This window comes from Arthrobacter sp. UKPF54-2 (assembly GCF_007858535.1).
In the GTDB taxonomy this organism is placed as follows: domain Bacteria; phylum Actinomycetota; class Actinomycetes; order Actinomycetales; family Micrococcaceae; genus Arthrobacter.
Window position 1 is genome coordinate 855368 of the sequence record NZ_CP040174.1, and the last position, 54625, is coordinate 909992.

Consider the following 54625-nt stretch of genomic DNA (forward strand, 5'->3'; position numbering starts at 1 on the left):
GGTTGCCCCGGCGCGGGACATCCTGGCGGCCTGCCGCCGGTCGGCCCTCGCGGTGGCCTCCGTGGGCAAGGGCGAGACCGGGAGGGTGCGGGTGGCCTTCGCCGGGGTTTCCTCCCACGTTATGGTCGGAAAGCTCGCCAAACGGGTACGGGAAACCCACCCGGGGATCGAGTTCCAGCTGTCCAGTTCGCACTTTGCCTTGCCAGCCATGGACCGGGTCATGAGGGGCGCCATGGAAGTGGGCCTTGGCCGGTGGAACTTCATTCCGGAGGCTCTGGAGTCCCGGACTGTCGCGAATGAGCGGCTCGTGGTGGCGCTGCACGAGGGCCATCGACTGAGCCGGCGGACCTCGCTAATGATGGCCGACCTCGCCGGCGAGCCTTTTGTCACCCTCCCCGAGCATCCCGGCGCCATCCTGCACGACTATCTCCGCCGACTGTCCAACAGCGCCGGCTATGCCCCGGACATCGTGCAGGTGGCGCCGGATTCCCAGACTCTAATGGCACTGGTTGCCGCAGACATCGGGGTCGCGTTGACGGTGTCGTCGGTGCCGGAGAACTTCAGCCACGCGGGAGTTGTTTTCTTGCCGCTGGATGATCCGGCCGACGTCATCCAGCTGCGCCTGGTTTGGCGCAAGGACAACATGAGCCCTGCGCTCCGCCAGGTCTTGCAGCTCTCCGAATCCGTCCTCCCGTCGCCGGGCCCGCCAGCGGATTGATGCGCCGCGGGTATCAGCGCGGGCACCATTCGGTATTGGAACCGTCGCAATCCGGCTGGCACAGTGGTCAGTACCTGCCGGCCGCTGCCGGAATCAATGGAGATTGCCGCCACCTACTTGCCTGGAGTTAAACCCGTGACCATAGCCGAAGCCACCCGCGTGAACGATGACGTTCTCAACCTGGACAGCCTGCTGACGGCGGAGGAGCTCGAGCTGCGCGCCGGGGTCCGCGCCTTCGTGACGGAGCGCATCCGGCCCAACATCAGCGACTGGTACGAGCAAGCGCATTTCCCGCTGGAGCTGGTGGCCGAACTCGGCGAACTCGGGGTGCTCGGGATGCACCTGGAAGGCTACGGCTGCCCCGGCCGCAGCGCCGTCGAATACGGTCTTGCCGCCATGGAACTGGAAGCCGGCGACTCCGGGCTCCGGACCTTCGTCAGCGTCCAGGGATCCCTGGCCATGAGCGCCATCCACAAGTGGGGGTCCGAGGAGCAGAAGAACGAGCACCTCCCGGCCATGGCACGGGGCGAAAAGATCGGCTGCTTCGGACTGACCGAGCCCACCGCCGGCTCCGACCCGTCCAGCATGGCTACTTTCGCGGAGCCCGACGGCAACGGCGGCTGGATCATCAACGGCGCAAAGCGTTGGATCGGCCTGGCTTCCGTGGCCCACATTGCGGTTATCTGGGCCAACACCAGCGAGGGTATCCGCGGGTTCATCGTGCCGACGGAGACTCCCGGTTTCACCGCGACGCCGATTGGGTCCAAGCTGTCCATGCGGGCCTCGATCCAGTGCGACATCGCCCTTGACGATGTCCGGCTTCCCGGCACGGCATTGCTGCCCGGCGCGCAGGGTCTCCGCGGCCCGTTCTCCTGCCTCAACGAGGCCCGCTACGGGATCATTTGGGGCGCCATGGGCGCAGCCCGGGACTCCTATGAGGCCGCCCTCGCGTACTCTAAAGAGCGACTGCAGTTCGGCAAACCGCTCGCTGGCTACCAGCTCACCCAGGAGAAACTGGTCAACATGCTGCTGGAGATCCAGAAGGGCACGCTCCTGGCACTGCACACCGGACGCCTGAAAGACGCGGGGACGCTGGAGCCCGTCCAGATCTCCGTCGGCAAGCTGAACAACGTCCGCGAAGCCATTGCCATCTGCCGGGAAGCCCGCACCATCCTTGGCGGCAACGGCATCACCTTGGAATACTCGCCGCTGCGTCACGCCAACAACCTCGAATCGGTGCGGACTTATGAGGGCACAGACGAGGTCCATACCCTCATCCTGGGCCAGCGCATCACGGGCGTGTCCGCGTTCCGCTAGGAGGAACGGGCCCTACGGTGAAACACACCCGGCGGCCGGAGCACACGGAACGGCGGCCCGGTAGGATGCCGGGCATGGACGAGAAGGAAATCCTGCACCGCTACCTGCGCCTGCGCCGCGCCGACCTGCTGGCCAAGCTGGACGGGCTGGGTGAATACGACGTCCGCCGGCCGCTGACGCCCACCGGAACCAACCTGCTGGGCCTGGTCAAACACGTGGCCAGCGTCGAGATCGGCTATTTCGGCGAAGTCTTCGGCCGGCCCCACGGCAGGCCGCTGCCCTGGCTGGACGACGGCGCCGAACCGGACGCCGACCTGTGGGCGTCCCCGGACGAGACCCGGGAACAGATTGTGGAACTGCACCACGCGTCCGCCGCCCACAGCGATGCCACCATCGACGCCCTGCCCCTGGACGCCGCCGGCCAGGTTCCGTGGTGGCCGCAGGAGCGCCGGGACGTCACCCTGCAGCAGATCCTCGTCCATATGTGCGTGGAAACGGCGCAGCACCTGGGCCATGCCGACATCCTGCGCGAACTCATCGACGGGACTGCCGGGAAGGGCCCCGGAGATCCGAACCTGACGCCGCGCAGCGCCGGGGACTGGGCCGCGCACCGGGCCCGCATCGAAGCAGCGGCGCGGGCGGCGGGCCCGGTTTCCTCCCGGACGCCGGGGCCATAGATACTGGGGCAATGAATATTCACAGCGCTCTCGCCCAAGAGAACGCACAACGGCCGCCGCTGCCGGAAGTTCCGGCCCAGATGCGGGCCGTGCTCAACGGCATTCCGGCCATGGTGGCCTACTGGGACTCCGGGTTGCGCAACCGGCTGGCCAATGACGCCTACCTTGAGTGGTTCGGTGTCACCTCCGAGGAACTGCACGGGATGCACATCCGGGACCTGCTCAGCGACGCGGTGCTGGCGGCCAACCAGACCTACATCGCCAAAGTGCTCGACGGCGAGCCGCAGTTCTTCAAGCGGACGCTCACGGACACCGCCGGGGCGACGCGTTTCGCCGAGGTCTCCTACATGCCGGACCTGCGCGAGGGCGGAGTCTCCGGGTTCTTCGTGATGGTCACGGATGTCACCGAGCGAGTGCTCGCCGAACGCCGCCAGCAGCGTGACACCGAACGCTACCGGGCCCTGGCGCGCAGCGTCCCCGGGGTTTTTGTCCTGCTCTTCGATGCGGACCTGCGCTACCTGATCGCCGAGGGCCAGGAGCTGGAGTCCTTCGGCTACCGCTCCGCCGAGCTGGAAGGCAAACGCATCCACGAGGTGCTCGACGGCACCCTGGCCAACGAGCTGGAGCCCCGCTACCGCGCCGCCCTGTCCGGGCAGGAAGTCTCCTGGAGCCGGCGGATCGGGCACCGGACCTACCGGCTGAAGGCCGGGCCCGTCTACTCCGACGACGACGCAACCGCCGGCATGGTGGTGGCCGTGGATGTCACCGACCGCCTCCAGCAGGAACAGACGTGGGCCGCGCTGCACGAGATCGCCACCGCCGTCGCCCGCAACGCCGCCCCGGCGGACATTGCGGAGCGGATCGCCTTCATCCTGCGGGACCTCTTCACCGTGGATTCGGCCGCCGTCGTCCGCTTCACCGGCCCGCTGTCTGCGGAAATCGTGGCGATGGCTCCGGCGCTGCCGCCCACGCTGAGCCGCACCCATGTGTTCTCGCTGACGGACACCTCGGCCACCGTCCGCGTGGCCGCCACCGGCAAGCCCGCCCTGGTGGTCTACGGCCCCGAAGGCGGCCCGGCCGCGGACCAAATGCGGGCCGGCGGCTTCCAGTCTGCCGCGGGTGCCCCCATCCGGGTCCACGGCAGCCTGTGGGGCGTGGTGAGCCTGACGTCAAAGTCCAGCACCGGCGTCACCGAGGCGATGCTGGACCGCCTGGCCCAGTTCGCCGAACTGGTGGAAATCGCGATCGGCAACGCCGAGGCACGCACCAGCCTGGAACTGCAGGCCAGCACCGACCAGCTCAGCGGGCTGCCCAACCGGCGCGCCCTCGAGCAGCACCTCGCCCACGAGAGCGAGCTGGCGGCCACCCGCGGCACCAGCCTCAGCGCCGTCGTCCTCGACATCGACCATTTCAAGAAGGTCAATGACACCTTCGGCCACCTGATGGGCGACGAGGTGCTGGCGGACGTCGCGGCCCGGCTCCGCGGCGTCGCCCGCCAGGACGAAATCGTGGCCCGCTTCGGCGGGGAGGAATTCGTCTGGCTGCTGCCCGGCACGGACGGCTCGGAGGCGCTGCTCGCGGCGGAACGGGCCCGCGCGGCCATCGAGGCGGAGCCATTCGGCGAGGTCGGCCGGATCACGGTCTCCGCCGGGGTCTGCGAACTGCGCGACGCCGGCAGCCACAGCCTGCTCGCCTGCGCGGACCGGGCGCTGTACGCGGCCAAGCACGCCGGCCGCAACCGCAGCGAGCGCTACGGCGCAGCCGGCTGACGATTTCTAGACGAAGGCGGACTTCCCGGTCACGGCCCGGGCCACAATCAGCGAGTTGATCTCGTAACTGCCCTCGTAGGTGTAGAGGATCTCGGCGTCGCCGAAGAGCTTGCCCATCTCGAAGTCGCTGCTGATCCCGTTTCCGCCCATCAGCGAGCGCCCCATCGCAACAGAGGCGCGGGCCAGCCGGGTGGTGGTGGACTTGGCCATGGCGGCCTGCACCATCTCCAGCCTGCCCTCCTGCTGGATCCGCGCCAGCTGGGCCATCAGCGCCAGGGAGACGCTGGCATTGCCCAGGATCTCGGCCAGCTGCTGCTGGACCAGCTGGAAGCGGGCGAGTTCCTTGCCGAACTGCTTGCGTTCGAGGGCATAGGCGCGGGCGACGTCGAACGCGGCCAGCTGGATGCCGGCGCCCTGCCAGCCCACCCAGGCGCGCGAGTCGCGCAGCAGTTCGTTGGCCCGGGAGAAGTCGGTGGCGCCGGGCAGCAGGTTGGATTCCGGGATGCGGACTTCGTCGAGCACGATGTCCGCGTTCTGCATGATCCGCAGCCCGATCTTGTTCGCGATCTTGGTGGCGGTGTAGCCGGGCCGGTCCGTCTCCACGATGAAGCCCTTGATCTGTTGGTCCGCGACGTCGCGGGCCCAGACCAGGGCGAAGTCGGCGATGGTTCCGGCCCCGATCCAGCGCTTGGCCCCGTTGATGACCCATTCGCCGTTCTCCAGCCGCGCCGTGGTGGACAGGCCTCCCGCGATGTCCGAGCCGTGGTCCGGTTCGGTCAAGGCGAACGCGCCGAGCTGGGTGAAGGCGGTGAGCCCCGGGAGCCAGCGGGCCTTTTGTTCCTCCGAGCCGAGCTCGTCGATCATGCCGACGATCAGTTCGTTGTGGATCCCCACGAGGGCGGAGAGCGAGACGTCGGCGCGGGCCACCTCCACGTACATCAGGCCCTTGAACAGCTTGGAGGTGCCGTCCGTCTGCAGCCCGCCCAGGCCGTGCTTGCCCAGCTCGGAGAGCAGGCCGAACGGGAACTCCTCGCGGTTCCAGTAGTCGATCGACGCGGCCCGGATCCGGGTCTGCAGGAACTCCCGGATCTCCTGGTAGCGCTCCCGCTCGTCCGCCGGGAGCAGGTCCACGATGTACATCAGGTCCGCGTCCGGGAACGGGGGCGCGGACTGGACTGTCATTGCCTCGACGGCAGTCTGTCCGCTGGCACTTCGTTGTGTCTGCACGGGCACGTCTTCCCTTCGTAATGTGCCGCGCTGCGGCGGCAACATCGGCTCTTCCAAACCCTTGGATGTCCTAGTATATTGCACAGTGATGTGGATCACTAGGCCAGCGGCGGCCGCCACGGGACCGCTCGGCTGCGACCGGCTGCGAAAGGTGCACCCATGACCGTCACCGAGGATTTCCGCGCCGCGAGGGACCGGCTTTTGGCCCTTCGCGGGGACTACACCGCCGCGCGGCAGGAATTCGAATGGCCGCGCTTCGAGGAGTTCAACTTCGCCCTGGACTGGTTCGACCAGATCGCGGCCGATCCCGCCAAGGCGGACCGGCCGGCGCTGGTGATCGTGGAGCAGGACGGCACGGCCACGCGGCGCAGCTTCGCTGACCTGTCCCGGCGCTCCGCTCAGGTGGCCAACTGGCTCCGGGCCCAGGGTGTGCGGCGCGGGGACCGGATGATCATCATGCTCGGCAACCAGGTGGAGCTCTGGGAATTGATGCTCGCCGGCATCAAACTTGGCATCGTGATGATCCCGACCACCACCCTGATGGGACCGGCGGACCTGCAGGACCGGGTGGAACGCGGCGGGGCCGGCTGGGCCGCCGTCGGGAGCGCCAACCTCGCCAAGTTCACCGGCGTCCCGGGCGACTACCGCCTGATCGAAATCGGCGACGACGGCGACGCCGACAACGCCGGAATCAAGACAGCGGCGCTGCAGTACGCGGACGCGGCCGGCGCCCCGGACGACTTCGTCCCGGACGCGCCGACCCTGGCTGATGAGACCCTGCTGCTCTACTTCACCTCCGGCACGACGTCCAAGGCCAAGCTGGTGGAGCACACGCACACCTCCTACCCGGTGGGGCACCTGTCCACCATGTACTGGATCGGGATGGAACCGGGCGACGTGCACCTGAACGTGGCCTCCCCCGGCTGGGCCAAACACGCCTGGTCCAACGTGTTCACACCCTGGATCGCCGAGGCCTGCGTCTTCATCTACAACTACGAGCGCTTCGACGCGAAGGCCCTGATGGAGCAGATGGACCGCGAATCCGTCACCAGCTTCTGCGCCCCGCCGACGGTCTGGCGGATGCTGATCCAGGCCGACCTGACCCTGCTCAAGAACCCGCCCACCAAGGTGGTGTCCGCCGGCGAGCCGCTCAACGCCGAGGTCATCGACCAGGTCCAGCGGGCCTGGGGCCAGACCATCCGCGACGGCTTCGGCCAGACCGAGTCCACCGTGCAGATCGCCAACACCCCCGGCCAGCCGATCAAGATCGGTGCCATGGGCAAACCGCTCCCCGGCTACGATGTGGTGCTCGTGGATCCGGCCACCGGGGAGGAGTCCGACGACGGCGAGCTGTGCCTGCGCCTGGACCCGCGCCCCGTGGGGCTGATGAAGGCCTACTACGGGGACCCGGAGAAGACGGCGGAGGCGTTCCGCGGCGGGTACTACCACACCGGGGACATGGCCAGCCGGGACGAACGCGGCATCATCACGTACGTGGGCCGCGGCGACGACGTCTTCAAGTCCTCCGACTACCGGCTGTCCCCGTTCGAGCTGGAGAGTGTGCTGATCGAGCACCCGGCGGTGGCCGAAGCCGCCGTCGTCCCCTCCCCCGACCCGCTCAAGCTGTCCGTGCCCAAGGCCTTTGTGGTCCTGGCCGCCGGCCACGAGCCGGGGCCCGAACTGGCCGAGGACATCCTGCGCTACTGCCGCGAGCACCTGGCCCCGTTCAAACGCATCCGCCGGCTGGAGTTCGCCGAACTGCCCAAGACCATCTCCGGCAAGATCCGGCGGGTGGAACTGCGGCACAACGAGGAACTGCGGCACGGGTCCGGCCGGGTGCCGGAGGGACTGGGCACCGAGTACTCCGAAGCCGACTTCCCCGGGCTCAAGGGCGGGTCCTAGGCATGGGCACCCCGCTTCCTCGTGATCCGATCGCCGACGCCCAGCGGAACTGGGAGCGGCACGGCTGGGCCGACGTCGCCGCCCCGATGGCCGCCATCACCGCCATCATGCGGACCCAACAGATCCTGCTGGCCCGGATCGAAACGGCACTGAAGCCGTTCGGGCTGACGTTTGCGCGCTACGAACTGCTGGCCTTGCTCAGCTTCGCCCGCAGCGGGGCGCTGCCGATGAACAAGGCGAGCGCACTGCTGCAGGTCCACCCCACCTCGGTGACCAACGCCGTCGACCGGCTGCAGGAGGCCGGGCTGGTGCTCCGGTCCCCGCATCCCACCGATGGCCGGACCACGCTGATCGAGCTCACCTCGGAGGGGCGCACGCTCGCCAAGCGGGCGACGGCGGTGCTCAATGCGGAGGTCTTCGGCCGGTCCGGTTTCGAGGACCCGGACGTGGAGCAGCTGATCCGGATCCTGGGCAACTTCCGGCGCAATGCCGGGGACTTCAGCGGCTAGGGAATACACTTCCCTTGCGGGCCGTCGGCAGGACGGGCCGGAGCCGAGGAGAGCGCAATGATTCCGGAAATCAACATCTGGGCCGTACTGCTGGCGACACTGTCCAGCATGGTGGTCGGATCCGTCTGGTACACGCCCAAGGTGTTCGGCAACTACTGGATGCGCGTCGCCCAGGTGACCCCCAGCGGTGACGCCAAGGACGCCGTCAAGCCCATCCTCGTGACGCTGCTGGTCAGCTTCATCAGCGCCTGGGTGCTGGCCGGCTCCGCCGCCATCTCGCAGCACTTCTACGGCGGCAACTTCCTCGCCAACACGCTGGTCACCGCCCTGATCCTGTGGGCCGGCTTCACCGCGGCCCGCTTCATCACGCACGACGCCTTCGAGGGCCGCCCCGTGGGCCTGACCGTGCTGAACTGCGCGCACGAACTTGTCACCCTGATGGTGATGGCCCTGATCATCGGTCTGTTCGGGATCAGCGCCGCGTAAGACGGTCCCGGAGGAGAGCTGCATGGAATTCGATGAATCGTTCTGGGACGAGCGCTACCGCCAGCACGGCCAGCACGGCTCCGTCTGGAGCGGTGAACCCAACGCCCAGCTGGTGGCCGAGGCCGCGGACCTCACGCCCGGTTCCGCGCTCGACGTCGGGGCCGGAGAGGGCGCCGACGCCGCCTGGCTGGCCCGGCGCGGCTGGCGCGTCACCGCGGTGGACATCTCTTCCGTCGCCCTGGCCCGGGCAGCCGCCGCGGTTCAGGACGAGCCGGAGACCGCCGCCCGGATCACCTGGCAGCACCAGGACCTCACCGTGTCACCGCCCCCAGCCGGGACTTTTGACCTGGTGTCCGCGCAGTTTTTGCACCTTCCGGCGCCGCTGCGCGACGGGGTGTACGGCCGGCTGGCCGCTTCGGTGGCGCCGGGCGGGACCCTGCTGATTGTCGGCCACCATCCCTCGGATCTGGACACCAGCGTGCGCCGGCCCTCCACCCCTGGCCTGCTGTTCACCGCCGAGGAGATCGCCGCGAGCCTGGACCCCGAGGAGTGGGAGATCATGACCTGCGCCTCGCGGCCGCGGTCCGCCAGTGATTCCGACGGCGCCCCGGTCACGGTCCAGGATGCCGTGCTCCGCGCCCGCCGCAGGGCCTAACGCGGCGGCGGCCGGGCGTCAGCGCGGGGCGGGGCCCAGCCGCTCCCGCAGCCCGGCCGCGAGCCCGGCGATGGTCAACAGATCGAACAGGCCGCCGCCGGCTTCCACGAGGCGGCGGTGTTTGACACCGGCGATCCGGAGCCGCAGGTGCACCCGCGTCCCGGGCTCAGTGCCCGGCGTCGGGCGCAGCACGATCGCCCAGCTGAGGGCGAGCGCGCCGCGCTGCGAGCGGTACACCAGGGCCGCCGGCGGGTCGACGGCCACGGTCTCGAACGTGGCCCCGGGGCCGCCCCAGTCGGGGATGACGTCCCCGGCGCGGAGGCCCTGCAGGGCCGGGTCGATGTTTCGGAGGGCGCGGCGGCCGGCCGGAAGCAGGGCCTCTGCCCAGCGCGGCAGATACCAGCCGGAGCGTCCCTTGCCCAGCTGGACGAACCATGGCCAGACGGCGCCGGGCGGGGCCGGCAGGTCGAACCCCCGGTCCATCACCACGTCCGCGGCGGGGACCAGCCTGTCGCCGGGCAGCAGGGCGTGGACTTCTTCCGGGGAAGCCCCGACGCCCAGAAAGCCGGTGTTCATGGCCGTCCCTCCTGCAGACGAGCTACCGGTGGGTGAAGTCGGGCTGCCGCTTCTCGCTGAACGCGGCCATGCCCTCCTTCTGGTCCTCGGTGGCGAAGAGCGAGTGGAAGACGCGGCGTTCGAACAGCACACCCTGGGCCAGCCCGGTTTCGAAGGCGGCGTTGACTGCTTCCTTCGCCACCATGGCCACCGGCTTGGACTTGGAGGCGATCACCGCGGCGGCCTTCACGGCCTCCTCGACGACGTCGGCGGCCGGGACCACGCGGGAGACCAGGCCGGCGCGTTCGGCTTCTTGGGCGTCCATAAACCGGCCGGTGAGGATCATGTCCATCGCCTTGGCCTTGCCCACGGCGCGGGTGAGGCGCTGTGAGCCGCCCATGCCGGGGAGGACCCCCAGGTTGATCTCGGGCTGGCCGAACTTGGCGTTGTCCCCGGCGATGATGAAGTCGCACATCATCGCCAGCTCGCAGCCGCCGCCCAGGGCGAAGCCGGACACCGCGGCCACCACGGGGATGCGCAGCCGGGTGAAGTCTTCCCAGCCGCGGAACCAGTCGGCGGCGTACATCTCCATGTAGCCTTTGGACTGCATCTCCTTGATGTCCGCGCCGGCGGCGAACGCCTTGGCGGAGCCGGTCACCACCACGGCACCGACTTCCGGGTCGGTGTCCATCGCCGTCACGGCGGCGACGAGCTCGTCCATGGTCGCCTTGTTCAGGGCGTTCAGCGCCTCGGGCCGGTTGAGCGTCACGAGGCCCACGCGGCCGCGGCGCTCCACCAGAATGTTTGTGTAGTCGGTCATGCCTGTCCCCTCGGCTGCTGTTCGGACTTGTCCCGGATGTCGGTGATGATGCCGGAGAAGTCCCGGCCGGCACCGCCTTCCGCGGCAAAGGTATCGTAAATTTCGGAGGCCAGCGGTCCCAGCCGGGCGGCGACCCCGGTGCTTTGGAGCGCGTTGAGGGCCAGCTTCAGGTCCTTGGCCATCAGTGCGCCGGCGAAGCCCGGCTGGTAGTCGCGGTTGGCCGGGCTGGTCGGCACCGGGCCGGGCACGGGGCAGTTGGTGGTCAGTGCCCAGCACTGCCCGGACGCGGCCGAGGCGACGTCGAAGAGCGCCTGATGCGTGAGCCCGAGCTTCTCACCGAGCACAAAGGCCTCGCTGACGGCGATCATCGAGACGCCGAGGATCATGTTGTTGCAGATTTTCGCGGCCTGCCCGGCGCCGTGGCCGCCGCAGTGGACCACCCGCTTGCCCATCACTTCGAGCATCGGCTTGAGGGCCTCGAAGTCCTCGTCGGCCGCGCCGACCATAAACGTCAGGGTTCCGGCCTCGGCGCCGACCACGCCGCCGGAAACCGGCGCGTCCACGGCCCGGTGGCCGGCCTCGACCGCCAGGGCGGAGGCCTCGCGGGCCTCGTCCACGTTGATGGTGGAGCAGTCCAGGAACATCGTCCCGGGCGCGGCGGCGGCCAGCAGGCCCGGACCGCCATCCGTGCCGCGGTACGCGTCCAGCAGGTGTTTGCCGCTGGGCAGCATGGTGAGCACGACGGCGGCGCCGGCGACGGCCTCGGCGGCGGTGTCCGCGGTGGCGATCCCGTGGGCGCGGGCGGCGTCCAGCGCCGCCGGCACCACGTCGAAGCCGGTGACGGCGTACCCGGCCTTGACCAGGTTGACGGCCATCGGGCCGCCCATGTGGCCCAGGCCCAGGAACGCGATGGGGCCGCCCTGCGCCGCGGGCTGCGGGGCTTCAGCAGGCGATGGTTCAGTCGCGGATGCTTCAGACATTGTCGTGCTCCTTCGAAAGCTTCAGTTCGCGTTCACCCAGCGGCGCGAAGTACGCCTCGACGTCGTCGCGGCTGACCTCGGCCAGGCTGGCCGGCTGCCAGTGCGGGGTGCGGTCCTTGTCCACCACCTGGGCGCGGATGCCCTCGCGGAAATCGGGCCCGGCGAGGAACCGCAGGCCCACCCGGTACTCCTGCTCCAGGGCTTCGGCGAGACTCAGCCCGCGGACGCGGCGCAGCGAGGCCAGCGCCACTTTGACAGCGGTCGGGGACTTGGCCGCGATTGTGTCCGCAACCTCCACGGCTTCCCCGCCCACGGTGCGCAGCCGGTGCAGGATCTCCTCGGCGTCGTCGGAGGAGTAGCAGGCGTCGATCCACTCCTGCTGCGCGGCCAGGACCGACGGTGGTGCTTCCCCGGCGAACCACGGGACGGCGGCATCCACCGGCTCCGTTTCCAGCGCCTCCGCCAGCTCCCGGAGTTGCGCGGAGGGAACGAAGGTGTCCGCGAGTCCCAGGAACAGCGCGTCGGCGCCGCTCAGGTGCGCCCCGGTGAGGGCCGCGTGGGTGCCGGTTTCGCCAGGCGAACGGGAGAGCAGCAGTGTCCCGCCGACGTCGGGCACAAAACCGATGGTGGTTTCCGGCATGCCCATCCGGGTGCGTTCGGTGACGATCCGGACCGAGCCGTGCGCGGAGATGCCCACTCCCCCGCCCAGGACCAGCCCGTCCATAAAGGCCACGTAGGGCTTGGGGTACTCGGAGATCAGCAGGTTCAGCCGGTACTCGACGGCCCAGAAGTCCGCCGTGGCGTCGCCGCCGCCCAGCATGTCCCGATAGATGGCCACAATGTCGCCGCCGGCGCACAGGCCGCGTTCGCCGGCGCCGTGCACCAGGACCGCGGCGACGGCGTCGTCGTCGGCCCACGCCGTGAGCTGCTCCAGCATCGCGGCAGCCATGCCGGCGGTCAGCGCATTGACGGCCTTGGGCCGGTCCAGGGTGATGACGCCGAGCCGGCCGCGGCGCTCGAAGCGGACCTCGGCGGGCTCTCCGGCTGCCTGTTCCGCCATCAGCTGCCTTCCGGCATCACGAAGCTGGCGCCCTGGCGGATGCCGGAGGGCCAGCGGGTGGTGACCGTTTTGGTCTTGGTGTAGAACCGGAACGCGTCGGCACCGTGCTGGTTGAGGTCGCCGAACCCGGAAGCCTTCCAGCCGCCGAAGGTGTAGTAGGCGATCGGCACCGGAATCGGGACGTTGATGCCCACCATGCCCACCTGGACGCGGCTGGCGAAGTCGCGGGCGGCGTCGCCGTCGCGGGTGAAGATGGCCACGCCGTTGCCGAATTCGTGCTCGCTGCACAGGCGCAGCGCCTCGTCGTAGTCCTCGGCGCGGAGCACGCTGAGGACCGGGCCGAAAATTTCCTCCTTGTAGATCGTCATGTCCTTGGTGACGTTGTCGAAGAGGGTCGGGCCCACCCAGAAGCCTCCGTCGTAGCCCTCGACCTTGAGGCCGCGGCCGTCGTTAAGGAGGCTGGCGCCTTCCTCGACGCCGGCGGCGATGTAGCCCTCGATCCGTTCCTTGGCGGAGGCGGCCACGACCGGGCCGAAGTCCGAGTCCTTGGCCAGGCTGTGGCCCACCTTGAGGTCCGCGATCCGTTCCTGCAGCTTTGCCACGAGCGCGTCGCCGGTGGCCTTGCCCACCGGGACGGCGACGGAGATGGCCATGCAGCGTTCGCCGGCGGAGCCGAAGCCGGCGCCGATCAGGGCGTCGGCGGCCATGTCCAGGTCCGCGTCCGGCATGATCACCATGTGGTTCTTGGCGCCGCCGAAGCACTGGGCGCGCTTGCCGTGCGCGGCGGCGGTGGCGTAGATGTACTGCGCGATCGGGGTGGAGCCGACGAAGCCGATGGCCTGGACGCGGGGGTCCTCGAGCAGGGCGTCCACGGCTTCCTTGTCGCCGTTGACCACGTTGAAGACGCCGTCCGGCAGCCCGGCCTCGGTGAACAGCTCGGCCAGGCGCAGCGGCACGGAGGGGTCGCGCTCGGAGGGCTTGAGGATGAAGGAGTTCCCCGCGGCGAGGGCGGGTCCGGACTTCCAGAGCGGGATCATGGCCGGGAAGTTGAACGGGGTGATGCCGGCGACGACGCCGAGCGGCTGACGCATGGAGTGGACGTCGACGCCGGTCCCGGCGCTGTCGGAGAACTCGCCCTTGAGCAGGTGCGGGGCGCCCGCTGCAAACTCGACCACTTCAATGCCGCGCTGGATGTCGCCTTTGGCGTCCAGGAAGGTCTTGCCGTGTTCGGAGGAGAGCAGGGTGGCGAGCTCGTCCATGTTCTGGTTGACCAGGTCCACGAACTTCAGCAGGATCCGGCCGCGGCGCTGCGGGTTCATGGCGGCCCATTCCAGCTGGCCTTTCTCCGCGTTGGCGACGACGTTGCGGACTTCCTCGGCGCTGGCCAGCGGCAGGCGGGCCTGGACCTCGCCGGTGCAGGGGTCATAGACGTCACTGAAACGCCCCGAGGTGCCCTCCACGTGCTGTCCGCCGACGTAATGGGAAAGCTCACGAACCATGATGGAATGCTCCTTTGCATGTGACCTAGATCATCTCTGCTCCCGAATATACTCGGACTTCCTACTAATCTCCAGAGAAGCCGGCGCGGGCAGGCAGCTCGGGCCGGACAGCCGCGGCCGCTCCACCTCCGGCCAAGGAAAGGTAAGTTAGGAACTGTGAAAATTGCTACCTGGAATGTGAACTCGCTCCGTGCACGCGCCGACCGTGTGGAGGCCTGGCTGCAGCGCACAGACTGCGATGTCCTGGCCATCCAGGAAACCAAGTGCAAGGACGAGAACTTCCCGTGGGAGCTCTTCGAACGGATGGGCTACGAAGTCGCCCACTTCGGCCTGAGCCAGTGGAACGGGGTCGCCATCGCCTCGCGGGTGGGCCTCGACGACGTCGAACGCACCTTTATGGACCAGCCCGCCTTCGGCAAGGGCGGCAAGGACGAGGTGCAGGAGGCCCGCGCGATCGGCGCGACCTGCGGCGGGATTCGGGTCTGGAGCCTCTACGTCCCCAACGGCCGGGCGCTCGATGATGAGCACATGCCCTACAAGCTCAGCTGGCTGGACACCCTCCGCGCCCACTCCGAGGGCTGGGTCCGGGCCGACCCGGACGCCCAGATCGCGCTGATGGGCGACTGGAACATCGCCCCGCGCGACGAGGATGTCTGGGACATCGACTATTTCCGCGCCGAGGGACTGACGCATGTCAGCGAGCCGGAGCGCGCGGCTTTCCGCGCGTTCGAGGATGCCGGTTTCGCCGACGTCGTCCGGCCGCACGCGCCCGGCCCCGGGGTCTACACCTACTGGGACTACACCCAGCTGCGGTTCCCGAAAAAGGAAGGGATGCGGATCGACTTCATCCTGGCCTCCCCCGCCCTGGCGGCGCGGGTGACCGGCGCCTCGATCGACCGCGAAGAGCGCAAGGGCAAGGGCGCCTCGGACCACGCTCCGGTCATTGCGGAACTGGCCGACTGATGAACGCCCGCCGGGGAAGCGCAGGCCCGCGATGACGGGAAACCTCTACCACGGCCAGGCCGGGTTGCCGTTTTCCTCGACGCTGCGGGTCTACGAGCCCCTGGAAGCCTTCCCCGCCGAGCAGCGGGAGGCCCTGCGGGCCGCGGGCGACCGCGCGGAGTCCCGCGCCGCCGTGGAGAACGCCGAGCTGCTGGCCTCGCTGGGCCGCATCACCCGCCCCGGCGGGGACCCCTTTCCCACCGGCCACACGGACCTGGTACGCGTCCTGGCCGTCAGCGACGGCGGACACGCCGCCGGCCGCGGCACGGGTTCCCGCCCTGCCGACCCTGAAAAGGCCGACGACGGCGAGGTGCTGCCGGCCAGGCTGCTGTACTGCCCCAGCCAGCTGGTTCTCCGGGCCGGGCTGGCGGCGAAAGCCCTGATGGAGGGAATCCACGGACCGCTGGCGCAGCTGCTGATCCCCGAGGAGCAGCGCGACCGGCACCAGGAGCGCATCGACCAGGTCAAGGCGCGCGAAGGCATCGGCCGGGTCCACACCCGTGCCTCGACCTGGGGGATCCCGTTCAGCTGGTTCTGCCTGTTCCAGGAATCCGACCCCACGGAGGTGGTGGAGTCCGGCGGGCGGATCATCACCGTGCGGATCCGGGCAACGCTCGGCGCCGCGCTGGAACGGGTCCGGCACGCCGTCGCCCACCTCGCCCTCGCCGCCCCGGATCTCGACATGCTCGAGGATCTGACGCAGCTCACCGAGTGGCTGGAGCTCTTCCACCCGGATTCTGTCGTGGAGCTCGACTACGGCGCGGTGGCGGACAAGGTCTACCCGGACGAGTCCCCGATGGACGTCCGGCTGGGCATCGAGTGCCTCGCCGAGGGCGACATGACGGGCGCGGCGGCCGCCTACAGGCGGCTTGCCTCCCGCTGGATTCCGATCCGGCAGCTGGCCCGCGCTTCCTAGGGAGCCTGTGCCGCCTGAGGTGCCGGAACCAGGGGCTCCGGAAGGCGCGGGGCCGCCGTCGTGCTCCGGACAATCAGCCGGTGCGGCGCCACGGTGGAACGCACTGCCCCCGCCATGCCGTCGAGTTCGTCCAGCAGCATTTTGGTGCCGAGTTCGGCCTGCTCGTCGGGCCGCTGGCGCACGGTGGTGAGGCCCACGGCGGCGGAGAATTCGTGGTCGTCGATCCCCACCACCGAGAGGTCCTCCGGGATCCGGACGCCCTCCCGGCGGGCCTCGAAGATGACCCCCATGGCCATCTCGTCCGAGGCGCAGAAGATCGCGGTGGGCTTGGGCCCGGGCCGGTCCCACAGCCGGCGGAACGCTTCCTGGCCGCTGTGGACGGTAAAGTCCCCCCACTCGTCCCACTCCGGCCGCACATCGAGCCCCGCCTCGGCCATCACATCCTGGAACGCCTTGATCCGCACGCGGGGAACGTCGAAGTTCAGGTCTGTCTCGTCGTCGCCGTGGAGCAGGGCTATGTCCTTGTGGCCCAGGCCGATCAGGTGGCGCACCGCGGTGGAGGCCGCCTCGTAGTCGTCAATCCCGATGTACGCGCAGCCCTCGACGTGGCCGCCGACGACGACGAGCGGGATGTCGATTTTCTGCAGGTGCTCCAGCTCCTCGCGGGTCAGCGCCATGCAGAGGACCAGCAGCGCGTCGATCTGCTTGTAGACCATGGTCTTGCTGAACAGCCGCTCGCGGTGGCTGCCGTGGCCGCCGAGATTGAACAGCGAGAGGTTGTACTGGCGGCCGTGCAGTTCCCGGTCCGCCCCTTCGATGGCTTTGGAGAAGAACCAGCGGCTGACGAAGGGGGCCAGCACCCCGATGGTCCGGGTGCGTCCGGTGGCCAGGCCCGAGGCCGAGGACGAGGCCACGTAGCCGAGTGCCTGCGCGATGTCGAGGATTTTCTCCCGGGTGGCGGGCGAGACCCGGGGCAGGCCCCGGACGGCGCGGGAAACGGTGGCGGTAGAAACACCGGCTGCCGCCGCCACGTCCTCGATGCTGACGCCGGAGTGGCCTCCGCGTTGCGCCCTGTCTGTTGTCCGTGCCACCGTGTCCCCTTGTCGTCCGGCCGCAGAAGCGTGGCCGGCGCGCCGCCCCCGGCGGCGCCGTTTTATCCTAGTGTCCGACGGGACCCCGGCGCCGCATTGACGCCCGGGTTCAGCGCCGCCGGGTGGCCGTCCGCACGGGCAGCCGGCGCCGGAGCCGGATCGTCCCGTACAGGGCCAGCAGCGTGCCCAGCAGGCCGAGGGCCCAGCCGAGGGCCGGCTGGGCGGTCACCTCCATCCAGACGGTGACCGCCAGCAGCACAACGGCCCAGAAGCCCAGGAACCCGATGATGATGTCGAAGTCCTCGCCCGAGCGCACCCTGCGGTGCGTGGGGCGGACCTCGCCCTGGTTCTGTCCGGCTGTCATGACAAACCCCCGCTCACGTGGCCGTCACTTGACGGCGCCCGCCGTGAGGCCCGCCACGATCTTGCGCTGGAACACCAGCACCAGGATCACCAGCGGGATGGTCACGATGGTTCCCGCCGCCATGATCGCCGTGTAGGGGATCTGGTTGGGCTGGGCGCCGGCGAAGCTCGCGATGGCGACGGTCACCGGCTGGGTCGCGTCACTGGAGAGCTGGCTGGCGATCAGGAATTCATTCCACGAGGAGATGAACGCCAGGATCGCCGTAGTGAAGATGGCCGGGGCCGCAAGCGGCATGATCACCTTGCGGAAAGCCTGGCCCTGCGTGCAGCCGTCAACCCGGGCCGACTCCTCGAGCTCCCACGGCATTTCGCGGAAGAAAGACGTCATGGTGTAGACGGTCAGCGGCAGCACGAACGAGATGTTCGGGATGATCAGGGCCTGGTAGGTACCCATCCAGCCGATGTTGGTGAACAGCTGGAACAGCGGGGTGATGAGGGCAACGCCGGGGAACATCGAGGCGCCCAGGATGAAGCCGAGCACCAGGTATTTGAACCGGAAGTTAAGCCGGGCCAGGGCGTACGCGGCGAACACACCGATCAGCAGCGACACCACGGTCACCACGGCGCCGATGAACACACTGTTGAGCAGTGCCTGGCCGAAGTGGTTGCCGAAGGAGGTATCGAAGGCGGTGTTGAAGTTGTCCAGCGTGACGTGTGTGGGCAGGATCGAGGTGTCGTAGGTGAAGCCGACCTCGCGGAAGGCCGTCACCACCATCCAGTAGGCCGGGGCCAGACACCAGATGAGGATCACCACGGCGCTCAGGTACGTGCGGCCCTGGGCCCACTTCTCCCGATTCTGGGCGGTCTTGCGCCCACGGTCCTGCTGCGCGCGCAGCTCGGTCGCGGCGGTGGTCATTTCTTCCCCTTACTTGCACCGGTCTGCTGTTCCACCACGTTCGCGCCGAGGAAGCGCACGAAGATGAAGGCGACAAGGAAAATGATGATGAAGGTAATGGTGGATAGTGCGGCCGCCACGTTGAAGCCCTGCCTGATCTGGTTGATCACCAGGATGGAGAGCGTGGTGGTGTTGTTCGCGCCGCCGGTCAGGATGTACGGCAGGTCGAACATGCGCAAAGCATCCAGCGTGCGGAACAGAATGGCCACCATCAGCGCCGGCTTCACCAGCGGCAGGGTGATCATCCGGAACCGCTGCCAGGCCGTGGCACCGTCCACCTTGGCCGCCTCGTAGACCTCTGCGGGAATCATCTGCAGGCCGGCCAGAATCAGCAGCGCCATAAACGGCGTGGTCTTCCAGACGTCCGCGATGATGACCGCCCACTTGGCCGGCCACTCGCTGCCGGTCCAGAGGATGGAGGTGCTGAAGAGCTTGTTGGCGATGCCCTCAAAGGCGAAGATGAACAGCCACAGCTTGGCCGTGACGGCGGTGGGGATGGCCCACGGCACCAGCACCGCGGCGCGGACCAGGCTGCGGCCCTTGAAGGTGCGGGCCATGATCATGGCCATCCAGAAGCCGAGCACGGTCTCGAAGGCGACGGTCACGACCGTGAAGAAGAAGGTCGTCGCCGTCGCGGACCAGAACTGGGACCCCAGGGTTCCCGGCGGGCAGGACACGGTGCCGCCGTCGGGCGCCGCGCACTGCTGGGCGAGCCAGTTGATGTAATTTGTGAAGCCGGCCGGCCCGCCCTCGGCGAACAGGCCGGTGGCGGGATCCAGGCCGGCGTCAGCCTGGAAGGACATAACGATCGCGCTGATGATCGGGTACACGATGACGATGGACAGCGCGATGATAGTGGGGGCCAACAGCCACGACGCCCATTTGCCCTGGCTTGCGATGGCGTTGTCTTCCCCCACACCCTTGGGTCCGTGGTGGAGCTCGGTCCCGCCCGACGCCGGCTTCTTGACCGGCGTCGGGCCCAATTCGGTTGCCATTGTGGACTACTTTGACTGGGTTTCGATGGACTTCTGCATGTCGGACAGCGCTGCTTCCACGGGCTTCTCGCCCTTGATGGCCGGGTAGGCGTTGTCCTGGATGGCCTTGGTCACGGCCGGGTAGAACGGGGTCACCGGACGCGGAACGGCGTTCTCGATCGAGGTCTTCAGCACCGGCAGGTACGGCAGCTTGGCGACCAGTTCCTGGTCGTCATAGAGCGCGGCCAGGACCGGAGCGAGCGATCCCTGCGTGGCGTAGAACTTCTGCGTTTCCTCCGAGTTGATGAACTTGAGGAAGTCCAGGGCAGTCGCCTTGTTCTTGGAGTACACGCTGATGCCGGCGCTGTGGCCACCGAGGGTAGAGGCGCCGGGGCCGGACTTGCCGGGAAGCGCGACCACACCGAACTTGTCTTTCACCTGGGATGCACCTTCAGTTGCCATGAGGCCGTAGGCGTAGGGCCAGTTGCGGAGGAACAGCAGCTTGCCGCTCTGGAATGCCTGGCGGGATTCCTCTTCCTGGAAGGTGATGGCTTCCTTCGGGATCTCCCCGTTCGCGTAGGCCTTGGCCAGATTCTCCAGGCCCGCCTTTGCCTCCGGGGTGTTCAGGTTGGGCTTGCCGTCCTTGTCCAGCACCGAACCGCCGGCGGAGTTGATCGCCTCGGAAGCGTTGACGGTCAGTCCCTCGTACTTCTTAAACTGGCCGGAGTAGCAGCCCATGTTGTTGCTCTTGGCGATGGAGCACATGCCCATCATCTCGTCCCAGGTCTTGGGCGGCGTGGGGACCAGGTCCTTGCGGTAGTACAGCATTGCGCCGTCGGAATCCTTGGGAGCCGCGTACAGCGTTCCCTTGTAGGTTGCACTGTCCACCGGCGGCTTCAGCATCTTGGACGTGTCGATCGCCATCTTGTCCTTGAGCGGCTGGAGCCAGCCCTTGGCGGCGAACTCCGCGGTCCAGACCACGTCGACGCTGACCACGTCGTAGCCGGCGTCCTTGGCCTGGAAGTGCTGGACGAGGTCATCGTGCTGCTGGTCGGCGTTATCCGTCTGCTCCTTGAAGGTGACCTTCTGGTCCGGGTGTGCGGCGTTCCACTTTTCGACGACCGGGCGGACAACGTTGTTGTTGTCCTTGCCCTGGACGTAGGTGATGGGACCCCGGCCGTCCATGTTGGCCGCCGCGTCGCCCCCTCCCGAGGTGCCGCCGCCGCCTCCACCGCCTGCACAGGCCGAGAGGGAGAGGGCCAGAACACCGGCCGCGGCTACGGGAAGTAGATACTTACGGGTTTTCATACAGGTGCTCCTCGCTGAGTACCGGTTGGACCGGTGGTGCAGTTGGTGTGGTGACCATCACACTAGCGACCCCGCGGTGAGGAATGCAAGCGTTTACATTAAACCTTTACGCAATGGAAACCGCAGGCGGGGCAGGCGTCCGGCCCCTACGGCCCCGGCCCGCCGCGGCGGCGGGCCGGGTGGGGCGGGCGTTTCGGGTGGGGTAAATGTTGCTAAGAACTCACCGCCCTCGCGCGGGGCTTCCGGTCAGCGGACGCGTTCGGCGCGGCCGAACCTGGAGCGGGCGCCGGATCCGATGTGGATCAGCACGGGCGTGCGCTTGCCGACGACGGCGTCGAGCGCCTGCACCAGGGCCGAGATTTCCGCGGCCAGGATGTGCGGGGCCACGCCCTGGCGTGGCTGCACCCTGACCCGCAGTGCCGGTTCGCCCTCGAACTCGTAGGTGGCCACCGTGGCGCCGGCCAGGTCCGGCCGGTCGGCCAGGGCGGCCCTGAGGGCCTGTTCCGCCACGCCGCCGCCGATCCGCACGCTGCCCGGGACCTCGCCGGCGTCGTCCTCGGCGACGAGCAGGTTGGCGCGGCCTTTCCCCTGTTGCGCCAGCCAGGCCACCATGACCCCGATGACGGCCAGCAGCAGGACCACCATGACAATCCACAGCCAGCTCTCGGACCGGCCGGGGAACCGGGTGCGGTCGAACAGTCCGCGGACGGCGCCCCACACCCCGGCGGACCAGCCCTGCCACCAACTGCCCACGGCAGGCACGGTGGCGAGCAGCACGAGCAGGGTTCCGATGGCGAGGAGTTTGGCGCCGAGGATGCCGATCAGGATCCGGTTGAGGATCCGCGGGGTGCCGTTCACGCGCCGATCACCCCCGAGGACGCAAGGTTGACGCGGACCTCGGGCATGGGCGAGAGCGCCATGTCGCGGAGTTCCTCCGTCACGGCGTCCAGCACGTCCGTTTCGCGCAGCGGTACGCCGGAGGTGGGCCGGATGTTGACCAAGACCTGGCGCCGCGATACCACCACCATCACCTGCTCCTGCGTGACGTTGGCCGCCAGCCGGGCACGCCTGGCCAGCGCCGAGGCGATCACCTCGTCATCAACCACGACGGCAGCCCGCGGATCGGCGAGGATGTGCCGGGCACGCCGTCCGGGCAGCACCGCGTTGAGGAAAAAGAAGAGTCCGGCGGCAAAGACGACGGCGCCGGTGACGCCGAGCAGCAGCGGGTCGACGCCGGCGGGAAGGGCGGTGATCCGGTCAGCCGCGGTTTGCGGGTCGATCAGCCACGGCGGCTGCCCGACGGCGCGCACCGCGGTCTCCAGCAGGGCGTAGCCACACAGCCCGATAACCAGGATGGCCGCGATGGCGGCGGCGAAGGCGCGGGAGGAACTGGTCTCGCGGGCCAGGACGCGCTCCATTCCGGCAGCCCCGGGGCGGCTCCCGGGGCCGGCGCCGGGGGCCGCGACGGTGCCGGCTCCGGTTTCCCGGGTCCCGGCCTCCCGGGGCACGGCGCCGTCGCCATAGTGGCGTTCCGTTGCGTGGCTCACCGGACCCTCCCGCCGTCGCTGACGCTGGCGCCACTGATGCGGATGTCCACCCGGCTCAGCTGCGCGCCGCTGAGTTCCGTCACGCGGCGCAGGATCTGCGATTTCGCGACCACGGCGCGGTCCCAGATGGGGCCGCCGAAGCCGGCTACGCGGGCCGGGTCCCGCAACACGGCAGTCAGCGACGGGACGGCGATCGGTGTGACGAGCGAGAGGGCCAGCAGGCCGCCGTCGTCGGTCCAGTCCGCCCGGACGTCCTGGGCCGGCACGCCGAGCGCCTCGGCGGCGGCGGCGCGGGCGACGCTGGTGAGGGCCTGGGTGCTGATCCGGTTGTGCCCGGCCAGCGGGCGTCCTGCGGGGACGCTCATGAGGAGGAACGCCGGCCCGTGATGGCGTCAAACACGCTGCGCAGGTCCAGTTTCCCTTCTGCCGCCCGGCCCAGCAGTGCGCCGAGGGCCATGAAGAGCAGGGAGCCCAGGAAACCCCAGACGCCGAATGCGAAGGACATAAAGGCCAGGAAGGCGCCGGCGGCAAGGCCGACTACGGTCAGGTTCACTGGAGTGCCTCTCTCACGGGCCGGGTTTCGCCGGGGGCCGGCGGCTTGGGTGGGCCGGGGACGAAGACGTCGTGGATTTCAATGTTGACTTCGATGACCTGGAGGCCGACGAGTTCCTCCACGGCGGTGTAGACCGCGGCGCGGATCTGGTCCGCCAGGGGATGCAGCGGGGTGCCGTAGAGCGCCACGAGGTCAATGTCCACGGCCACCTGGGTCTCGCCCACCTCGGCGCGCACCCCGGCGGCGTGGTCCGTGCTGCCGACGGCGTCGCGGAAGGCGCCGAGGGCGCGGGACGGGCCGCTGCCGAGCGAGTACACCCCGGGGACGGCCCGGGCGGCGATGCCGGCCACCTTGGCGACGGCGGCTTCGGATATCACGGTGCGGCCGGTCGCGGCACGCGCCGTCTCCGGCGGGCCCGCCTCAAGGCCCGGCGCGGATTGAGGATCCTGGTACTCCATCTGGCACTCCCCCTTCTCTTTGACACCACCCTAGTCCTTGGGGGCGACCGTGGGGCCGGATCGGCGGGATTTAGGACGGGCCGCCGGGGTTGAGTCGGCCGGCCGCCGGGGTTGAGCCGCCTACTTGCAGTTGGCGGCGATCCAGCCCGTCACCGGTGCCATGGCGTCCTGGAACTTGCCGCTGGAGTAGACGGTCTGGTCGCTCAGGCCGGCCACGGCTACCTGGTTGAGTTTTGCGAAGTCGGCCTTCAGGCTGTCCGGGACCCGCTCGGCCGTGCGGCTCAGTTCGGCCTTGAGCTGTTCGAGTTCGGCAGTCTTGCCCTGCGCCGCCGAGAGCGGGAACAGGGACGCGCCGGTAGCCTGCTCCGAAATCGTCTTGCACGCCTCGGCCGCCGTCGGGAAGTCGCCGTAGGGGCCCGAGGACTTGGTGGGGCTGGGCGTTGCGGAGGCGGACGCTGCCGGGGCGGAGGACGACGGCGGCGCCGCGGCTTCCGGCGCCGAACAGGCGGTCAAGGCCAGGGCGGCGAGCAGGGCGGCGGCGGTCAGCGGGCGTGCAGTCTTTTTCAAAGTCACTCTTCTGGTCGAGATTGCGCCGCGGCCCCGTCCTCAGGACGGACCGCGGCAATGGCGTCTTCCCCAGCGTGCGAGTTTAGCCGGGTCTGTCGGCGTGTCTCCAAACCCGGCCCCCGCCGTCGAGCACTCATCGATTGCTCCGTAAGCGCCGTTTTGGCGTCCCAAAAGGGCCACTACGGAGCAACGGATGGAGGTGCCGGGCCGCGGGGTGAAAGATCGATCCGCTAGGATCGGCGTCGAACGAGGCGGCGGCGGTGCCCGGCGATCCACCTCAGCCAACGACTGGATGCGACGGACCTAGTCCGGGGAACAGAAGGGTGCACCTCTGAGATGATTGCGCTGCTGCTTGCTGCGGGCTTGGCCCTGATCTTGGCGTTGGGCGGCACGCCGGTGCTCGCCCGCTACCTGGTGAAGAAGAACTACGGCCAGTTCATCCGCGACGACGGGCCCACCTCGCACCACACCAAGCGAGGCACTCCCACCATGGGCGGGGTATGGATCATTGGTTCCGTGGTCATCGCCTACTTCGCAACCCACGGCATCATGACGATGCTTGGAGTGGCCTCGGCAGGCCCAACTGCCTCGGGACTTCTGCTGCTCATGGTCACCGTCGGCATGGGCCTTGTGGGCTTCTTCGATGACTACATCAAGGTTTCCAAACAGCGCAGCCTCGGGCTCACTGCGCCGGCGAAGATCATCGGCCAGACGGCGGTCGGGGCCACGTTCGCCATCCTCGCCCTCAGCTTTCCCGACGAGAACGGCCGCACGCCCGGCTCCACCGCAATCTCCTTCGTCCGGGACACGCCGTTCGACTTAGCCTTTGCCGGGCCGCTGATCGGCGCCATCTTGTTCATCCTGTGGTCCATCTTGATGCTCACAGGGGCATCCAACGGCGTGAACATCACCGACGGGCTCGACGGCCTCGCCGCGGGGGCGTCGATCCTAGTCTTCGGTGCTTACATGCTGATGGGCATCTGGCAGTTCAACCAACGATGCGCTGATCCCAGTGTCCCCGCCAATATCTGCTACCAAGTGCGGGATCCGCTGGACCTGGCCCTGATAGCCGCCGCACTGTGCGGCTCGCTCGTCGGATTCCTCTGGTGGAACACCACGCCGGCGAAGATCATCATGGGCGATACCGGGTCACTCGCCCTCGGTGGCGCCATCGCGGGGTTCGCCATTTTGTCGCGCACCCAGCTGCTCCTGGTCATCATGGCCGGGCTGTTCGTGATGATCACCCTGTCCGTCATCATCCAGGTGGGCTTCTTCAAACTCTCCGGAGGCAAGCGCGTCTTCCTCATGACGCCGCTGCATCACCACTTTGAATTGAAGGGCTGGGAACAGGTGACCGTGGTGGCCCGCTTCTGGATTATTGCGGGCTTGTTCGTCGCCGCCGCCCTTGGGATCTTCTACGCAGAATGGGTTGTACTGCTGTAAACGAAAAACCCCGGCCGCGCCCTGCACCGGGGGAATAGGAGCCTCCGCCGCCCTGTTGGGCTTTGGTGTGAAGAAGATCGGATTCCTGTCCTTCGGCCATTGGACCGACCACCCAGAATCCGGCACGCGCACAGCGGCGGACGCGCTGCTGCAGGCGATCGACCTCGCCGTCGCGGCCGAGGAACTGGGGGCGGACGGCGCGTACTTCCGCGTCCACCACTTCGCCCAGCAATATGCGTCCCCATTCCCGCTGCTTGCTGCGATCGGGGCAAGGACCAGCCGCATCGAGATCGGTACCGGCGTGATCGACATGCGCTACGAGAACCCGCTCTACATGGCGGAGGACGCCGGCGCGGCAGACCTGATCTCCGGGGGCCGGCTGCAGCTGGGCATCAGCAGGGGGTCACCCGAGCAGGTCATCGAGGGCTGGCGCCACTTTGGCTTCGCTCCCGCTGCGGGCGAGTCCGACGCCGACATGGGCCGCCGGCACACCGAGCGTCTGCTCGAGGTGCTCACTGGTGAGGGATTTGCGGCGCCGAATCCGCGCCCGATGTTCCCGAACCCACCCGGTCTGCTGCGCGTGGAGCCGCACTCGGAGGGTCTGCGCGAGCGTATCTGGTGGGGTTCCGGCTCGAACGCCACTGCCGTCTGGGCAGCCAAGCTTGGCATGAACCTGCAGAGCTCCACGCTCAAGGACGACGAGAGCGGCAAGCCGTTCCACATCCAGCAGGCGGAGCAGATCGAGCTCTACCGGCAGGCCTGGAAGGAAGCCGGGCACGAGCGGGAACCGCGCGTTTCGGTCAGTCGCAGCATCTTCGCACTCACGGACGAACGCGACTGGCACTACTTTGGCCGGGACCGCCGGAGTTCGGACCAGGTGGGCAACATCGACGAGAAGACCCGGGCAATTTTTGGCCGGTCCTACGCGGGCGCACCGGACGAACTTGCCGCCAAGCTGGCCGAAGACGAGGCGATCGCAGCCGCAGACACGCTGCTGCTCACTGTCCCGAACCAGCTTGGTGTCGACTACAACGCCCACGTGATCGAATCCATACTCCAGCACGTGGCGCCGCAGCTCGGCTGGCGCTGAGCCGCCCGGACGGCGAGAGGACGACTTCCCGACGTCGGCGCCCCGCCGTCCGCGCCGGCCCACGCTTCACGCTGGCAACGAAAAAACCCCGCAGTTCCCGTGTAAACACTGGGAACTGCGGGGTTCTAGCTGGTGGCTCCGACCGGCGTCGATCCGGTGACCTTTCGATTTTCAGTCGAACGCTCTACCAACTGAGCTACAGAGCCTAGGTGACGTGTCACCTTGACGGCCGGAATTTCTTCTGGCAATCAGAGCGACCCTGACGGGACTTGAACCCGCGACCTCCGCCGTGACAGGGCGGCGCGCTAACCAACTGCGCTACAGGGCCTTACTTTTACTACTGTTTCTTGCTGCTTGCAGTATCGCTACTGCAATTTTTCAAGGCCTTTAGCCTACCAGACTTTTTCATCCGGCTTGACCAGTTCCTTGCGTACCCCCAACGGGATTCGAACCCGTGCCGCCGCCGTGAAAGGGCGGTGTCCTAGGCCGCTAGACGATGGGGGCCAGGACGCCATCCGGTAGACCCACTGAAACGAGGGCAAAAAACAAGGGTCGAAGCCTTCCGTTTTGCGCCCTTCGGGTTCCTCCGAACTGGACCTATAAAACTATAGGGCCAACTTCCGGAAACTCCAAAATCGGCCCCGGAACCCGGGAATACGCCCCGGTCAAGGTCTGGACAAGGCGGGTGCGGCTGTGCGGATGATGGGCAGATGGACGCCGTCGCTGCCCTGACCGAGATCGCCTTTTGGCTCGAACGCGAGCGTGCCACCACCTTCAAAGTCCAGGCCTTCCGGAAGGCGGCCGATCTGATCGCCGGCCTCCCGCCCGAGGAACTGGCCGCGAGGAGGCGGGACGGCCGGCTCAAGCGCACGAAGGGGATCGGCGACCGGACGTTCGAGGTGATCGCCCAGGCCGTCGACGGCGGGGTCCCCGACTACCTCGCGGACCTGCGCGAACGCGGCGCCACCCCGCTCGCAGAGGGCGGTCACGAACTGCTGGCCGGCCTCCGCGGGGACCTGCACACGCACAGTCACTGGTCCGACGGCGGGTCCCCGGTGGAGGCCATGGTGGATGCTGCCCGGATGCTGGGCCGCGAGTACCTGGCCCTGACCGACCACTCGCCCACGCTGCGGATCGCGAACGGCCTGAGCGCCGAACGCCTGAGCGAACAGCTGGACCTGGTCGCCACGATCGATGCCGGCAACCCGGGTGTCCGCCTGCTTTCCGGCATCGAGGTGGACATCCTGGAGGACGGGACACTGGACCAGACCCCGGAACTGTTGGACCGCCTGGACGTTGTGGTGGCGAGTGTGCACTCGAAGCTCCGCGCGGACAGCCGGACCATGACCCGGCGGATGCTGGCCGGAATCGAGGACCCGCACACCCGGGTGCTGGGCCACTGCACCGGCCGGCTCCTGAGCGGCTCGCGGGGGGCGCGGCCGGCGTCGGAGTTCGATGCGAAACGGGTGTTCGCGGCCTGCGCAGACCACGACGTCGCCGTCGAGATCAACGCCCGGCCGGAGCGCCAGGACCCGCCGGATGAACTGATCCAACTGGCGCTCGACGCCGGCTGCCTCTTCAGCATTGACAGCGACGCGCACGCCCCGGGCCAGCTGGACTTCCTGCAGTACGGCGCGGAGCGGGCCGCCCGGAACAACGTGCCCGCGGAGCGGATCATCACCACCTGGCCCGTGGACCGGCTGCTGGCCTGGTCCCGGCGAGGCAAGTAGGCGCGGCGACGAGGTACGGCCAGGCCAGGCCAAACGGCCGCGCCGCTCAGGCCAGCAGCAACACGGCCAGGGTCACCATCACGACGGCGATCACGGCGTCGAGCACCCGCCACGCCGCCCGGCGCCGGAACAGCTCGGTCAGGAACCGTGCCCCTGCGCCGAGCGCGGTGAACCACGCGATGCTGCCCAGGCCCGCCCCGGCGGCGAACCACCACCGCCCGGATTCGCCCTGGGCAGTCGCGAGCGAGCCGAGGAGCAGCACGGTGTCCAAGTAGACGTGGGGGTTGAGCCAGGTGAAGGCGAGGCAGGTGGCCAGCACGGCCGCCCGGCTGCCGGCGGGTTTGTCTCCGGCCTGGTCCAGCTGCTGCCCGCGGACCGCCCGCCAGGCCGCGAGCGCCCCATAGGCGAGCAGGAAGGCGCCCCCGGCCCACCGGATCACCACCAGGGCGGCCGGCGCCCGGTCCAGCAGGACGCCGATGCCGGCGACGCCCAGCAGGATCAGCAGCAGGTCCGACACGGCGCAGACTGCCACCACCGTGGCGACGTGGGAGCGTTGGATGCCCTGGCGCAGCACGAAGGCGTTCTGCGCGCCGATGGCGACGATGAGGGACAGCCCGGCGGACAGGCCGGAAACCAGGGGGAAGATCACTGTTCCACGGTAGGGTCCGCATCCAGATGAAACCAGTTAAACTTTCTGCGCATACATAAGATGAGCTAATGATCGACATCTCGCCCGAACAGGCCCGGACGCTGGCGGCCATCATCACGCATGGCAGCTTCGACGCGGCGGCCGCCCACTTGTCCGTGACTCCCTCGGCCATCAGCCAGCGGATCCGTGCCGTCGAGGCAGCCGTCGGCCGTCCGGTGCTGACCCGGGCCCGGCCGCCGGGGCTCACGGAGTCCGGCCAGGCCGTGGTGCGGTTCGCCCGGCAGCTGGAGTTGCTCTCCGCGGACCTCGCCGAGGAGCTGGAGCCGGCGGAACCCCACGGGCGGACGCGCCTGACCCTGGTGATCAACAGCGATTCACTGCACACCTGGGCCCTGGCCGGCCTGGCAGCAGTCGGGGACACCATCCAGCTGGAGATCCTCCGCGAGGACCAGGAGCACTCGCTGGACCTCCTGCGTGCCGGCGCCGCGGCTGCCGCGATCACGGCGACGGCGGCGCCGGTCCCGGGCTGTTCCTCGCGCAGGCTGGGCGTGATGCGCTACTTGCCGGTCTGCGCGCCGGAGTTTTCCCGCCGCTGGTTTGAATCCGGCGTCACGGCGGCGGCGCTGGCCCAGGCCCCGGTGCTGGTCTATGACCGCAAGGACGATCTGCAGGACCGCTGGTTGCGCCGCTTCAGTCCCTCAGCCCTCCAGCCGCCGCGGCACTACGTCCCGGCCGCCCAGGAGTTTGGTGACGCCATCCGCTGGAGCATGGGGTGGGGCCTGATGCCCGAGATCGAAATCGGCGAGGACCTCCGGGCCGGGGCACTGGAGCTCCTCGGTCCCGCCACCCCCGTGGACGTCGCCCTGTACTGGCAGCAGTGGCGGCGGGGTTCGGCGGCGCTGGGCGAGGTGGCGGACGCCGTCCAGGCGGCCGCCCGCGTCCTCCGGTGAGGCCGGCCGGACCCCTGCCGGACCAGCGCCCGGAACATTGGCAGGAAACCGACTAGACCTGACCGATTTCCGCCAGCCGCCGGCCCGCCGCTCGGGCTAGATTGGCAGCATGGCAACAACCGCCGCGACAGGCTCCCCCACTCCGGACAGCACCCACCCGGGCACCACGATCCCGGACAGCACCCACCCCAACAGCACCCACGAAGCGGCCTCGCATGCCGCCCCGCCCGCCGCGGCCAAGGCGCCCCTCCGGCCGGGACAGATCAGCGGGCTCGGCATCGCCGCCGTGGTGGTCACCGTGGTGCTGTGGGCCTCCGCCTTCGTGGGCATCCGGGCCGTCGGACCCAGCTTCTCCCCCGGGGCGCTGACCCTGGGCCGGCTTTCGGTGGCCGCCGTCGTGCTGGGCCTGGTGGTGTTGCCGCAGTTCCGCAGGGCGGCCGTGTTCCCCAGGGGCCGCGAGTGGTGGCCCATCCTGGCCTACGGCGTGATGTGGTTTGGCGGCTACAACGTTGCCTTGAACGCCGCCGAGCACATGCTCGACGCCGGCACGGCCGCCCTGCTGATCAACGTCAACCCCATTCTGGTGGCCGTGATGGCCGGGATCATCCTGAAGGAAGGCTTCCCGCGCTGGCTGATCATCGGCAGCCTGGTCGCGTTCGGCGGCGTCGCGGTGATTGCCCTCGGTTCCGGCCAGCGCTCGACGGCGGATGTCGCCGGGGTGCTGCTCTGCCTGCTCGCCGCCGCCCTCGCCGCGGTCAGCGTCATCGTGCAGAAGCCGGTGTTGCGGAAGTTCCCCGCGGCCCAGGCCACGTGGTTCGGCATCATGGTGGGCGCCGTGTGCTGCCTGCCTTTCAGCGGCCAGCTCGTCGCCGAACTGCAGGCCGCGCCGCTGCCCGCGACGCTGGGCCTGGTCTACCTCGGCGTCTTCCCCACCGCGATCGCATTCACCACCTGGGCCTACGCCCTCTCCCTGATCGACGCCGGACGGCTCGCCGCCACCACCTACCTGGTGCCGGGCACCACGATCCTGATCTCCTGGCTGGTGCTGGGCGAAATTCCCACCATCTGGGGCCTGGTGGGCGGCGTGATCTGCCTCGCCGGCGTCTCCCTGACCCGGCGCCGGTCCCGCCCGTTTTCCCGCCGGGCTTCCGGGCCGGCCACGAAGCCGGGGGCATAGAGTTCTGAGTATGCCCGCTTCCCTGCCACCCGGCCTGCCGATCGTGCCCGACGGAAACGACTCCGGAAACGACGGCGACGGCGAGCGCACCGGGAATCAGGGCGGGCCGTTCCCGATGTCCGAGGACGAGTTCGAAGCCGCGGTGGGCGACGCCCTGGACCAGATCCCGCCGGAACTGGCGAAGACGATGAACAACGTGGCCGTCTTCATAGAGGACGACTACATCCCGCAGCATGGCGAGGACCCGGACACCGTGCTGCTGGGCCTGTACGAGGGGGTGCCGCTGACTGAGCGGGATTCCTGGTGGGACGCCGGCTCGCTGCCGGACCGGATCACCATCTACCGCCGGCCGATCCTGGAGCTCTGCGCCTCCCGCGCGGACGTGGTCGAGGAAGTAACCGTCACCGTGGTGCATGAGATCGCGCACCACTTCGGCATCAGCGACGAGCGGCTGCACGAGCTCGGCTGGGGCTAGCCGGCCCCGGGGCGACTAGCCTTGGAATCATGGGACACGACCACAGCCACTCGCACGGGATCACGGCGACTTCCAAGCACCGCAAACGCCTGATCGCCGTGCTGGGCATCACCCTTGCCGTGGTCCTGATCCAGGTGGCGGGCGCCTTGATCTCCGGCTCGCTGGCCCTGCTGGCCGACGCCGGGCACATGCTCTCCGACGCAGCTGGCGTTTTCATCGCCTTGCTGGCCGCCTGGATCGCGGCGCGGCCGGCGAGCGATGCGAGGACCTACGGCTACCAGCGGGCCGAGGTCCTGGCCGCGCTGGCCAACGCGCTGGTCCTGATCGTCATTTCCGTGGTCATCTTCACGGAGGCCATCCGGCGGCTCGGTTCGGCCCCCGAGGTGCAGACGGACGTGATGCTCTTTGCCGCCGTCCTTGGCGCGGTCGCCAACCTCGTCTCGCTGCTGATCCTGCGCGGCGCCCAGAAGGAAAGCCTCAACGTCCGCGGCGCCTACCTCGAAGTCCTCGGCGACCTGCTCGGCTCCTTCGCCGTCATTGTCGCGGCCGTGGTCATCATGGCCACCGGCTACCATGCTGCGGACACCATCGCCTCGATCGTGATCGCCCTGATGATCCTGCCCCGGGCCTGGCACCTGCTCCGCGACGTCGTCGACGTGCTCCTCGAAGCCACCCCCAAGGGCGTGGACGTGCAGATGATCCGCGAACATATCCTGGCCGTGGACGGTGTGGTCTCCGTGCACGACATCCACATCTGGACCATCACCTCAGGGGTGCCGGTGTTCTCCGCGCACGTGGTGGTGGAGGACGCGGCCCTCGGCGCCCGCGGGGCGGACCGGGTGCTGGACAAGCTGGTTAGCTGCCTCGGCTCGCACTTCGACACCGAGCACTGCACCTTCCAGCTCGAACCTGCCACGCACGCGGAGCACGAGGCCCACCAGCACGCCTGACGTCCGGCGGCCACGGCGCGACACGCCGATACAAATGTGACCGAATGACATCATTGTTGTTTATGTTATTGATGTGACTCCTGTTGCCAAAGTGATATTTGGCACGTAGCCTCGTCCGTGCTGGGCGATCCGCAGAGGGGCATGTCACCGTGCCAAAATTCCTACCTCGCTCGCGCCAGCCTGAATGCAGCGAGGTTTTCCATGGTTTGGACCCGACCCGGCGGCAGGGCCGCAGCCCTGTGCACCGCCGTCGTGTTGCTGGCAACACTGTCCGCCCCCGCCCAGGCCGCTCCGGCGCCGGCGGGCTCCGTCCCGGGCGTGAGGGTGCCGGCCGCCCCGGATCTCCCCTCGCCGGAGGACATCGCCGCGGCGAAATCCAGTGAAAGCGCGACGGCGGAGCAGGTCACCCGCATCGACCGCCTCCTGGCCGAGGCGGCCACGGCCCGGGACAACGGGCTGGCAGCCTCGCTCGCCGCCAACAACGCCTACGCCGACGCCCTGGTGGAGCTCGGGATCCGGCGGGACGCCGCCAAGCTGGCGGCCGCCAAGGCCTCCGCGGCCGAGGCCGAGCAGACCAAGGCGCGGAAGCTGATCGGCCAGCTCGCCGGGGACCTGTACCGCAACGGCGGAATGACGCCGGCCCTCGGCAGCCTGGTCAGCGGGAACGGCCAGGCCCTGCAGCAGGCCGCCACGCTTGAGGCGGTGGCCGCCGGCCGCACCCGGGCCTTCCAGTCCGCGGAGACCGCCGCCGCTGCCGCCCAGTCGGCCAAGGCCTCCGCGGCCGACGCCGACCGCGCCGCCGACGACGCTGCCCGCACTGCGGAATCGCGCAAGGCCGACGCCGAGCGGGCCAACGAGGCCCGGCAGCGGGCGGTTACCGATGCCGCGGCGCAGCGCACGGTGCTGGTGGACCAGTTGGCCACGCTGCGGAACACCACCGTGGCACTCGAGTCGGCACGGGTGGATGCCCTGGACCGGCAGCGCCAGCAGGCCCAGCTGGCGGCCGTAACGGCTCGCTCCAACCAGCTTCCGGCACCGCAGCCCGCCCGGCCCGGGCAGCCGGCGCCCGCGCCCGCGCCCGCCGTGCCTGCGCCAGCCGTCCCTGCTCCGCCGGCGCCTGCTCCCCCGGCGGCTCCCGATCGTCCCGCGCCGCCAGTCCCCGCGCCCGCGCCCGTTCCGGCGCCCGCACCGGCGCCCCCGCCCGCGCCCGCGCCCGCTCCCGCTCCCGCTCCCGGCGGTTCCAACCAGACGGCGATGTCGGTGGCGCTGGGCAAGACCGGCGCGCCGTATTTCTACCAGTACGGCGGAACCGGCGCGTACGGCTTCGACTGCTCGGGCCTGGTGCAGAACGCCTTCGCAGCGGCCGGCAAGTCCCTGCCCCGCACGGCGTCCGAGCAGTTCGCCCAGGCGCCCGTCCACGTCCCGCTTTCGCAGGCCCAGCCGGGCGACCTGCTGGTGTGGGGCTCCGCTCCGGGGTTCTACCATGTAGCCATCTACCTCGGCGGCGGACGGGTGGTTCAGGCGCTGAATGAGGATGCGGGTATCACCGTGACGGACCTCGCCGCCATGTCCGGGATGCAGCTCCACCCCGTCGCCGCCCGCTACTGACCCCCGGTGCTGATACCCCGTACTGAAGCCCGTACTGACGCCGGCCGGAGGACCTAGGAGAGCACGTCCTTCGTGGCGAACCTGGCGTAGGCGAGCGCCCCGAACACGGCCAGGTACCCGCCCTGCAGCAGGGCGTTGGCGGCGAACGAATCCCAGACGATGGGCTGTCGCAGCAGGTCGGCGAAGTCCAGCCAGCGGTGGCTGAAAAGCCACGGGTGCAGCCACTGAAGCTGCGGCAGCGCATCCGCGACCTGGGCGACGACGGCGAGCACCACCGTGGCCGCCATCGCGCCGACGGGCACGTCCGTGAGGCTGGACATAAACAGGCCGATCGCGGAGAGTCCCACAAGGGACACGGCCAGGTAGGCGGCGATCAGCAGCAGCCGCCCCAGGGCTTCGGCGGCGCCGATCGTGTCGCCGGAGAGCAGGGTCACGGGCCCCACCGGGAAGAGCGCCGCCCCGATGCCGGCCCCCACCAGCGCGACGGTGAGCGGGGCGGCGACGGCGAACACGACGGCGCCGGCGTACTTCACCAGCAGCAGCCGGCCCCGGCCGGCCGGGGCCGCCAGCAGGTACCGCAGGGTCCCCAGGCCCGCCTCGCCGGCGAGGGTGTCGCCGGCCACCACGCCGATCGTCAGAGGGAGGAACAGCGGAACGGCCACCAGCATCGCGGTGACGCCCACGAACAGCCCGTTCTGGCTGATCCGGTCCAGGAACGCGGGCCCGCGGCCCGGCGGCACGGCGGAGGAGAGCCGCACGGCCACGGCGATCAGCACCGGGATGGCGGCCAGGGCGAGCAGCATGGCCCAGGTCCGGCGGCGGCGGAAGAGCACGCCGAGTTCGGAACCGAGCAGGCGCAGGACGGGGGCCCTGGCCGCGGCCGGATGGACAGCTACCGACGGATCACTGGGCAACGTCAAACCCCTCCCCCGTCAGCTCGACGAAGCGGTCCTCGAGGCTGCCCTGCTCCAGGGCAAAGCCGCGCACCCGGACGCCGGCCGCGACGAGGGCCTCCACCACTGCCTCCGGCGTGGGCGCACCGTCGTCGGGCTCGGCAGGCAGCGGCGCGAACAGCAACTCGCCGCCCGCTGCAGCGGTGGCGCCGTCGGCCCGCAGCCCCAGGACGGCCATCACCCGGGCGGCGTCCCCGGGGTCGGGGGTCAGCAGCCGGATCCTGGCGTGCCCGGCCCGTCGCAGCTCCGTCAGCGGGCCCTGCGCCACGAGGCGTCCGGCGCTCATGATGGCCGCGTGGGTACAGATCTGCTCCACCTCGGCGAGCAGGTGGCTGGAGACGAACACCGTGGCGCCGTCGGCCGCGAGGGAACGGACCAGGTGCCGCACCTCGCGGGTGCCCTGCGGGTCCAGGCCGTTGGTTGGCTCGTCCAGCACCAGCAGCTCCCGGGGCACCAGCAGGGCGTTCGCAATGCCGAGGCGCTGCTTCATCCCCAGCGAGTAGGCCCGGACCTTCTTGTCCGCCGCATGCCCCAGCCCCACCCGCTCGAGCGCCGTGCGCACGCGCTCGCGCCGGGTCCCTGCCGGCGCCCCCGGGTCCGCGGCGTCGAAGCGCAGCAGGTTCGCTGCCCCCGAAAGGAACGGGTAGAAGGCCGGACCCTCGACCAGGGCGCCCACCCGCGGCAGCACGGTGCGCAGCTGCCCCGGCATCTCCTCGCCAAGGACGCGCACCGAGCCGCTCGAAGCCGCGGCAAGGCCCAGCATGATGCGGATGGTGGTGGTCTTGCCCGAGCCGTTCGGGCCCAGGAACCCGAAAACGGAACCGCGCGGCACGGCCAGGTCCACGCCGTCGACCGCCAGCTGCCGGCCGAAGCGTTTGCTCAACCCCCGGGTCTCGATGCTCAGTTCGGCGGACGGCGCGACGGCGGTCACCGCCCGGCGGCCGCGGCCTGGAGCCGCTCCAGCGGGACGGATCCGGCGAAGACCCGGCCGTCGTCGAGCATCAGCACGTTCACCAGGGCGGTGGAAAGCAGCCTGCCGCCGGGCACCGGGACGCTCGCCTGGGCCAGCAGCGACGCCGCGCTGCCGGGCCCACCCTGCTGCTCCGGTGCCTTGCCGGCGGCCCCAGTCAGGGCACCTGCCGGGAGTTCGACGACGGATTCCCAGCCGGTCCCGCTGACGTGGACCTTATCCTTGTGGCCTTCCTTGGCGTTGTCCTTGGCCTTGTCATCCGGCCGGCCCTTGGTGCCGTCGGAGTTGTGGTCCGGGACCGGGATTTCCTTGACCGTGGCCCCGGGCGGCGGGCTGAACGAAAAGATTGACGGGTCCGGGGTCTCGAGCGAGAGCTTGGCGAACGCCACGCGGAACGCCGGCTCCGCCTGGCCGCGTGCCTTCACTTCGACGCCGAGCGGCATGCCGCTCTGGCCGTCCACCGAGATCGCCACAGAGGCCAGCAGGGTGGACGAGGACCTCGGCGTGAGCATCAGCTGGTAGGCGGCGCGTCCGGCCACCTGGACATCCGTCCCGACGGAAACGTCGCTGCTCTTCTGGAGCTTCGCCAGAAGCTTTTCGGCCAGCTGGTCCGGGGCGGGCATGGATTCCCGCCCGGAACCATGGCGGGTTTTTCCACCGGCCGGGAGGACGGCATGCGCGGCCGTGTTGTCCTTGGAGTTGTAGAACCAGAGCTCGTCGCCGTGCCGGACGACGTCGCGCTCCGCCAGCCGGTCCAGCACCTGGATGCGGGCGTTCTCCGGGCCGTCACGGTAGATCCGGGCGGTGTGCGGCCCGGTCAGCAGCTCCAGCCAGGCGGTGTCGCCGTTGGATGCTCCCGGTCCGGCCTGCGGGAGTTCCGGCAGGCCAAGGCTGGAGGTTTGGTCCAGCGTGCCGGAGAAAGGCGTGTCGCGGTGCTGGGCGATCAGCGCCAGCACCTGCTCGGGCGATTTGGCCGGCAGCGGGTCGCCCGCGCTGGCCGGCAGGGATCCCGCCAGCACCCCGGCGGCGATCACGGCAGGAACGGTGACGGCCGGCAACCAGCGCAGCCAAGGGCGGGTCATAGCGACCGCGCACCAACATTGCAGCTCATGAATCAACATTACGCCCGGGAACGGCCGGCATCACGGCTTCCCCTCGGATTGCTTCAACTGGGCTACGGCGCCGGTCCGGCCTCCGGGACCACACTGCCGTCGCCGCCGTCGACCGTGATGCGCTGCCCGGTGGGGATCAACGTGGTGGCGTCCGGAACTCCGACCACCGCGGGGATGCCGTATTCCCGGGCGACGACGGCGCCGTGCGAGTTGGGCCCGCCCATCTCCATCACCAGCCCGCCGGCGGTGAGGAACAGCGGCGTCCAGCCCGGGTCCGTGGACGGTGCCACCAGGATCTCGCCGGGCTCCAGCCGCGCGCCCTGCGGGTCCAGGATGACGCGGGCCGCGGCGGTGACGGTGCCGGCCGACGCCGGGGTGCCGCCCAGCACCCCCGCATCCGCCCCCGTCCCGGCGGCGCGGGACCGCAGTGCTTCCGGTTCGGTGCCGTCCGAGAGCAGCACCCGCGGAATATGCCGGCGGCCCAGTTCCCGGGCATAGTCTTCACGGCGCCCCTCCACCACCGTGTGCAGCGGCCGTCCGGCGAGGGCCTCGCGGGCCTCGACCAGGTCAAGGAAGAAGATGTCGTCGGCGTCCGTGATGCGGCCGGCCGCGGCCAGCTCCGTCCCGATGGCCTGCAGTTGTGCGCGCACCGCGGCGAGGGCCTCGACGATGTGGTACTTCGGCAGTTCCCGCAGCCCGGCGAACATCCGGGTGCGCTTCAGTGCCGCCCGCACCAGTGCCGTGCGCAGCCTGCCCCGCTGGCCCGCGGCGGCGGCCAGCCGCTGTATCTGGGCCTCGGCGTCCTGGGCCGCCTTGCGGAACTGCCGGTCCGGGGCCTGGCCGGGATCCTCCAGCCGCAGGTAGTTGGCCAGGACCCCGAGGATGTGGGCCGGGTCCTCGGACCAGCGGGGCACCCCGAGGTCTATTTCCGCCACCGCGCGGTGCCCGTAGTGGCCCAGGAATCCGGCAAGCCCGGACTGCACGACGGCGGGCAGCTCCCGGGCCTGGTAGCGGCGGGCCAGCTCCGGCACCGCCTCGGCGTCGGACCCGGCGCCCGCGAACACTGCCGCGGCGCCGGCGTCGGCCCGGATCGCCTCGGCGAGCTCCCAGAGTGCCAGGTCCATCTCGGTGGTGACGTTGTGGGGCAGCCCCCGCAGCACCTGCTGCAGCGCGCCCGGCCCGGCGCTGGTGCCCAGCAGTTTCCCGGCGGCCGCCAGCAGGGCGAAGCCCAGGGCGGGCAGCGGAAGGATGTTGGGAACCACCGGGAACAGTTCCCTGCCCAGGATGCGCTCCACGTGGTCCAGCCGCTGCACCGCGGTGGACCCTGCCGGCACCGCCAGGGCGGCCCGGAAGCGTTCGCCGAAGCGCTCTGCGCGGCGCAGCGCAGCCTCCGGCCGGACCAGGGCGCGCAGCAGCGACTCCGGAACCCTGGCCCGGGCCGCCACCGGGACAACGTGGCGCAGCAGCCGCCACGGCGAGCGGCTGGTGACGGAGAACCGGGGGTCATCGAAAAAAGACCGAAGCACCGGCGCGGAGCGGGCCTCCATCACGTCGAACACCCGCGGCACAAGGGCCCGTCCGACGCCGTTGCGCAGCACCGGGGTCAGGTCGAAGAACAGCCGCTGCCCGGCCGCGGCGTACGGCGCTGGGCCGTCGTGCGGGTTGGGCACCTCGAAATGCGCCGCCCGGGCTACGGACGAGGCGATCAGCCGGAATCCTGCCAGCCCCATCGGGGTCAGGGGCCGGGTCAGGCCCTGGGCCAGGCTGAAGCACAGGTAAACGCGGGTTCCGCCGGGGGCGTGCTGCCGCTCCGGCAGGGGGTAGAGCGTGGTGATGGGCCGGGACTGGGTCAGCCACGCCGCTCCGCTGTCGTCAATCGCCCATTCGAGATCCTGGGGTGCGCCGAAGTGCACCTCCGCGCGGCGGCCGAGCAGCTCCAGCGCCAGGAGGCCGGCGTCGTCGATACACGGCCGGGTGCCGGCGTCGGACTGGACAACCCGCGCGGTCCCGCCGCCGGGGAGCGGCCGGATGACCACGGCTTTGCTCCCGATCAGGCGCTCGAGGATCCGCCGGGTGGCGCTGTCGACGACGAAGTGGTCAGGATTGACCGCCCCGGACACGACGGCCTCGCCGAGCCCCGGACTGGCATCGATGACCGCCTCATGCCGCCTGCCGGTGACCGGGTTCGCGGTGAACAGGACCCCGGCCACGGCGGCATCCACCATCCGCTGCACCACGACGGCGAGAGCCACGCCCGCGGGGCTGATCCCGTGGCCGGCGCGGTAGCTCACCGCGCGGTCCGTCCAGAGCGAGGCCCAGCACTGGCGGACCGCGGCCAGGACCGCCTCGATACCCACGACGTTGAGGAAGGTGTCCTGCTGGCCGGCGAAACTGGCGAACGGCAGGTCCTCGGCCGTGGCGGACGAGCGGACCGCCACGGGGACATCCGGACCCAGCGCCGCGTACGCCTCGCGGACCGCCAGGGCGACGTCGGCCGGGACGTCCGCCGCCAGGACCAGGTCCCGGGCGTACGCCGCCAGGGTTGCGAGCCCGGGAAGGTCCTCCGGAGAGGCCCCCGCCAGGGACGCGTGCACGGCGTCGAGGCCGGCGCTTTCGGTGGCCCGCCGGTAGGCCTGGGTGGTCAGGCAGAAGCCCGCCGGGACCGGCAGCCCGGCCCGGAGCAGTTCGCCGAGGTTGGCGGCCTTCCCGCCGACGTCGGCCAGCCGTTCCGCCCCGGTCCGCTCCAGGGCCAGGACGAGTCCGGGCTCCGGCTCCTGCGGCTGCGTCCCCGGAACGGATGGATGCTTCACCTGGCGGCCCTCCCTTGGGCGAGGAAGCGTTCGGCCTAGGAGCCGAGCATGGGTCCGAAGCTGGGCCGGTCGGCCAGCCGGGGATCCTCCCGGTCCGGGACCACCATGACCGGGCCCTTGGCGTGGTGCAGGATGCCGTCGGAGGTCGATCCCAGCAGCATCCCGGCGAAGCCGCCCCGGCCGCGGGTGCCCACCACCACGAGTTCCACGTGCCGGCTTGCCTCGACGAGGATGTCGACCGGGGAACCGTCCACGAGCTGGGTTTCGACCTCCAGCCGCGGGAAGTGGCTCTTCAGCCAGGCCACGCCGGCGTCGAGCTGAATCCGGATGTCGGCGAAGAGTGCCTCGCGGTCCATCGGGGCCGGAACCCACGCGAGCGAGCCGCTGTACTGCGGGACGGCGCAGACCACCCGCAGTGGTGCCGAGAGCCGCTCGGCCTGGGCCGCGGCCTCGAGCACCGCCACCCGGGCCTGTTCGGAGCCGTCCACCCCCACCACCACGACGTTTTCGACCGGCTGGTGCCCGGACTTCACCCGTTCGGCGAGGACGTGCTTGTCGTCCGTTGTTTCGCCCAGCCGGTCCCCGCAGATCAGCGGGACGGTCACGGTGGGGCATTTGGCGTGCGCGGGCAGCGCGCTGCTGACCGATCCGAGGAGCCGGCCCACGAAGCCGCCCCGGCCGCGGGTGCCGAAGACCAGCAGTTCGGCGGTCTCCGTCATCTCCAGCAGGACACCGGAGGCATCGCCGTTCTCCACCGAGGCGTCGACGTCGATGTTGTAGCCGGCCACTTTGTCCAGCGCCTGCTTCAGGATCGCCTCGGCCCCTTCGCGGATCACCGAATCATCCACCGTGGCGTAGCCGCCGTCCAGCCCGGACGCGGCGAAGACGGGCACCGAGTAGGCGGTCACGATATGCAGGGGACGACGCCGGCGCTCGGCTTCGCGGGCCGCCCAAACCAGGGCGCAGTGGCTGTGGTCCGAGCCGTCCACGCCGACCACGATCCCCCGGGGAGCATGCTCCCCGGCCGCGTCTCCCGCCGGGTCCGGATGCACCTGTTCTCGGGCCATGGGGTCCGCCTCCTCGCGATACGTGGCTCTGTTGCGGCTATTCTGCCAGAACTGTGCGGGTGCGGGCTCCACCTGCCCGGCGGGCAGGTTTTACCAAGTGTTTACAGACCGTTCGGGCGGCCCGGGAAGCCCCGGAACGGCGGCGATCCGGCGCCTGGCGCCCGTTCGAAACCGCGTAAAACCGCGAAAAATCAAACTGAAGTCTGCCCTGTTCACAGCCGGCAATCTTGGGTATCCTCTGAGGCGTTGCTGAACCGAGACTCGTCTTTCAGATCGTTGGCTCCCCCGTAGAGTGCGCCTGGACGGGTCGATGGAAAAGCATCCCGGGCACAAGTCCGGAATCCGCATTACTCGAGGAAGGACCCCGCAGTGTCGAGCATGCCCGTGTACGGCGGAATCGAACGGACCAGCACTGTGGTCATCGGGACGGGGCTTTCGGGACTGGCGGTGGCCAGCGAGCTGCAGCGCCGCGGGGTCGACGCCATCGTGGTGGACGGACTGGACCTGCTCGGCGCGGGGAACCCTGCCAACACCTCCTCGCTGCAGCGCTGCGACGCGGCGGACGCGGCCACGCTCAGGGAACGCAACGAGATCCTGCGGCACCTGCGCAACTACGCCATCAGCCACAAGCTCGATATCCGCAACGACGTCCGGGCCCTGCAGCTGGACCACCTCGATGCTGACGGGTTCGGCGTCGAAGGGCTGGGCGGCGCCTGCGATGACGTGCCCGCCGGCGCGCACCGGAGGCAGCCGTGGGCGGTCAGCACCCCCAGCGGGATCCTGTACGCCGACCACCTGGTCCTCACCCGCTGCGCGCACAGCCAGCTGCGCCGCATGCTGGCCGAGCTGGGGGTGGCTGCCGGCCAGAACCTGATGGCCGCCATGCACGCGCTCGGCATGTACCTCGTCGGCGTCGGCGAACTGATCACGCCCACGCCCAAGGAAGTCCTGCGCCAGGCCAAGCTGGTGGGCCAGGCCATTTCCGCCAAGGTCAACCCGGAAGGCATGCCGTCCCTGCTCTCCGGCGGCCTGGCCCTGCCGGCCTAAGCGCCTCTAAACGTCTTCGTTTCCCGGGCTGGTTCCCGCGCCGGTGGCGTCGCCGTCCCCGGCGTTGAGGCGGCGCTTCGCCGACAGCGCCAGGGCCACCAGGATGCCCACGGCCACCGCGACGAAGACCACGATGCTCCATGGGAACGGCTGGGAGGCGTCCGGCGCCGGCGTCGGCGCGACCGTTGAGCCAGGCGGGGCGGTGCCCAGCGTCGGCACCGTGCCCGACGCCGGGGCGGTGCCCGATGCTGTACCGGCCGCGCCTGCGGCGGCCGCCGCGGCGGTAAACGTGAAAGTGCCCTCGATCGGATGGCCGTCAGAGCTGGCCACCCGCCACTGCACCGTATAGGGCCCGGCCGGGGCGCCCGCCTTGAGCTTCTGCGAGGCAACGTTGTCCACGATCTGCACCGCGCCGTCGGACCAATTGGTGCCGGCGGCGTCGTTGACCTTGATCTGCGTGCCAAGCGCCAGCGGACGCTCACTGAGGGTAAGTGAAACCGTCCCGGGCGCCGCGGGCACCGTTGCGCCGGCGGCGGGGCTGGTCGATTCCAGCGAGTCATGGGCGGACGCCGCTCCGGCACCCAGCAGCGCGGCGCCCAGCAGGAACGCGACCAGCGCGGTCAGGCCCAGCAGGGCACCGGGAAGTTGTCTGGTCAAACGCATGACTGGCCCGCTCCTAGTGTTGGCTTCCTTACAGACTAGGCGAGTTTGGCGGGTGGGCGCCGTCACGCCCAATAGGATTTAGCTAACACCCCTTTTCCCTCCCGGAGGACCAATGCTTAAGCAGGGCTCTGCACTCGACCGGTATTTCAAGATTTCCGAGCGGGGGTCGAACTTCTCACGCGAGATCCGTGGCGGGTTCGCCACGTTCTTCGCCATGAGCTACATCGTGGTCCTCAATCCGCTGATCCTCTCCGGCCCGGACTCGTCCGGCGGAACGCTCGGCTTCCCGGCAGTCGCCGCCGTCACCGCCTTCGTGGCCGGCATCCTGACCATCCTGATGGGCGCCTGGGCCAAGCATCCCTTCGCGCTGGCCACCGGCCTCGGCGTCAACGCGTTCGTGGCCGTCACGGTCGCCACCAACCCGGGCCTGACCTGGCCGGACATGATGGGCCTGGTGGTCCTCTCCGGCGTCACCATGCTGATCCTGGTGCTCACCGGCTTCCGGACCGCGGTGTTCAAGGCCGTTCCGGAGGGGCTGAAGACCGCGATCGTGGTAGGCATCGGCCTCTTCATCGCCCTGATCGGCCTGGTGAACGCCGGCTTCGTCCGCCGCATCCCGGACGTTGCGGGCACCACCGTCCCCGTGGGCCTCGGCTTCGACGGCAAGCTCCTCGGCTGGCCCACCCTGGTCTTTGTGCTCGGCCTGGTCCTCACCATCGCCCTGGTGGTGCGCAAGGTCAAGGGCGCGATCCTGATCGGCATCGTCAGCTCCACCATCCTGTCCGTGATCCTGGAATTCACGCTGCACATCGGCCCCAGCTTCGACGGCAAGAACTTCAACCCGCAGGGCTGGTCCCTCGTGGCCCCCAAGTTCACCGAATGGGCCGCCCCGGACCTGTCGCTGATCGGCAAAGCCAACCCGTTCGGCGCGTTCGAGCACCTCGGCTTTGTGGCCGCCACCCTGCTGGCTTTTGTGATCCTGCTGAGCATCTTCTTCGACGCCATGGGCACCATGGTGGGCCTGGCCACCGAGGCCGGCACCATCGACAAGGACGGCAACATCCCCAACGTGGACCGGGTGCTGCAGATTGACGCCCTCGGCGCGATCGTGGGCGGCGGCGCGTCCGTCTCCTCCAACCAGATCTACGTCGAATCCGGCGCCGGCATCGGCGAGGGCGCCCGCACCGGCCTGGCCTCCATCGTCACCGGCCTGCTGTTCCTCGTCGCCATGTTCTTCACCCCGCTGATCAACCTGGTGCCGTTCGAAGCGGTGGCTCCGGCGCTCGTCGTCGTCGGCTTCATGATGGTCTCCCAGGTCGGCAAGATCGACTGGCAGGACTGGGGCATCGCGATCCCGGCGTTCCTGACCTTCACGCTGATGCCGTTCACCTACTCGATCGCCAACGGCCTTGGCGCCGGGTTCATCTCGTTCGTGCTGATCCGGCTGGTCCAGGGCCGCGCCCGCGAGGTGCACCCGCTGATGTGGGCTGTGGCCGCCGCGTTCCTGCTGTTCTTCGGCATCGGCCCGATCGAGGCCGCGCTCGGCATCCACTAGGATCCCCGCACCGTCCCGTCCGCCGAGATGACAGTTCGCGGCAGTGTTTTTGGAAAACATTGCCGCGAACTGTCATCTCGGCGGCGTTTAAGCGGAGTTTCCGGGATTTCGGACACTCCGGCGGCGGCGCTGCTGGTTTTCCGGCCTGGGCTGGGGTGAGCTAGGAGCATGCCTTCTCCCGCCCGCGCCACCGATGTCCCGCCGCAGCCCTGGACCGGGAGGTTCGACGGCGACGGCCCCGAGCACCGCCGCTGGTGGCAGGCTGTGACGCCCTATGCACCGCACCGGCCGCCGCACCCCCAGCCTGCCGGCTCCTCCGGCGCCCGGCCGGCCGTCCTCCTCGGCTTCGGCAGCGACGCCGGCGTACGCCGGAACAAGGGCCGGGTGGGGGCCGCCACCGCACCCGCCGCCATCCGCGCCGCGCTCGGCCCGCTCGCCTTCCACCTGGACCGGGAGGTGCACGACGCCGGCGACGTCACCGTCACGGGGGACGCGCTGGAGGCCGGGCAGGCGCGGGCCGGCCTCCAAATCACCGGGCTGCTGGACGCCGGTGCCCTGCCGGTGGTGCTCGGCGGCGGCCACGAGACCGCCTTTGCCAGCTACCTGGGCGTCGCAGGCTCCGCCTCGGTCCGGGAGGGCCTGACGGTGGGCGTGCTGAACCTGGACGCCCACTTCGACCTCCGTGACGAGCCCGTGCCCAGCTCGGGAACCCCGTTCCTGCAGATGGCCCGGGCCGAAGCCGCCGCGGGCCGCGAACTGAAGTACGCCGTCGTCGGGATTTCCGAACCCAACAACACCGCCGCGCTGTTCCGGACCGCGGCAGACCTCGGTGTGGACTACCTGCTGGACGAGGACTGTTCGGCGGACGCAGCGCACGCCTTTGTGGCCGCGTTCCTGGCGCAGGTGGACGCGCTGTACCTGACCATTGACCTGGACGTGCTGCCGGCGTCGGTGGCGCCCGGCGTAAGCGCCCCGGCCGCCTACGGCGTCCCGCTGCCGGTGATCAGCGGCCTCTGCCGGCAGGTGGCCGCCAGCGGGAAGCTGCTGCACCTGGACGTTGCGGAACTGAACCCGGGGTTCGACGTCGACGGCCGCACCGCCAAGGTGGCCGCGCGGCTGATCAACACACTGCTGCGCTAGCGGCACCGCCGCGGCGGAAGCGCTCAGATGGCCGTGAACGGCGCCTCGCCCTCGTCGCCATGCTGTTCCACCGCGCGGCGCTGGCGCAGCCGGTCCAGCCGGTTCATCACCGGCGCCGTCGTTGCACCGTGCAGCACGATCGACATCGCCACCACCAGCCCCACAAAGGCCCAGAGTTGCTCCGCCTGCGCGCCGAAGTTTCCTTGGCCGAGGGCGTAGGCCAGGTAGTACAGCGAGCCGATGCCGCGGATGCCGAAGAAGGAGATCGCGATGCGTTCGCGGGGGCCGGTCTTGCCCCGTGCCAGCCCCAGCCAACCGGCCAGCGGGCGCACCAGCAGCAGGAACGCCAGGGCCACCAGCACCTCGGTCCAGCCGATCCCGGCCAGCAGGCCGCGCGCGATCGCCCCGCCCAGCAGCACCAGGATCACCACCGTCAGAAGCCGCTCCAACTGCTCCACATACGAGTGCATCACCCGGTGGAAGCCGTGCGTGCGCTCGGCGGCGCGGATGGTGACGGCGCAGACGAACACAGCAACGAACCCGTAGCCCGCGACCATCTGGGTCACGCCGTAGGCCAGGAACGTCGCCGCCAGCGCCACGAACCCCTCGGAATGGTTGGACAGCCTGACGCTCTCATGCCGCGCCGTGAAAAAGAGCCGTCCGAGCAGCTTCCCCGTCGCCAGCCCCAGCAGCACGCCGACGCCGATCCGCCAGAGCACGTCCACCGCCAGCCAGTGCCCCAGCCAGCCGGAGGGGGAGGCGCCCGCGAAGCTGATGGCGATCGCGAGGTAGACAAAGGGGAACGCGAGGCCGTCGTTCAGGCCCGCCTCGGACGTCAGCCCGAAGCGGATTTCGTCCTCGCGGCCTGTACCCTCTTCCTCGTCCGCAGGCTCCCCCACCTGCACCTCGGAGGCCAGGACCGGGTCCGTGGGGGCCAGGGCGGCCGCGACAAGCAGCGCCGCGCCCAGGCCGAGGCCCAGGAACCACAGTCCCAGCAGGGTCAGCGCGATGATGCACAGCGGCATGGCAAGGCCGAGCATGCGCCAGGTCGTCGACCACTGCCGGCGCCCGGGCGGCCGGTCCAGCGCGAGCCCGGCGCCCATCAGCGAGACGATGACGCAGACTTCGGTCAAGACGGTGACAAACTCCCCGTACTGCAGGGGATTCGGGTCCGGCAGGGCCGGCATCAGGGTGAACGCCAGCATGCCCGCGCCGAGGAAGACCATGGGCATGGAGAGGGGCGCGTTGCGCAGCAGTTTGGGCAGCACGGCCGCGATGAAAACGGCGATTCCGGCCGCGGTGAAGACAACACTGGGAGCCTCGAACATTGGCCTGTCCTCCTGCCGCAAAACCGGACGCGGGCGTGGAATGGGTCGGGGCGCCGTTCCAACCAGAACGGCGCCCCTCGCCTCAAAAGATATACCGCCACCTGCACACTATCGGCTCCGGGCCGGTAAGCCACGCCGGACAGACTAGAATAGAGGGCGGCCAACCGGCCGGACTCTAGGAAAGACCAGTCAATGAACACACACACCATGCCGGCCCAGGCCGCTGACGCCACGTCCATCAGGCTCTCGTTTGCCAGCGCCCACGAGGTCCACCACGGCCTTGAAACTGCCGTCAACACGCTGATCGCCTCGGCCGTCCAGGACCGCCGCTGCGGGATCCGGGTCACCCGCCACGAGCCCGGCGCGTACACCGTGGCGCTCGACGAGACCGTGCCGTTCGGCGAAACGCACGAGGACATCGCCGCCTAGCCCGCGGGCTGCCAGACGTCGAAGGGCCGGTACGGGGATTTCCCCGCACCGGCCCTTCGCTTTGCCGCTCGCGGCACGGGGGCTTAGCTCCGCCGCACCTGCACGCCGTCGGACTTCAGGAACAGCTGCGGCTCCGGTGCCGCGCCCGGCACCAGCCAGAGCACATTACCGCTGGCCGAGACCTCTTCGACTTCACCGGCCGCCAGCAGCTGTGCGTGCTTCACGATTTCGACCCGGTCGCCCGCCTTGAGGCTCTTCCAGTCGGAGACCGTGGCGGCGAACGCCGTGCGCCTGGACATGACCGTCCCGCGTGATTTCATGAACTTCTACCCCTTTGTAGGTTCGTTTTTCAATTTTTAGGCCACAACATCTTTGGTGTGGGCTTGGTCATATTTTTACTACATTTTCCGGACCCCCGTTGACCGTGTTGCGCACGATTTCGGGGGCGCCGGAAAATCCCTGCCTGCCTCGTATTTTCTTTGCCCTCAGGCCAGATTTCCGACGGCGGATTCGGCGGCCGCCCGGACCTTGCCCGAGGCCAGCAGCGCGTCCGCAGCCTCCAGCTCGGGCGAGAGGAACCGGTCGGTGCCCGGGCCGTCGACGACGTCGCGCAGCGCGGCGATGACCGCGGCCCCCGCCGGGCCCGGGCTCAGGTGGCCGCCGGAGAGCTGGGTGCGGATGTCCAGGGCCCGGGCCGAGGTCACGAGTTCGATGGCCAGCACACGGCGCAGGTTCTCCACCGCGCGGCGGAGTTTGCGGGCCGCGTGCCAGCCCATCGAGACGTGGTCCTCCTGCATCGCGGAGCTCGGGATCGAGTCCACCGACGCCGGCACGGCCAGGCGCTTGTTGTCCGAGACCAGGCCGGCTTGGGTGTACTGCGCGATCATCAGGCCGGAGTCGACGCCGGGATCGGCGGCCAGGAAGGCCGGCAGCCCGTGCGAGCGGGCCGGATCCAGCATCCGGTCGGTGCGGCGCTCGGCGATGGAACTCAGGTCCGCGACGGCAATCGCCAGGAAGTCCAGCACGTAGGCCACCGGGGCGCCGTGAAAGTTGCCGTTGGAGCTGACCCGCCCGTCGGGGAGCACCACCGGGTTGTCGATCGCGGCGGCGAGTTCGCGGGAGGCCACCAGGGCGGCGTGGTCCACGGTGTCACGGACGGCGCCGGCCACCTGGGGGGCGCAGCGCAGCGAGTAGGCGTCCTGGACCTTGGTGTCGTTGATCCGGTGTGAGGCCACGATCGGGGAGTTGGAGAGGACCCGGAGCATGTTGTCCGCGGAGGCGGCCTGTCCCGGGTGCGGCCGCAGCGCGGCGTGCAGCTCGGGCAGGAAGACCTGGTCCGTGCCGAGCAGCGCCTCGACGCTGAGCGCGGCGGTGATGTCCGCCGTCGTGAGCAGCTGGCGGAGGTCCGCGATCGCCATCAGCAGCATGCCGAGCATGCCCTCGGTCCCGTTGACCAGGGCCAGGCCCTCCTTTTCGGCCAGCGTGACGGGTTCGATCCCGTGTTCGGCAAGGAGCTCGGCGACGGGGCGTCGTCCCTTGCCGCTGTTTTTTCCTCCATAGAGTTGACCGTCGGGTCCCGTCGCTTCGCCTTCGCCCATCAGGACCAAAGCGCAGTGCGAGAGCGGCGCGAGGTCTCCCGAGCAGCCGAGCGAGCCGAATTCACGGACCAGCGGGGTGATGCCGGCGTTGAGGACGTCCACCATGGTCTGCAGCACCACGGGACGGACGCCGGTGCGGCCGGAGGCGAGGGTCTTGGCGCGCAGGAACATGATGCCGCGGACCACTTCGCGTTCCACGGCCGGGCCCATGCCGGCGGCGTGGCTGCGGATCAGGGATTTCTGCAGCTGGGTGCGCAGTTCATTGGGGATGTGGCGGTTGGCCAGCGCCCCGAAGCCGGTGGAGATCCCGTAAGCCGGGGTCTCGCTGTGGGCCAGGTCGTCGATGTGGGCGCGGACCTTGGCGACGGCGTCGAGCGCGTCCTGGGCGATAGTGACCTGCGCGTCGTGGCGGGCGACGGCGACGACGTCCTCGGGGGTTACGCCGCTGGAGCCGAGGGTGACAGTGAGCGGCGAGTGGGTGGTTAAGGTCATTGGGGTCTACCTAAATCTGATCGTTTTGAGCCGGATTTCCCCATCGATTGCTCCGTAACGGCCCTTTTCAGGGCTCAAAACGGCACTTACGGAGCAATCGACGGGGTTTTCGCGGGCTGGGCTAGCGGGACTCTGGGGCCACACGGACAGAGTTCCCTGGCCGAGCTTGCGAGGTTAGGGAGTCCGTGGGGAGCATGGGGATGCGGACGCCGCGTTCCTTGGCGACCTCGACGGCGCGGTCGTAGCCGGCGTCGACGTGGCGGATGACGCCCATGCCGGGGTCGTTGGTGAGGAGGCGTTCGAGCTTCTGCGCTGCGAGGTCGGTGCCGTCGGCCACCGAGACCTGGCCGGCGTGGATGGAGCGGCCGATGCCGACGCCGCCGCCGTGGTGGATCGATACCCAAGTGGCGCCGGAGGCGGTGTTGAGCAGGGCGTTGAGCAGCGGCCAGTCGGCGATCGCGTCGGAGCCGTCGGCCATGTCCTCGGTCTCGCGGTACGGCGAGGCGACAGAGCCGGAGTCCAGGTGGTCGCGGCCGATTACGATCGGGGCCTTGACCTTGCCCTCCTTCACGAGCTGGTTGAACAGCAGGCCGGCCTTGGCGCGGTCGCCGTAGCCCAGCCAGCAGATGCGGGCTGGCAGGCCTTCGAATTCCACCCGGTCCTGCGCGGCGTCGATCCAGCGGCGCAGGTGCTTGTTCTCCGGGAAGAGTTCCTTGATGGCGGCGTCCGTCACGGCGATGTCCTCCGGGTCGCCGGAGAGGGCCACCCAGCGGAACGGGCCCAGGCCCTCGCAGAACAGCGGGCGGATGTAGGCGGGGACGAAGCCGGGGAATTCGAAGGCGCGGTTGTAGCCGCCCTTGCGGGCCTCGTCGCGGATGGAGTTGCCGTAGTCGAACACCTCGGCGCCGGCGTCCTGGAATTCGACCATGGCCTGGACGTGCTTGGCCATCGAGGCCTGGGCCTTCTTGGTGAAGCCTTCCGGGTCGGCGGCGGCCTCGCGGTGCCATTCCTCGACCGTGATGCCTTCGGGCAGGTAGCTCAGGGGGTCGTGCGCGGAGGTCTGGTCCGTGACGATGTCCACGGTGAGCTCGCCGGCGTTGTGGCGGCGCAGGATTTCCGGGAAGACGGTGGCGGCGTTGCCGACGTAGCCCACCGACCAGCCGCGGCGTTCTTCCTTGGCTTTCAGGACCTTGGCGATGGCGGTGTCGAGGTCGGTCTCCACCTCGTCAAGGTAGCGCTTGCCGGCGCGGCGGCGCAGGTGGCTCTCGTCGACGTCGACGATCAGGCAGGCGCCGTCGTTCAGGGTGACGGCGAGCGGCTGGGCGCCGCCCATGCCGCCGCAGCCGCCGGTGAGGGTCAGGGTGCCGGCGAGGGTGCCGTTTTCGTCCCCGGTGAGCTTGCGGGCGATCGCGGCGAAGGTCTCGAAAGTGCCCTGCAGGATGCCCTGGGTGCCGATGTAGATCCAGGACCCGGCGGTCATCTGGCCGTACATCATCAGGCCCTCGGCCTCGAGCCGGCGGAATTCGGGCCAGGTGGCCCAGTCGCCGACGAGGTTGGAGTTGGCCAGCAGCACGCGCGGGGCCCATTCGTTGGTGCGGAAGACGCCGACCGGCTTGCCGGACTGGACCAGCAGGGTCTCGTCCTTTTCCATGGTTTCCAGCGTGCGGGTGATGGCGTCGAACGCGGCCCAGGACCGGACGGCGCGGCCGGTGCCGCCGTAGACCACCAGGTCATCGGGGCGCTCGGCGACCTCGGGGTCCAGGTTGTTCATCAGCATGCGCAGCGGGGCTTCGGTCTGCCAGCTCTTGGCGGTGAGCTCGGCGCCGCGGGCTGCTTTGACCGGGCGGGCACCGGTGGTGAAATCGGCGGGTGCCATGGGGGCTCCTTCGTTCTCTGGGGTGGTTCGCGGGAAGAGGTTCTGTATCAACTAAAGCCTGTCCGGAGGCCCGTAAACAGGGGGTTCGAACGGGTGCTGTCCGGGATGCCAGACCGAACTAACTGGCAGTTGTTGTCGTTTTGCGGCGACTAAACGACAACTACTGCGGGCTGGTTGGGCTGGGGCGGCCGTGGATCCGTGCCGAGAGGTCATCCGCGGCCTTTTTGACCCGCGCGGCCAGGACCGGCCACTGCTCGGCGGGCAGTTTGTCCTCGAGGAAGGTCACGGCGACGGCGGCGGTGGGCCAGCCGGTGTGGTCCGTCACGGCGGCGGCGATCGAGCCGAAGCCCGGCGTCACCTCGCCGTGTTCGGTGGCGTAGCCGCGCTGCCGGACCTGGTCCAGGTGCGAGGAAAGCGTGGAGTACTTGGTGATGGGCGATTCCGTCTCATGCCGCGCACTGAACGCGGCGGCGTTCGGGTACAGCGCCCTCACCTGGGACTTCGGCAGCGCCGCCAGGATCGCGCGCCCGCTGGCGGTGAGGTGGCTGGGCAGCCGGACGCCGACGTCGGTCACCAGCGAGGGCCGGTTCTTGGCCCGCTCCTCGACAATGTAGAGCACGTCCCGGCCATGCAGCACGGCCAGGTGGGCGCTCTCGCCGATCACGTCCACGAGCGTCGCCAGCATGGGCCGGCCCAGCCGGGAGAGCGGCTCCTGGCGGGAATAGGCGCTGCTGAGTTCGAAGGCGCTGATGCCGAGGCCGTAGCGCTGTTCCTCGTGCAGGTGCAGCACAAAGCCGTTCGCCTCCATCACCCCCAGCAGGTGGTAGACGCTGGAGCGCGGCAGGCCCAGGGAGGTGGCAATGTTCGACGCCGCCATCGGCCCGCGTTTGGAGGCCAGCAGCTTCAGGATGCGCAGCGTGTTCTCGGCCGCCGGCACCTTGGACGCGGCCCTGGCGGATTTGGCGGCGGGCTTCGGCGCGGCACTGGCGGCCGCGTCTGGCGGGGTGATGGCGGCTGACATATGGTCCTCTTCGACGTCGGGCGGTGTCCGGTATCCCGTACTTAAGCATGCACCCTGGCTACCGGCGCCGTCGGGCAAGAAGCTCCGGGCGGCGTCTGGAATACCAGACATTGCCGGCGCTCCGCGGGACTTACTCCCCTAGCCCGGCGGCGGGCGGCAGTGCTTCGCTGGACCCACGCCCGGAACACGAGGAGGACCGCCGTGCGCTGGCTCGCAGGACTGTTTCTGGTCGCCCACGGCCTCGTCCACTTGGCCATTTGGTTGCCGCGGCCGGACGCGAAGGCGCCGTTCGACGTCGGCCGGTCCCCGTTTGCCGGGGAGGTGCGCCGGCTGGCCGCTGCCCTGGCCATCGCCTCGGCGGCGGTGCTGGGCCTCGGCGGCCTGGGGGTCCTGGTGGCGGCGCCGTGGTGGATTCCGGTCACGGTTGCCGGGGCGGGGATCTCCGCGGCCCTGCTGCTGCTCACATTCAACCCGTGGTGGCTGATCGGGCTGGGCATCAATGCCGCCATTATCGTCCTGGCCCTGCAGCAGGGGTGACGCGGGCGTGGTCGGCGGTGGGAGCCTGCAGGAAGCCGGGCTGAAAGCCGTCAAGGCCGTGCACACGCTGGCCTGGTTCAGCATCGAGGCGTCGATGGTGTACGTCCTCTACGCCGGGATCCGGGGGCGCTCCGACCGGCGGGCCGGCATTGCCGGCGCCGTCGTGTTCGCCGAAACGGCGATCTTCGCGGGCAACGGCTTCCACTGCCCGCTGACGGCGGTCGCGCAACGCCTCGGCGACGAGAGCGGCTCCGTGACTGACATTTACCTGCCCCAGTGGTTTGCCCGGAGCCTGCCGGCGATCCACGTGCCGCTGATCGTGCTGGCCGTGGCTCTGCACTGGCGCAACCTCCGGGCCGGCCGCAGGTCACGGAATCCCCGTGCACGGGAGGCATCCCCGGCGCCTGGCTGACGCCCTGAGCCGGTTAGCGGTGCGGCGAAATGTCCCACGGCATGGAGCACCGCGAACGGCACCCGGGTTGGCCCTTGCCGGGCCAGGCGCGGCCGAAAGAGCGGTTGCACGGACAGCGCTCCGGCGTGTTCGGATTGCGGATCACCCGGAAGCGCGGCGGCTTGATGCGGTCACTGTAGTCAAGCGTCGCCCCGGCGAGAACTGCGCCGGCTGTGGCGCTGACAAAGAGTTCGGCGCCGGGGCAGCCGTAGCGGGCGTCGCCCTCGCCCTGCGGGTCCTGAGTAAAGACGTAGGTCCGCCCGCAGCAGCCGCCGTCCTCGACGTCGATGCGCGCGCTGCCACCGAGGACCTCCAACTGGCGGATGGCCGCGGCCGTTACGGCAAATGGCGGCAGGATCGTCTCGCTCACGCGCCCACTCTAACCACCCGCCAAGCCACCTCCGCCCAAGGCGGGCGGCCCGGCGCGGGCCTACAGTTAATTATGGTTCCGCTGAGTAACATGCTGGCGTTTGCACTGGCTTCGGCCGTGCTGATTGCCGTCCCCGGACCCAGTGTGCTGTTTGTGATCGGCCGGACCCTCGCCCTGGGCCGCAGGGGCGGGCTGCTGAGTGTGCTGGGGAATGCGCTGGGAGAACTGCTGCAGATCGCGGCGGTGGCCCTGGGGGTGGGCGTCGTCCTGGCCCAGTCGGTAGCGCTCTTCAGCGTGGTGAAGTTCGCCGGGGCCGCCTACTTGATCTACCTCGGCGTCCAGGCGATCCGGCACCGCGGCGGAACGACGGCAGCCCGGGGTCCGGCACGGTCCGCTTCCGCCCGGCGGGTGCTGCGGGAGGGCTTCATTGTGGGGGCAACAAACCCCAAGTCGGTCGTCTTTTTTGTTGCCGTGCTGCCTCAGTTCGTCGACTATCACGCCGGAGCGATCCCGCTCCAGCTCGCCACCCTCGGCGCGGTGTTCCTGATGATCGCCCTGGTCTCGGACAGTGCCTGGGCGCTGGCCGCCGGGACCGCCCGGCAGTGGTTTGCCCGGTCACCGCGGCGGATCTCCGCCCTAGGCACCACCGGCGGGATCATGATGATCGGCCTGGGCGGCACCCTGGCCCTCGTCGGGCAGGCCGGGGAGCTACCCGCGGGTAAGTAGTTTTCAGGTGCGGCCCAAGTGGTCTGGGGGTGCCAAAGGGGTAGCTGTTACTCGTGTTACTGACGACGGCGGATCGTACAGTTGGCCTACGACGTTACCGGACCGGCCGGGCGCCTCCGCTGGGGAGACGTTCGATCGATCCGGACCGCCGGGGCCCCGCCGCCGACCAGAGCGGCGGCGGGAGCCCGCCGCGCTGAGGTGGGACCCAGCGCCCCGGTCTCAGAAACTGGGCGCCAAGTCCCACCTCGGCAGCAGCGGAACCCGCCGCTCGTGAATCGGGCAGGCCGCCGCCTACCGGGCGGACCAGCCGCCGTCCATGGTGTAGCTGGCACCCGTGACCATGCCGGCGTCGTCCGAGGCCAGCCACGCCACCAGCGAAGCCACCTCCTCGGGCTCGACCAGGCGCTTGACGGCAGCCTCGGTGAGCATGATCTTGGTCAGCACCTCGGACTCGGGGATGCCGTGCACCTTGGCCTGGTCCGCGATCTGGGATTCCACCA

The 54625-nt window shown here is 69.6% G+C and carries 56 protein-coding genes and 3 tRNA genes (2 of these 59 cut by a window edge); 25 read left to right on the top strand and 34 right to left on the bottom strand.

Annotated elements, in window-relative coordinates; translation table 11 throughout:
- From E7Y32_RS03780 to E7Y32_RS03795, 4 genes are all read left to right on the top strand, one after another.
- Positions 1 to 718, top strand: partial view of a LysR substrate-binding domain-containing protein gene (locus E7Y32_RS03780; RefSeq protein ID WP_146335947.1) — the 3' portion only. It extends 191 nt beyond the left edge of the window; 718 of the gene's 909 nt are visible here — the last part of the coding sequence; the start codon falls outside the window, past its left edge; it ends in the stop codon at positions 716 to 718.
- 135 nt (positions 719 to 853) lie between these two features.
- The gene (locus tag E7Y32_RS03785; protein ID WP_146335948.1) at positions 854 to 2035 is read left to right on the top strand and encodes an acyl-CoA dehydrogenase family protein; all 1182 of its coding nucleotides are present in this window, start codon (positions 854 to 856) and stop codon (positions 2033 to 2035) included.
- Between the two features lie 74 nt (positions 2036 to 2109).
- Positions 2110 to 2712: a DinB family protein gene (locus tag E7Y32_RS03790; protein WP_146335949.1), complete on the top strand. Its 603-nt coding sequence runs from the start codon at positions 2110 to 2112 to the stop codon at positions 2710 to 2712.
- Between the two features lie 11 nt (positions 2713 to 2723).
- Complete coding sequence (locus E7Y32_RS03795; RefSeq protein WP_146335950.1) at positions 2724 to 4481, top strand: diguanylate cyclase; 1758 nt, start codon at positions 2724 to 2726, stop codon at positions 4479 to 4481.
- 6 nt (positions 4482 to 4487) lie between these two features.
- Here the strand turns inward: E7Y32_RS03795 and E7Y32_RS03800 are convergent, their stop codons facing one another.
- Complete coding sequence (locus E7Y32_RS03800; RefSeq protein WP_146335951.1) at positions 4488 to 5663, bottom strand: acyl-CoA dehydrogenase family protein; 1176 nt, start codon at positions 5661 to 5663, stop codon at positions 4488 to 4490.
- Positions 5664 to 5867: 204 nt separating this feature from the next.
- Here E7Y32_RS03800 and E7Y32_RS03805 point away from each other — a divergent pair, with 204 nt between their 5' ends.
- The 4 genes from E7Y32_RS03805 to E7Y32_RS03820 are packed head-to-tail and all read left to right on the top strand — an operon-like array spanning position 5868 to position 9260.
- Positions 5868 to 7610, top strand: coding sequence for an AMP-binding protein (locus tag E7Y32_RS03805; RefSeq protein WP_146335952.1), 1743 nt, complete (start codon positions 5868 to 5870; stop codon positions 7608 to 7610).
- Positions 7611 to 7612: 2 nt separating this feature from the next.
- A complete protein-coding gene (locus tag E7Y32_RS03810) occupies positions 7613 to 8119 on the top strand; it encodes a MarR family winged helix-turn-helix transcriptional regulator (protein ID WP_146335953.1) in 507 nt (168 codons plus the stop codon).
- A gap of 57 nt (positions 8120 to 8176) precedes the next feature.
- Complete coding sequence (locus tag E7Y32_RS03815; protein ID WP_146335954.1) at positions 8177 to 8605, top strand: DUF1761 domain-containing protein; 429 nt, start codon at positions 8177 to 8179, stop codon at positions 8603 to 8605.
- A gap of 22 nt (positions 8606 to 8627) precedes the next feature.
- Positions 8628 to 9260 carry a bifunctional 2-polyprenyl-6-hydroxyphenol methylase/3-demethylubiquinol 3-O-methyltransferase UbiG gene (locus tag E7Y32_RS03820; RefSeq protein ID WP_146335955.1) on the top strand — a complete coding sequence of 211 codons (633 nt, stop codon included), beginning with the start codon at positions 8628 to 8630 and terminating at the stop codon, positions 9258 to 9260.
- Between the two features lie 18 nt (positions 9261 to 9278).
- Here E7Y32_RS03820 and E7Y32_RS03825 read toward each other — a convergent pair whose 3' ends face one another.
- Genes E7Y32_RS03825 through E7Y32_RS03845 form a run of 5 tightly spaced genes read right to left on the bottom strand, consistent with a single transcriptional unit; the run spans position 9279 to position 14174 of the window.
- Positions 9279 to 9836, bottom strand: coding sequence for a hypothetical protein (locus E7Y32_RS03825; RefSeq protein ID WP_146335956.1), 558 nt, complete (start codon positions 9834 to 9836; stop codon positions 9279 to 9281).
- Positions 9837 to 9858: 22 nt separating this feature from the next.
- The gene (locus E7Y32_RS03830; protein ID WP_146335957.1) at positions 9859 to 10635 is read right to left on the bottom strand and encodes an enoyl-CoA hydratase; all 777 of its coding nucleotides are present in this window, start codon (positions 10633 to 10635) and stop codon (positions 9859 to 9861) included.
- On the bottom strand, positions 10632 to 11615 hold the full coding sequence (mmsB, locus tag E7Y32_RS03835; RefSeq protein ID WP_146335958.1) for a 3-hydroxyisobutyrate dehydrogenase: 984 nt from the start codon (positions 11613 to 11615) through the stop codon (positions 10632 to 10634). Before mmsB ends, E7Y32_RS03830 begins: the two co-directional genes overlap by 4 nt.
- The gene (locus tag E7Y32_RS03840; protein WP_146335959.1) at positions 11608 to 12675 is read right to left on the bottom strand and encodes an enoyl-CoA hydratase/isomerase family protein; all 1068 of its coding nucleotides are present in this window, start codon (positions 12673 to 12675) and stop codon (positions 11608 to 11610) included. The genes mmsB and E7Y32_RS03840 overlap by 8 nt, the downstream gene beginning before the upstream one ends.
- A complete protein-coding gene (locus tag E7Y32_RS03845) occupies positions 12675 to 14174 on the bottom strand; it encodes a CoA-acylating methylmalonate-semialdehyde dehydrogenase (RefSeq protein ID WP_146335960.1) in 1500 nt (499 codons plus the stop codon). The genes E7Y32_RS03840 and E7Y32_RS03845 overlap by 1 nt, the downstream gene beginning before the upstream one ends.
- A 156-nt stretch (positions 14175 to 14330) precedes the next feature.
- Between E7Y32_RS03845 and E7Y32_RS03850 the strand changes: the two genes are divergently transcribed.
- Entirely contained in the window at positions 14331 to 15137 is an 807-nt protein-coding gene (locus E7Y32_RS03850) for an exodeoxyribonuclease III (RefSeq protein WP_146335961.1), read from the top strand.
- A 31-nt stretch (positions 15138 to 15168) separates the two neighbouring features.
- Positions 15169 to 16092, top strand: coding sequence for a hypothetical protein (locus E7Y32_RS03855; RefSeq protein WP_146335962.1), 924 nt, complete (start codon positions 15169 to 15171; stop codon positions 16090 to 16092).
- On the opposite strand, the gene E7Y32_RS03860 is transcribed toward E7Y32_RS03855, so the two are convergent.
- From E7Y32_RS03860 to E7Y32_RS03910, 11 genes are all read right to left on the bottom strand, one after another.
- A complete protein-coding gene (locus tag E7Y32_RS03860; RefSeq protein ID WP_146335963.1) occupies positions 16089 to 17183 on the bottom strand; it encodes a LacI family DNA-binding transcriptional regulator in 1095 nt (364 codons plus the stop codon). The two genes, E7Y32_RS03855 and E7Y32_RS03860, sit on opposite strands and share 4 nt — an antisense overlap.
- A gap of 109 nt (positions 17184 to 17292) precedes the next feature.
- Positions 17293 to 17547, bottom strand: a complete 255-nt coding sequence (locus E7Y32_RS03865; RefSeq protein WP_146335964.1) for a hypothetical protein — start codon at positions 17545 to 17547, stop codon at positions 17293 to 17295.
- Between the two features lie 24 nt (positions 17548 to 17571).
- Positions 17572 to 18462 carry a carbohydrate ABC transporter permease gene (locus E7Y32_RS03870; RefSeq protein WP_146335965.1) on the bottom strand — a complete coding sequence of 297 codons (891 nt, stop codon included), beginning with the start codon at positions 18460 to 18462 and terminating at the stop codon, positions 17572 to 17574.
- Positions 18459 to 19496 carry a carbohydrate ABC transporter permease gene (locus tag E7Y32_RS03875; protein WP_146335966.1) on the bottom strand — a complete coding sequence of 346 codons (1038 nt, stop codon included), beginning with the start codon at positions 19494 to 19496 and terminating at the stop codon, positions 18459 to 18461. Before E7Y32_RS03875 ends, E7Y32_RS03870 begins: the two co-directional genes overlap by 4 nt.
- 6 nt (positions 19497 to 19502) lie before the next feature.
- On the bottom strand, positions 19503 to 20783 hold the full coding sequence (locus tag E7Y32_RS03880; RefSeq protein WP_146335967.1) for an ABC transporter substrate-binding protein: 1281 nt from the start codon (positions 20781 to 20783) through the stop codon (positions 19503 to 19505).
- Positions 20784 to 21029: 246 nt separating this feature from the next.
- Complete coding sequence (locus tag E7Y32_RS03885) at positions 21030 to 21641, bottom strand: hypothetical protein (protein ID WP_146335968.1); 612 nt, start codon at positions 21639 to 21641, stop codon at positions 21030 to 21032.
- Positions 21638 to 22201, bottom strand: coding sequence for a DUF6286 domain-containing protein (locus tag E7Y32_RS03890; RefSeq protein WP_146338204.1), 564 nt, complete (start codon positions 22199 to 22201; stop codon positions 21638 to 21640). Before E7Y32_RS03890 ends, E7Y32_RS03885 begins: the two co-directional genes overlap by 4 nt.
- Positions 22202 to 22326: 125 nt before the next feature.
- Positions 22327 to 22695 carry a hypothetical protein gene (locus E7Y32_RS03895; protein WP_146335969.1) on the bottom strand — a complete coding sequence of 123 codons (369 nt, stop codon included), beginning with the start codon at positions 22693 to 22695 and terminating at the stop codon, positions 22327 to 22329.
- Positions 22692 to 22883, bottom strand: coding sequence for a hypothetical protein (locus E7Y32_RS03900; protein ID WP_146335970.1), 192 nt, complete (start codon positions 22881 to 22883; stop codon positions 22692 to 22694). The genes E7Y32_RS03895 and E7Y32_RS03900 overlap by 4 nt, the downstream gene beginning before the upstream one ends.
- Complete coding sequence (locus E7Y32_RS03905) at positions 22880 to 23341, bottom strand: Asp23/Gls24 family envelope stress response protein (RefSeq protein WP_146335971.1); 462 nt, start codon at positions 23339 to 23341, stop codon at positions 22880 to 22882. Before E7Y32_RS03905 ends, E7Y32_RS03900 begins: the two co-directional genes overlap by 4 nt.
- Before the next feature lie 120 nt (positions 23342 to 23461).
- The gene (locus tag E7Y32_RS03910; RefSeq protein WP_261382529.1) at positions 23462 to 23914 is read right to left on the bottom strand and encodes a hypothetical protein; all 453 of its coding nucleotides are present in this window, start codon (positions 23912 to 23914) and stop codon (positions 23462 to 23464) included.
- Between the two features lie 330 nt (positions 23915 to 24244).
- Here E7Y32_RS03910 and mraY point away from each other — a divergent pair, with 330 nt between their 5' ends.
- Both mraY and E7Y32_RS03920 read left to right on the top strand, forming a co-directional pair.
- Positions 24245 to 25351: a phospho-N-acetylmuramoyl-pentapeptide-transferase gene (mraY, locus tag E7Y32_RS03915; RefSeq protein ID WP_146335973.1), complete on the top strand. Its 1107-nt coding sequence runs from the start codon at positions 24245 to 24247 to the stop codon at positions 25349 to 25351.
- Positions 25352 to 25418: 67 nt separating this feature from the next.
- On the top strand, positions 25419 to 26441 hold the full coding sequence (locus tag E7Y32_RS03920; protein ID WP_146335974.1) for an LLM class flavin-dependent oxidoreductase: 1023 nt from the start codon (positions 25419 to 25421) through the stop codon (positions 26439 to 26441).
- A gap of 130 nt (positions 26442 to 26571) precedes the next feature.
- On the opposite strand, the gene E7Y32_RS03925 is transcribed toward E7Y32_RS03920, so the two are convergent.
- The 3 genes from E7Y32_RS03925 to E7Y32_RS03935 all read right to left on the bottom strand — a co-directional run bounded on the left by E7Y32_RS03925 (position 26572) and on the right by E7Y32_RS03935 (position 26945).
- A tRNA-Phe gene (locus tag E7Y32_RS03925) sits at positions 26572 to 26647 on the bottom strand.
- 48 nt (positions 26648 to 26695) lie between these two features.
- A tRNA-Asp gene (locus tag E7Y32_RS03930) sits at positions 26696 to 26769 on the bottom strand.
- 103 nt (positions 26770 to 26872) lie between these two features.
- Positions 26873 to 26945: transfer RNA gene (locus E7Y32_RS03935), tRNA-Glu, on the bottom strand.
- Between the two features lie 206 nt (positions 26946 to 27151).
- Here E7Y32_RS03935 and E7Y32_RS03940 point away from each other — a divergent pair.
- Entirely contained in the window at positions 27152 to 28171 is a 1020-nt protein-coding gene (locus E7Y32_RS03940) for a PHP domain-containing protein (RefSeq protein ID WP_146335975.1), read from the top strand.
- A gap of 46 nt (positions 28172 to 28217) precedes the next feature.
- Here the strand turns inward: E7Y32_RS03940 and E7Y32_RS03945 are convergent, their stop codons facing one another.
- Positions 28218 to 28820, bottom strand: coding sequence for a LysE/ArgO family amino acid transporter (locus E7Y32_RS03945; protein WP_146335976.1), 603 nt, complete (start codon positions 28818 to 28820; stop codon positions 28218 to 28220).
- A 68-nt stretch (positions 28821 to 28888) separates the two neighbouring features.
- Here E7Y32_RS03945 and E7Y32_RS03950 point away from each other — a divergent pair, with 68 nt between their 5' ends.
- From E7Y32_RS03950 to E7Y32_RS03970, 5 genes are all read left to right on the top strand, one after another.
- The gene (locus E7Y32_RS03950; protein ID WP_146335977.1) at positions 28889 to 29770 is read left to right on the top strand and encodes an ArgP/LysG family DNA-binding transcriptional regulator; all 882 of its coding nucleotides are present in this window, start codon (positions 28889 to 28891) and stop codon (positions 29768 to 29770) included.
- Positions 29771 to 29879: 109 nt separating this feature from the next.
- On the top strand, positions 29880 to 30947 hold the full coding sequence (locus E7Y32_RS03955) for a DMT family transporter (RefSeq protein WP_146335978.1): 1068 nt from the start codon (positions 29880 to 29882) through the stop codon (positions 30945 to 30947).
- A 10-nt stretch (positions 30948 to 30957) separates the two neighbouring features.
- On the top strand, positions 30958 to 31422 hold the full coding sequence (locus E7Y32_RS03960; RefSeq protein WP_146335979.1) for a metallopeptidase family protein: 465 nt from the start codon (positions 30958 to 30960) through the stop codon (positions 31420 to 31422).
- A 29-nt stretch (positions 31423 to 31451) separates the two neighbouring features.
- Entirely contained in the window at positions 31452 to 32372 is a 921-nt protein-coding gene (locus E7Y32_RS03965; RefSeq protein WP_146335980.1) for a cation diffusion facilitator family transporter, read from the top strand.
- A gap of 201 nt (positions 32373 to 32573) precedes the next feature.
- Positions 32574 to 33980: a C40 family peptidase gene (locus tag E7Y32_RS03970; protein WP_146335981.1), complete on the top strand. Its 1407-nt coding sequence runs from the start codon at positions 32574 to 32576 to the stop codon at positions 33978 to 33980.
- Positions 33981 to 34033: 53 nt separating this feature from the next.
- On the opposite strand, the gene E7Y32_RS03975 is transcribed toward E7Y32_RS03970, so the two are convergent.
- The 5 genes from E7Y32_RS03975 to E7Y32_RS03995 all read right to left on the bottom strand — a co-directional run bounded on the left by E7Y32_RS03975 (position 34034) and on the right by E7Y32_RS03995 (position 40892).
- Positions 34034 to 34783: an ABC transporter permease gene (locus E7Y32_RS03975; RefSeq protein WP_261382596.1), complete on the bottom strand. Its 750-nt coding sequence runs from the start codon at positions 34781 to 34783 to the stop codon at positions 34034 to 34036.
- 100 nt (positions 34784 to 34883) lie between these two features.
- A complete protein-coding gene (locus tag E7Y32_RS03980; protein WP_146335982.1) occupies positions 34884 to 35864 on the bottom strand; it encodes an ABC transporter ATP-binding protein in 981 nt (326 codons plus the stop codon).
- On the bottom strand, positions 35861 to 36985 hold the full coding sequence (locus tag E7Y32_RS03985; protein ID WP_146335983.1) for a hypothetical protein: 1125 nt from the start codon (positions 36983 to 36985) through the stop codon (positions 35861 to 35863). Before E7Y32_RS03985 ends, E7Y32_RS03980 begins: the two co-directional genes overlap by 4 nt.
- Positions 36986 to 37077: 92 nt before the next feature.
- Positions 37078 to 39825, bottom strand: a complete 2748-nt coding sequence (locus tag E7Y32_RS03990; protein WP_146335984.1) for a PEP/pyruvate-binding domain-containing protein — start codon at positions 39823 to 39825, stop codon at positions 37078 to 37080.
- Between the two features lie 35 nt (positions 39826 to 39860).
- Entirely contained in the window at positions 39861 to 40892 is a 1032-nt protein-coding gene (locus E7Y32_RS03995) for a universal stress protein (protein WP_146335985.1), read from the bottom strand.
- Positions 40893 to 41270: 378 nt separating this feature from the next.
- Between E7Y32_RS03995 and E7Y32_RS04000 the strand changes: the two genes are divergently transcribed.
- A complete protein-coding gene (locus E7Y32_RS04000) occupies positions 41271 to 41939 on the top strand; it encodes an FAD-binding protein (RefSeq protein WP_146338208.1) in 669 nt (222 codons plus the stop codon).
- 6 nt (positions 41940 to 41945) lie between these two features.
- On the opposite strand, the gene E7Y32_RS04005 is transcribed toward E7Y32_RS04000, so the two are convergent.
- Complete coding sequence (locus E7Y32_RS04005; protein WP_146335986.1) at positions 41946 to 42602, bottom strand: copper resistance CopC family protein; 657 nt, start codon at positions 42600 to 42602, stop codon at positions 41946 to 41948.
- A gap of 112 nt (positions 42603 to 42714) precedes the next feature.
- Between E7Y32_RS04005 and E7Y32_RS04010 the strand changes: the two genes are divergently transcribed.
- Together E7Y32_RS04010 and hutG are read left to right on the top strand one after the other, a co-directional pair.
- Complete coding sequence (locus E7Y32_RS04010; protein ID WP_146335987.1) at positions 42715 to 44157, top strand: NCS2 family permease; 1443 nt, start codon at positions 42715 to 42717, stop codon at positions 44155 to 44157.
- Positions 44158 to 44325: 168 nt separating this feature from the next.
- Positions 44326 to 45297, top strand: a complete 972-nt coding sequence (hutG, locus tag E7Y32_RS04015) for a formimidoylglutamase (protein WP_146335988.1) — start codon at positions 44326 to 44328, stop codon at positions 45295 to 45297.
- Positions 45298 to 45320: 23 nt separating this feature from the next.
- Here the strand turns inward: hutG and E7Y32_RS04020 are convergent, their stop codons facing one another.
- A complete protein-coding gene (locus E7Y32_RS04020) occupies positions 45321 to 46625 on the bottom strand; it encodes a sodium:proton antiporter (RefSeq protein ID WP_146335989.1) in 1305 nt (434 codons plus the stop codon).
- 192 nt (positions 46626 to 46817) lie between these two features.
- Between E7Y32_RS04020 and E7Y32_RS04025 the strand changes: the two genes are divergently transcribed.
- Positions 46818 to 47054: a hypothetical protein gene (locus tag E7Y32_RS04025; RefSeq protein ID WP_186467036.1), complete on the top strand. Its 237-nt coding sequence runs from the start codon at positions 46818 to 46820 to the stop codon at positions 47052 to 47054.
- Positions 47055 to 47137: 83 nt separating this feature from the next.
- On the opposite strand, the gene E7Y32_RS04030 is transcribed toward E7Y32_RS04025, so the two are convergent.
- From E7Y32_RS04030 to E7Y32_RS04045, 4 genes are all read right to left on the bottom strand, one after another.
- Complete coding sequence (locus E7Y32_RS04030) at positions 47138 to 47374, bottom strand: hypothetical protein (protein ID WP_146335990.1); 237 nt, start codon at positions 47372 to 47374, stop codon at positions 47138 to 47140.
- 165 nt (positions 47375 to 47539) lie between these two features.
- Complete coding sequence (gene hutH / locus E7Y32_RS04035; protein ID WP_146335991.1) at positions 47540 to 49144, bottom strand: histidine ammonia-lyase; 1605 nt, start codon at positions 49142 to 49144, stop codon at positions 47540 to 47542.
- A gap of 121 nt (positions 49145 to 49265) precedes the next feature.
- Entirely contained in the window at positions 49266 to 51020 is a 1755-nt protein-coding gene (locus E7Y32_RS04040) for a urocanate hydratase (RefSeq protein WP_146335992.1), read from the bottom strand.
- Between the two features lie 160 nt (positions 51021 to 51180).
- Positions 51181 to 52041 (bottom strand): IclR family transcriptional regulator, encoded by an 861-nt coding sequence (locus E7Y32_RS04045; protein ID WP_186467037.1) that lies wholly within the window; start codon positions 52039 to 52041, stop codon positions 51181 to 51183.
- Positions 52042 to 52242: 201 nt separating this feature from the next.
- Between E7Y32_RS04045 and E7Y32_RS04050 the strand changes: the two genes are divergently transcribed.
- The gene (locus E7Y32_RS04050; protein ID WP_146335993.1) at positions 52243 to 52578 is read left to right on the top strand and encodes a hypothetical protein; all 336 of its coding nucleotides are present in this window, start codon (positions 52243 to 52245) and stop codon (positions 52576 to 52578) included.
- 7 nt (positions 52579 to 52585) lie between these two features.
- Positions 52586 to 52990, top strand: a complete 405-nt coding sequence (locus E7Y32_RS04055) for a hypothetical protein (RefSeq protein WP_261382530.1) — start codon at positions 52586 to 52588, stop codon at positions 52988 to 52990.
- 13 nt (positions 52991 to 53003) lie between these two features.
- Here the strand turns inward: E7Y32_RS04055 and E7Y32_RS04060 are convergent, their stop codons facing one another.
- Positions 53004 to 53399: an iron-sulfur cluster assembly accessory protein gene (locus tag E7Y32_RS04060; RefSeq protein WP_186467038.1), complete on the bottom strand. Its 396-nt coding sequence runs from the start codon at positions 53397 to 53399 to the stop codon at positions 53004 to 53006.
- A gap of 72 nt (positions 53400 to 53471) precedes the next feature.
- On the opposite strand from E7Y32_RS04060, the gene E7Y32_RS04065 reads away from it, so the two are divergent.
- The gene (locus E7Y32_RS04065) at positions 53472 to 54125 is read left to right on the top strand and encodes a LysE family translocator (protein WP_146335994.1); all 654 of its coding nucleotides are present in this window, start codon (positions 53472 to 53474) and stop codon (positions 54123 to 54125) included.
- Between the two features lie 291 nt (positions 54126 to 54416).
- Here the strand turns inward: E7Y32_RS04065 and E7Y32_RS04070 are convergent, their stop codons facing one another.
- Positions 54417 to 54625, bottom strand: partial view of a 3-hydroxybutyrate dehydrogenase gene (locus tag E7Y32_RS04070; protein ID WP_146335995.1) — the final stretch only. 541 nt of this gene lie beyond the right edge of the window; 209 of the gene's 750 nt are visible here — the last part of the coding sequence; its start codon lies beyond the right edge, outside the window; the stop codon is at positions 54417 to 54419.

Excerpts from the sequence above, each read along its gene's own strand:
- E7Y32_RS03790 (WP_146335949.1), top strand. The coding sequence starts at position 2,110 with ATGGACGAGAAGGAAATCCTGCACCGCTACCTGCGCCTGCGCCGCGCC.
- E7Y32_RS03795 (WP_146335950.1), top strand. The coding sequence starts at position 2,724 with ATGAATATTCACAGCGCTCTCGCCCAAGAGAACGCACAACGGCCGCCG.
- E7Y32_RS03800 (WP_146335951.1), bottom strand. The coding sequence starts at position 5,663 with ATGACAGTCCAGTCCGCGCCCCCGTTCCCGGACGCGGACCTGATGTAC.
- E7Y32_RS03805 (WP_146335952.1), top strand. The coding sequence starts at position 5,868 with ATGACCGTCACCGAGGATTTCCGCGCCGCGAGGGACCGGCTTTTGGCC.
- E7Y32_RS03810 (WP_146335953.1), top strand. The coding sequence starts at position 7,613 with ATGGGCACCCCGCTTCCTCGTGATCCGATCGCCGACGCCCAGCGGAAC.
- E7Y32_RS03815 (WP_146335954.1), top strand. The coding sequence starts at position 8,177 with ATGATTCCGGAAATCAACATCTGGGCCGTACTGCTGGCGACACTGTCC.
- E7Y32_RS03820 (WP_146335955.1), top strand. The coding sequence starts at position 8,628 with ATGGAATTCGATGAATCGTTCTGGGACGAGCGCTACCGCCAGCACGGC.
- E7Y32_RS03825 (WP_146335956.1), bottom strand. The coding sequence starts at position 9,836 with ATGAACACCGGCTTTCTGGGCGTCGGGGCTTCCCCGGAAGAAGTCCAC.
- E7Y32_RS03830 (WP_146335957.1), bottom strand. The coding sequence starts at position 10,635 with ATGACCGACTACACAAACATTCTGGTGGAGCGCCGCGGCCGCGTGGGC.
- mmsB (WP_146335958.1), bottom strand. The coding sequence starts at position 11,615 with ATGTCTGAAGCATCCGCGACTGAACCATCGCCTGCTGAAGCCCCGCAG.
- E7Y32_RS03840 (WP_146335959.1), bottom strand. The coding sequence starts at position 12,675 with ATGGCGGAACAGGCAGCCGGAGAGCCCGCCGAGGTCCGCTTCGAGCGC.
- E7Y32_RS03845 (WP_146335960.1), bottom strand. The coding sequence starts at position 14,174 with ATGGTTCGTGAGCTTTCCCATTACGTCGGCGGACAGCACGTGGAGGGC.
- E7Y32_RS03855 (WP_146335962.1), top strand. The coding sequence starts at position 15,169 with ATGACGGGAAACCTCTACCACGGCCAGGCCGGGTTGCCGTTTTCCTCG.
- E7Y32_RS03865 (WP_146335964.1), bottom strand. The coding sequence starts at position 17,547 with ATGACAGCCGGACAGAACCAGGGCGAGGTCCGCCCCACGCACCGCAGG.
- E7Y32_RS03870 (WP_146335965.1), bottom strand. The coding sequence starts at position 18,462 with ATGACCACCGCCGCGACCGAGCTGCGCGCGCAGCAGGACCGTGGGCGC.
- E7Y32_RS03875 (WP_146335966.1), bottom strand. The coding sequence starts at position 19,496 with ATGGCAACCGAATTGGGCCCGACGCCGGTCAAGAAGCCGGCGTCGGGC.
- E7Y32_RS03880 (WP_146335967.1), bottom strand. The coding sequence starts at position 20,783 with ATGAAAACCCGTAAGTATCTACTTCCCGTAGCCGCGGCCGGTGTTCTG.
- E7Y32_RS03890 (WP_146338204.1), bottom strand. The coding sequence starts at position 22,201 with ATGGAGCGCGTCCTGGCCCGCGAGACCAGTTCCTCCCGCGCCTTCGCC.
- E7Y32_RS03895 (WP_146335969.1), bottom strand. The coding sequence starts at position 22,695 with ATGAGCGTCCCCGCAGGACGCCCGCTGGCCGGGCACAACCGGATCAGC.
- E7Y32_RS03905 (WP_146335971.1), bottom strand. The coding sequence starts at position 23,341 with ATGGAGTACCAGGATCCTCAATCCGCGCCGGGCCTTGAGGCGGGCCCG.
- mraY (WP_146335973.1), top strand. The coding sequence starts at position 24,245 with ATGATTGCGCTGCTGCTTGCTGCGGGCTTGGCCCTGATCTTGGCGTTG.
- E7Y32_RS03940 (WP_146335975.1), top strand. The coding sequence starts at position 27,152 with ATGGACGCCGTCGCTGCCCTGACCGAGATCGCCTTTTGGCTCGAACGC.
- E7Y32_RS03950 (WP_146335977.1), top strand. The coding sequence starts at position 28,889 with ATGATCGACATCTCGCCCGAACAGGCCCGGACGCTGGCGGCCATCATC.
- E7Y32_RS03955 (WP_146335978.1), top strand. The coding sequence starts at position 29,880 with ATGGCAACAACCGCCGCGACAGGCTCCCCCACTCCGGACAGCACCCAC.
- E7Y32_RS03960 (WP_146335979.1), top strand. The coding sequence starts at position 30,958 with ATGCCCGCTTCCCTGCCACCCGGCCTGCCGATCGTGCCCGACGGAAAC.
- E7Y32_RS03965 (WP_146335980.1), top strand. The coding sequence starts at position 31,452 with ATGGGACACGACCACAGCCACTCGCACGGGATCACGGCGACTTCCAAG.
- E7Y32_RS03970 (WP_146335981.1), top strand. The coding sequence starts at position 32,574 with ATGGTTTGGACCCGACCCGGCGGCAGGGCCGCAGCCCTGTGCACCGCC.
- E7Y32_RS03975 (WP_261382596.1), bottom strand. The coding sequence starts at position 34,783 with ATGCTGCTCGCCCTGGCCGCCATCCCGGTGCTGATCGCCGTGGCCGTG.
- E7Y32_RS03985 (WP_146335983.1), bottom strand. The coding sequence starts at position 36,985 with ATGACCCGCCCTTGGCTGCGCTGGTTGCCGGCCGTCACCGTTCCTGCC.
- E7Y32_RS03995 (WP_146335985.1), bottom strand. The coding sequence starts at position 40,892 with ATGGCCCGAGAACAGGTGCATCCGGACCCGGCGGGAGACGCGGCCGGG.
- E7Y32_RS04000 (WP_146338208.1), top strand. The coding sequence starts at position 41,271 with ATGCCCGTGTACGGCGGAATCGAACGGACCAGCACTGTGGTCATCGGG.
- E7Y32_RS04005 (WP_146335986.1), bottom strand. The coding sequence starts at position 42,602 with ATGCGTTTGACCAGACAACTTCCCGGTGCCCTGCTGGGCCTGACCGCG.
- E7Y32_RS04010 (WP_146335987.1), top strand. The coding sequence starts at position 42,715 with ATGCTTAAGCAGGGCTCTGCACTCGACCGGTATTTCAAGATTTCCGAG.
- hutG (WP_146335988.1), top strand. The coding sequence starts at position 44,326 with ATGCCTTCTCCCGCCCGCGCCACCGATGTCCCGCCGCAGCCCTGGACC.
- E7Y32_RS04020 (WP_146335989.1), bottom strand. The coding sequence starts at position 46,625 with ATGTTCGAGGCTCCCAGTGTTGTCTTCACCGCGGCCGGAATCGCCGTT.
- E7Y32_RS04025 (WP_186467036.1), top strand. The coding sequence starts at position 46,818 with ATGAACACACACACCATGCCGGCCCAGGCCGCTGACGCCACGTCCATC.
- E7Y32_RS04030 (WP_146335990.1), bottom strand. The coding sequence starts at position 47,374 with ATGAAATCACGCGGGACGGTCATGTCCAGGCGCACGGCGTTCGCCGCC.
- hutH (WP_146335991.1), bottom strand. The coding sequence starts at position 49,144 with ATGACCTTAACCACCCACTCGCCGCTCACTGTCACCCTCGGCTCCAGC.
- E7Y32_RS04040 (WP_146335992.1), bottom strand. The coding sequence starts at position 51,020 with ATGGCACCCGCCGATTTCACCACCGGTGCCCGCCCGGTCAAAGCAGCC.
- E7Y32_RS04045 (WP_186467037.1), bottom strand. The coding sequence starts at position 52,041 with ATGTCAGCCGCCATCACCCCGCCAGACGCGGCCGCCAGTGCCGCGCCG.
- E7Y32_RS04065 (WP_146335994.1), top strand. The coding sequence starts at position 53,472 with ATGGTTCCGCTGAGTAACATGCTGGCGTTTGCACTGGCTTCGGCCGTG.